This window comes from Pseudomonas sp. BF-R-26, from assembly GCF_019947395.1.
GTDB classification, from domain to species: domain Bacteria; phylum Pseudomonadota; class Gammaproteobacteria; order Pseudomonadales; family Pseudomonadaceae; genus Aquipseudomonas; species Aquipseudomonas farris.
In genome coordinates, this window is the sequence record NZ_JAGYGK010000004.1 from 114,961 (window position 1) to 172,174 (window position 57,214).

At 58.8% G+C, this 57,214-nt stretch carries 50 protein-coding genes and 1 pseudogene (2 of these 51 running past the window's edge); 17 read left to right on the plus strand and 34 right to left on the minus strand.

What is annotated here, in order from left to right; genetic code table 11:
- The 10 genes from glgX to KGB18_RS06595 form a co-directional block, all read right to left on the minus strand.
- Positions 1-77: the 5' end (the start) of a glycogen debranching protein GlgX gene (gene glgX, locus KGB18_RS06550; protein WP_038983511.1), read on the minus strand. Its footprint begins 2,083 nt before the window's first position; 77 of the gene's 2,160 nt are visible here — the first part of the coding sequence; the start codon lies at positions 75-77; its stop codon lies beyond the left edge, outside the window.
- A gap of 128 nt (positions 78-205) precedes the next feature.
- Positions 206-538, minus strand: coding sequence for a DUF2934 domain-containing protein (locus KGB18_RS06555; protein WP_123722943.1), 333 nt, complete (start codon positions 536-538; stop codon positions 206-208).
- A gap of 21 nt (positions 539-559) precedes the next feature.
- Entirely contained in the window at positions 560-3,358 is a 2,799-nt protein-coding gene (locus KGB18_RS06560; RefSeq protein WP_223569562.1) for a malto-oligosyltrehalose synthase, read from the minus strand.
- Positions 3,355-5,433: a 4-alpha-glucanotransferase gene (malQ, locus tag KGB18_RS06565; protein ID WP_201060337.1), complete on the minus strand. Its 2,079-nt coding sequence runs from the start codon at positions 5,431-5,433 to the stop codon at positions 3,355-3,357. Before malQ ends, KGB18_RS06560 begins: the two co-directional genes overlap by 4 nt.
- Positions 5,430-7,226, minus strand: a complete 1,797-nt coding sequence (treZ, locus tag KGB18_RS06570; protein ID WP_201060338.1) for a malto-oligosyltrehalose trehalohydrolase — start codon at positions 7,224-7,226, stop codon at positions 5,430-5,432. Before treZ ends, malQ begins: the two co-directional genes overlap by 4 nt.
- A 13-nt stretch (positions 7,227-7,239) precedes the next feature.
- Positions 7,240-8,826 carry a glycogen synthase GlgA gene (gene glgA, locus KGB18_RS06575; RefSeq protein WP_123722939.1) on the minus strand — a complete coding sequence of 529 codons (1,587 nt, stop codon included), beginning with the start codon at positions 8,824-8,826 and terminating at the stop codon, positions 7,240-7,242.
- Positions 8,827-9,421: 595 nt separating this feature from the next.
- A complete protein-coding gene (locus KGB18_RS06580) occupies positions 9,422-10,375 on the minus strand; it encodes a D-2-hydroxyacid dehydrogenase family protein (protein WP_223569563.1) in 954 nt (317 codons plus the stop codon).
- A gap of 13 nt (positions 10,376-10,388) precedes the next feature.
- Entirely contained in the window at positions 10,389-11,432 is a 1,044-nt protein-coding gene (locus KGB18_RS06585) for an alpha/beta fold hydrolase (protein WP_123722937.1), read from the minus strand.
- Positions 11,433-11,517: 85 nt separating this feature from the next.
- Positions 11,518-11,952: a YqaA family protein gene (locus KGB18_RS06590; RefSeq protein WP_123722936.1), complete on the minus strand. Its 435-nt coding sequence runs from the start codon at positions 11,950-11,952 to the stop codon at positions 11,518-11,520.
- A complete protein-coding gene (locus tag KGB18_RS06595) occupies positions 11,952-12,398 on the minus strand; it encodes a DUF411 domain-containing protein (RefSeq protein WP_123722935.1) in 447 nt (148 codons plus the stop codon). The genes KGB18_RS06590 and KGB18_RS06595 overlap by 1 nt, the downstream gene beginning before the upstream one ends.
- 581 nt (positions 12,399-12,979) lie before the next feature.
- On the opposite strand from KGB18_RS06595, the gene KGB18_RS06600 reads away from it, so the two are divergent.
- Entirely contained in the window at positions 12,980-13,510 is a 531-nt protein-coding gene (locus KGB18_RS06600; RefSeq protein WP_123722934.1) for a hypothetical protein, read from the plus strand.
- Positions 13,511-13,559: 49 nt separating this feature from the next.
- Here the strand turns inward: KGB18_RS06600 and KGB18_RS06605 are convergent, their stop codons facing one another.
- Complete coding sequence (locus KGB18_RS06605) at positions 13,560-14,555, minus strand: aldo/keto reductase (protein WP_123722933.1); 996 nt, start codon at positions 14,553-14,555, stop codon at positions 13,560-13,562.
- Between the two features lie 119 nt (positions 14,556-14,674).
- Here KGB18_RS06605 and KGB18_RS06610 point away from each other — a divergent pair, with 119 nt between their 5' ends.
- Positions 14,675-15,601 carry a LysR family transcriptional regulator gene (locus tag KGB18_RS06610; protein ID WP_123722932.1) on the plus strand — a complete coding sequence of 309 codons (927 nt, stop codon included), beginning with the start codon at positions 14,675-14,677 and terminating at the stop codon, positions 15,599-15,601.
- Positions 15,602-15,908: 307 nt separating this feature from the next.
- The gene (locus KGB18_RS06615) at positions 15,909-16,097 is read left to right on the plus strand and encodes a hypothetical protein (protein WP_007901365.1); all 189 of its coding nucleotides are present in this window, start codon (positions 15,909-15,911) and stop codon (positions 16,095-16,097) included.
- Here KGB18_RS06615 and KGB18_RS06620 read toward each other — a convergent pair.
- Positions 16,087-16,488 carry a fe2+ zn2+ uptake regulation protein gene (locus tag KGB18_RS06620; RefSeq protein ID WP_123722931.1) on the minus strand — a complete coding sequence of 134 codons (402 nt, stop codon included), beginning with the start codon at positions 16,486-16,488 and terminating at the stop codon, positions 16,087-16,089. The genes KGB18_RS06615 and KGB18_RS06620 overlap by 11 nt on opposite strands.
- A 225-nt stretch (positions 16,489-16,713) precedes the next feature.
- Between KGB18_RS06620 and KGB18_RS06625 the strand changes: the two genes are divergently transcribed.
- On the plus strand, positions 16,714-19,059 hold the full coding sequence (locus tag KGB18_RS06625) for an acylase (RefSeq protein WP_223569564.1): 2,346 nt from the start codon (positions 16,714-16,716) through the stop codon (positions 19,057-19,059).
- Between the two features lie 55 nt (positions 19,060-19,114).
- Here the strand turns inward: KGB18_RS06625 and KGB18_RS06630 are convergent, their stop codons facing one another.
- A complete protein-coding gene (locus tag KGB18_RS06630; protein WP_123722929.1) occupies positions 19,115-20,116 on the minus strand; it encodes a FecR family protein in 1,002 nt (333 codons plus the stop codon).
- 252 nt (positions 20,117-20,368) lie between these two features.
- The gene (locus KGB18_RS06635) at positions 20,369-25,186 is read right to left on the minus strand and encodes a dermonecrotic toxin domain-containing protein (RefSeq protein WP_223569565.1); all 4,818 of its coding nucleotides are present in this window, start codon (positions 25,184-25,186) and stop codon (positions 20,369-20,371) included.
- A 267-nt stretch (positions 25,187-25,453) separates the two neighbouring features.
- Between KGB18_RS06635 and KGB18_RS06640 the strand changes: the two genes are divergently transcribed.
- Positions 25,454-26,494, plus strand: coding sequence for an Ldh family oxidoreductase (locus KGB18_RS06640; protein WP_123722927.1), 1,041 nt, complete (start codon positions 25,454-25,456; stop codon positions 26,492-26,494).
- Between the two features lie 188 nt (positions 26,495-26,682).
- On the opposite strand, the gene KGB18_RS06645 is transcribed toward KGB18_RS06640, so the two are convergent.
- A complete protein-coding gene (locus KGB18_RS06645) occupies positions 26,683-27,000 on the minus strand; it encodes a YqjD family protein (protein ID WP_123722926.1) in 318 nt (105 codons plus the stop codon).
- 165 nt (positions 27,001-27,165) lie between these two features.
- Between KGB18_RS06645 and KGB18_RS06650 the strand changes: the two genes are divergently transcribed.
- Positions 27,166-27,417, plus strand: a complete 252-nt coding sequence (locus KGB18_RS06650) for a hypothetical protein (protein WP_007897387.1) — start codon at positions 27,166-27,168, stop codon at positions 27,415-27,417.
- Between the two features lie 35 nt (positions 27,418-27,452).
- On the opposite strand, the gene KGB18_RS06655 is transcribed toward KGB18_RS06650, so the two are convergent.
- Positions 27,453-28,394 carry a LysR family transcriptional regulator gene (locus KGB18_RS06655; protein WP_123722925.1) on the minus strand — a complete coding sequence of 314 codons (942 nt, stop codon included), beginning with the start codon at positions 28,392-28,394 and terminating at the stop codon, positions 27,453-27,455.
- Positions 28,395-28,479: 85 nt separating this feature from the next.
- On the opposite strand from KGB18_RS06655, the gene KGB18_RS06660 reads away from it, so the two are divergent.
- On the plus strand, positions 28,480-29,403 hold the full coding sequence (locus tag KGB18_RS06660) for a carbon-nitrogen hydrolase family protein (protein WP_123722924.1): 924 nt from the start codon (positions 28,480-28,482) through the stop codon (positions 29,401-29,403).
- 117 nt (positions 29,404-29,520) lie between these two features.
- On the opposite strand, the gene KGB18_RS06665 is transcribed toward KGB18_RS06660, so the two are convergent.
- Positions 29,521-30,066: a GNAT family N-acetyltransferase gene (locus KGB18_RS06665; RefSeq protein ID WP_123722897.1), complete on the minus strand. Its 546-nt coding sequence runs from the start codon at positions 30,064-30,066 to the stop codon at positions 29,521-29,523.
- Positions 30,067-30,169: 103 nt separating this feature from the next.
- On the opposite strand from KGB18_RS06665, the gene KGB18_RS06670 reads away from it, so the two are divergent.
- On the plus strand, positions 30,170-31,747 hold the full coding sequence (locus tag KGB18_RS06670; protein ID WP_223569566.1) for an alkaline phosphatase D family protein: 1,578 nt from the start codon (positions 30,170-30,172) through the stop codon (positions 31,745-31,747).
- Between the two features lie 3 nt (positions 31,748-31,750).
- Here KGB18_RS06670 and KGB18_RS06675 read toward each other — a convergent pair whose 3' ends face one another.
- Complete coding sequence (locus KGB18_RS06675; protein WP_123722895.1) at positions 31,751-32,224, minus strand: LEA type 2 family protein; 474 nt, start codon at positions 32,222-32,224, stop codon at positions 31,751-31,753.
- A gap of 55 nt (positions 32,225-32,279) precedes the next feature.
- Complete coding sequence (locus KGB18_RS06680; RefSeq protein WP_123722894.1) at positions 32,280-33,755, minus strand: nucleobase:cation symporter-2 family protein; 1,476 nt, start codon at positions 33,753-33,755, stop codon at positions 32,280-32,282.
- Between the two features lie 352 nt (positions 33,756-34,107).
- Here KGB18_RS06680 and KGB18_RS06685 point away from each other — a divergent pair, with 352 nt between their 5' ends.
- The 5 genes from KGB18_RS06685 to KGB18_RS06705 all read left to right on the plus strand — a co-directional run bounded on the left by KGB18_RS06685 (position 34,108) and on the right by KGB18_RS06705 (position 37,746).
- Entirely contained in the window at positions 34,108-34,824 is a 717-nt protein-coding gene (locus KGB18_RS06685) for a helix-turn-helix transcriptional regulator (protein WP_123722893.1), read from the plus strand.
- 52 nt (positions 34,825-34,876) lie between these two features.
- A complete protein-coding gene (locus KGB18_RS06690) occupies positions 34,877-35,218 on the plus strand; it encodes a nuclear transport factor 2 family protein (protein ID WP_007897370.1) in 342 nt (113 codons plus the stop codon).
- 201 nt (positions 35,219-35,419) lie between these two features.
- A complete protein-coding gene (zapE, locus tag KGB18_RS06695) occupies positions 35,420-36,538 on the plus strand; it encodes a cell division protein ZapE (RefSeq protein ID WP_223569567.1) in 1,119 nt (372 codons plus the stop codon).
- An 18-nt stretch (positions 36,539-36,556) separates the two neighbouring features.
- Positions 36,557-37,138, plus strand: coding sequence for a DinB family protein (locus KGB18_RS06700; protein ID WP_123722891.1), 582 nt, complete (start codon positions 36,557-36,559; stop codon positions 37,136-37,138).
- Between the two features lie 116 nt (positions 37,139-37,254).
- Positions 37,255-37,746 carry a GNAT family N-acetyltransferase gene (locus tag KGB18_RS06705; RefSeq protein WP_052963393.1) on the plus strand — a complete coding sequence of 164 codons (492 nt, stop codon included), beginning with the start codon at positions 37,255-37,257 and terminating at the stop codon, positions 37,744-37,746.
- 200 nt (positions 37,747-37,946) lie between these two features.
- Here the strand turns inward: KGB18_RS06705 and KGB18_RS06710 are convergent, their stop codons facing one another.
- The gene (locus KGB18_RS06710) at positions 37,947-39,692 is read right to left on the minus strand and encodes a phosphoethanolamine transferase CptA (RefSeq protein ID WP_123722890.1); all 1,746 of its coding nucleotides are present in this window, start codon (positions 39,690-39,692) and stop codon (positions 37,947-37,949) included.
- 197 nt (positions 39,693-39,889) lie between these two features.
- Positions 39,890-40,072 carry a DUF6026 family protein gene (locus KGB18_RS06715; protein ID WP_123722889.1) on the minus strand — a complete coding sequence of 61 codons (183 nt, stop codon included), beginning with the start codon at positions 40,070-40,072 and terminating at the stop codon, positions 39,890-39,892.
- Between the two features lie 250 nt (positions 40,073-40,322).
- On the opposite strand from KGB18_RS06715, the gene gnd reads away from it, so the two are divergent.
- The 3 genes from gnd to KGB18_RS06730 are packed head-to-tail and all read left to right on the plus strand — an operon-like array spanning position 40,323 to position 43,664.
- Positions 40,323-41,327 (plus strand): phosphogluconate dehydrogenase (NAD(+)-dependent, decarboxylating), encoded by a 1,005-nt coding sequence (gene gnd, locus KGB18_RS06720; RefSeq protein ID WP_223569646.1) that lies wholly within the window; start codon positions 40,323-40,325, stop codon positions 41,325-41,327.
- The gene (zwf, locus tag KGB18_RS06725) at positions 41,324-42,850 is read left to right on the plus strand and encodes a glucose-6-phosphate dehydrogenase (protein WP_223569568.1); all 1,527 of its coding nucleotides are present in this window, start codon (positions 41,324-41,326) and stop codon (positions 42,848-42,850) included. The genes gnd and zwf overlap by 4 nt, the downstream gene beginning before the upstream one ends.
- Entirely contained in the window at positions 42,843-43,664 is an 822-nt protein-coding gene (locus tag KGB18_RS06730) for an HAD family hydrolase (protein WP_201060357.1), read from the plus strand. Before zwf ends, KGB18_RS06730 begins: the two co-directional genes overlap by 8 nt.
- Before the next feature lie 124 nt (positions 43,665-43,788).
- On the opposite strand, the gene nhaB is transcribed toward KGB18_RS06730, so the two are convergent.
- The 3 genes from nhaB to KGB18_RS06745 form a co-directional block, all read right to left on the minus strand.
- Positions 43,789-45,291, minus strand: coding sequence for a sodium/proton antiporter NhaB (gene nhaB / locus KGB18_RS06735; protein WP_223569569.1), 1,503 nt, complete (start codon positions 45,289-45,291; stop codon positions 43,789-43,791).
- 78 nt (positions 45,292-45,369) lie between these two features.
- Positions 45,370-46,659: a hypothetical protein gene (locus KGB18_RS06740; RefSeq protein WP_223569570.1), complete on the minus strand. Its 1,290-nt coding sequence runs from the start codon at positions 46,657-46,659 to the stop codon at positions 45,370-45,372.
- A 284-nt stretch (positions 46,660-46,943) separates the two neighbouring features.
- Positions 46,944-47,210 (minus strand): hypothetical protein, encoded by a 267-nt coding sequence (locus KGB18_RS06745; RefSeq protein ID WP_123722884.1) that lies wholly within the window; start codon positions 47,208-47,210, stop codon positions 46,944-46,946.
- A gap of 343 nt (positions 47,211-47,553) precedes the next feature.
- Here KGB18_RS06745 and KGB18_RS06750 point away from each other — a divergent pair, with 343 nt between their 5' ends.
- Complete coding sequence (locus KGB18_RS06750) at positions 47,554-48,879, plus strand: sigma-54 dependent transcriptional regulator (RefSeq protein ID WP_123359592.1); 1,326 nt, start codon at positions 47,554-47,556, stop codon at positions 48,877-48,879.
- Between the two features lie 172 nt (positions 48,880-49,051).
- Here KGB18_RS06750 and KGB18_RS06755 read toward each other — a convergent pair whose 3' ends face one another.
- The 10 genes and pseudogenes from KGB18_RS06755 to KGB18_RS29975 form a co-directional block, all read right to left on the minus strand.
- The gene (locus KGB18_RS06755; protein ID WP_223569571.1) at positions 49,052-50,332 is read right to left on the minus strand and encodes a hypothetical protein; all 1,281 of its coding nucleotides are present in this window, start codon (positions 50,330-50,332) and stop codon (positions 49,052-49,054) included.
- A gap of 47 nt (positions 50,333-50,379) precedes the next feature.
- A complete protein-coding gene (locus KGB18_RS06760) occupies positions 50,380-51,120 on the minus strand; it encodes a hypothetical protein (protein WP_223569572.1) in 741 nt (246 codons plus the stop codon).
- Positions 51,121-51,152: 32 nt separating this feature from the next.
- Entirely contained in the window at positions 51,153-51,833 is a 681-nt protein-coding gene (locus tag KGB18_RS06765; RefSeq protein WP_223569573.1) for a C39 family peptidase, read from the minus strand.
- A gap of 62 nt (positions 51,834-51,895) precedes the next feature.
- Positions 51,896-53,323, minus strand: a complete 1,428-nt coding sequence (locus KGB18_RS06770) for a heme utilization protein (protein ID WP_223569574.1) — start codon at positions 53,321-53,323, stop codon at positions 51,896-51,898.
- A 51-nt stretch (positions 53,324-53,374) separates the two neighbouring features.
- Positions 53,375-53,947 carry a hypothetical protein gene (locus KGB18_RS06775; RefSeq protein ID WP_052963379.1) on the minus strand — a complete coding sequence of 191 codons (573 nt, stop codon included), beginning with the start codon at positions 53,945-53,947 and terminating at the stop codon, positions 53,375-53,377.
- A gap of 1 nt (position 53,948) precedes the next feature.
- Positions 53,949-54,386 carry a hypothetical protein gene (locus KGB18_RS06780; protein ID WP_123722879.1) on the minus strand — a complete coding sequence of 146 codons (438 nt, stop codon included), beginning with the start codon at positions 54,384-54,386 and terminating at the stop codon, positions 53,949-53,951.
- A gap of 487 nt (positions 54,387-54,873) precedes the next feature.
- On the minus strand, positions 54,874-55,398 hold the full coding sequence (locus KGB18_RS06785; RefSeq protein WP_223569647.1) for an AAA family ATPase: 525 nt from the start codon (positions 55,396-55,398) through the stop codon (positions 54,874-54,876).
- Complete coding sequence (gene pnuC / locus KGB18_RS06790) at positions 55,395-55,958, minus strand: nicotinamide riboside transporter PnuC (protein WP_217854809.1); 564 nt, start codon at positions 55,956-55,958, stop codon at positions 55,395-55,397. Before pnuC ends, KGB18_RS06785 begins: the two co-directional genes overlap by 4 nt.
- Positions 55,959-56,189: 231 nt before the next feature.
- Positions 56,190-56,924 (minus strand): methyl-accepting chemotaxis protein, encoded by a 735-nt coding sequence (locus KGB18_RS29970; RefSeq protein WP_370694699.1) that lies wholly within the window; start codon positions 56,922-56,924, stop codon positions 56,190-56,192.
- A 171-nt stretch (positions 56,925-57,095) separates the two neighbouring features.
- A pseudogene (locus tag KGB18_RS29975) lies at positions 57,096-57,214 on the minus strand (cache domain-containing protein) (its annotated part continues 610 nt past the right edge of the window); the annotation flags it as partial.

Sequence of the window (57,214 nt, forward strand, 5' to 3'; positions counted from 1 at the left end):
AGCGGGAAGGGCAAGCCTTCACGGATTCGCGAAGCCTCGGCACGAGGTTCGGGCGCGGTTTTCTTTGGACTGCTCATAGTTGCTCCTGCATGGGGTGACGGTACTCGACTGCGATGAACCGTGGCTCTGGTTTTTTTCGAGGGCGAGCGCGCCCTCGGAGGCGAGAGACACGCCACAAATCAAGCGAGGCAAGGCGATAAGCGCGTCAGGTCGTTGGCGGTTTGCGCGCAGCGCGTGGCTTTTTCTCGACGTTTTTTTCGCCAAGCGGGGTCACTGTCGAAGCAGAGGGTTTGGCTTTGGCCTTGGTTTTGGGTTCGACGCCTTTGGCATTGAGCTTGCCGTCGGGCTTGCCGACCGTGGACTTGGTGCCGACGCGTTTGCTGCCGGTCGCTTTCGATGACTTGCCGGGAGCCAGTGCTTCGGCTTCGGCCAGTTTGCAGGCCATCTCCCAATGGCGTTTTTCCTGGCCCACGGGTTTCCCTTCGGACTCCCAGATTTGATAGGCAAATTCGCGGATGCGTTTATCGTCGGTACTCATCGCAATGCTCCTGAACTGAACTCAAGCTTGGGTAGTTTGGATAAAGAGATTGACCGGGAAATTCCCCAGCGCGGTGCTGACCAACAGTTCCCTGTGTTTTGTGACTATGACGCTTGCAAAAAGTCCCTTCAGATTTTCTTCAGGGACGGCGAACGGCAACTTGACCCGTGTATCGCCCCAGAGTGGCGCGTCAATCTGTGGTTCGGCACTGTTTTCCAGCAGTTCGGCACAGCGTATCGGTACTATCACGATAGCCCGTTTTCCCTGCCATTCACGAGCAAACGCCAGTACCCGGTGAGCCTGGCTGCCAAGGACTTCAAGAGCTTGATAAGTCCCTTTTTGAAACAGCCCGGCATGCTCGGCACGTCGGTTTAACGCTTGGGCGATCAAGGTTTGCTTGATGCGCCCGTCACGCCAGTTCGCCAACAGATAGGGCAGGTCCAATCGTACGTGCATGGCCTGCTGACGGCTGACGTAATCCACCGGCCGGCGGTTGTCCGGATCGACCAGCGTGAAGTCCCAGAACTCATTGCCCTGATAGAGATCCGGTACCCCCGGCACGGTCATTCGCAGCAAGGTTTGCGCCAAGCCATTCAACGCGCCCGGGGCGGCGATGCTCTGCGCCGCCGCACGGATGGCCGTGCGCAGTGGCTGGCCTTCGGGGCTGAGCAGCAGGCGTTCGAGAAACCCATGGGTCGCCTGTTCATATCCCTCGTTGGGTGCGCTCCAGCTGCTTTGCAACTTGGCTTCGCGCAGGGCTTTCTGTTGCCACTGCCAGAGGCGCTGGGCGTAGTTCTCGAGCGCCACCTGATCATCGCTGCGAAGCTCCAGCGGCCAACTGCCGAGGATCGCTTGATAGAGAATCAGCTCATCGCCCGCCGAGGGTGCGCCGGGTTCAGTGCGCAATTCGTCGGCCAGGGTTCGCCAGTGTTCGACCTGTTCGGCATACCAGGCGCTGCGCTCGCTCAACACCGCCAGCCGCGCGCGGGTGTCTTCGCCGCGTTTGTGGTCGTGGGTCGCGGTGGCCAGCAGGTTGTCGGGGAATTCGGCAAGGCGATTGACGCAGGCAGCATGGAAGTCGGAAACCGGCGCACTGAACTGCTCGGTGTTGTAGCCGACATCGTTACGCGACAGCAGCACCGCCGAGCGATAAAGCGCGGTGTCTTCCACCGCCTTGGCCGCTGCCGGTGAGGTCAGTTGCTGGAAGCGCACGCACGCATGCTTGAGCAGTTTGCGTGGGCGGCCCACCGGGTGTTTGCGCCAGGGTTGGCCACCGAGCCAGCCGGACAGGCAATCGAGCACGGGCCAGTCGGCTTCGCCAAGGGTTTGCCTTGCACCGTCCATGGCCTGCTGGAAAAACACCTCGTCCTGGGCGCAGTTTCGGCCCAGCGGGCTGATGTAAGTGCGATACACCGGGAAGTGCACGATCAGTTCCTGCAAGGCCCGCCGGATTGCGCCGAGAGTCAGATCCCGCGTCATCAGATCGTCCCGGGCCACTTGCAACAGGGCGTGGGCGACACTTTCGAAATCCCCGGCGAGGGAGCCATTGAGAATCTGCTGGCGCGCCAGTTGTGCTTCCTGACGGAAATCGGCGGGCCGTTCGCTGTGCCGGCTCCAGAGTTCACCCAAGGTCTGGGCGCCTTCGGGGTCGTGTTGCAGCAACGACAACTGGTTCATGAATTCGTAACCGGTGCTGCCATCGACAGACCAGTCGCGGTGCAGGGTTTCGCCTTCGCCGAGGATCTTCTCGACGTAGATCGGCAGGTGCCGCTGCGGTGCCAGGCTATCGACTCGGCGGCGCAATTTGCGGCAGTAACCACGCGGGTCGGCGAGGCCATCGATGTGATCGATGCGCAGCCCGTCGACGAGACCTTCGGCCACCAGCTCGAAGATTTTTGCATGGGTCGCCTCGAACACCGCCGGCCGTTCGACGCGCAGGCCGCCCAGTTCATTGATATCGAAAAAGCGCCGCCAGTTGATGTCGTCCGCCGCGGTGCGCCAGCTGGCCAGGCGATAACTCTGGCGCTCCAGCAGGTTATGCAGGCGCTGGAAACCTTCGGGGGTGAGCGAGTCGTACGCGCCGAGGGTGTACTGGATGGCATGAAGAATGGCCGGATCGCTGGCGAGTTCATGCAGCTCGGTTTTTAGCGGAACCGCCAGGCTGTGCGCGTCGGTCTGGTAGCTCAAGGTACTGAAGCGGTCTGCCAGGGATTTGAGCTGCTCGACCTGCTCGGCATTCAATTGATCATCGGCCTTGAGCAGTTCGCCGTAGTTCGTGGGGCAAATCGGGAAGTGATGTTCGTAGTGCTCGACATAAAAAGCACCGCGCCGGGCATCGAAACGTAAGGGCAGGGTGCCGTCCTGCAGGGCGATGCCGTAATCACTGCCCAAAAACGGCAGCAGCAATTGGCCTTCCATCAACGGGTCGGGCGAGTGCCATTGAATGTCGAAGAACTCGCCGTAAGGGCTCAGGCGCCCCCATTCCAGCAAGTCGAGCCACCAAGGGTTGTCGCCACCGCCAACGGCCATGTGATTGGAGACGATGTCGAGGATCAGTCCCATGTTCTGTTCGCGCAATGCACCGACCAAACGGCGCAATGCCGCTTCGCCGCCCAGTTCAGGGTTGACCGTGGTCGGGTCCACTACGTCGTAGCCATGCATGGACCCCGCGCGGGCGGCGAGCAGCGGCGAGGCATAGACGTGGCTGATGCCCAGGCTGGCGAAGTACGGCACCAGCGGCACCGCCTGATCCAGAGTGAAACCTTTATGAAATTGCAGCCGCAGAGTCGCCCGCAGCGGTTGGATGAACGGTTGATTCATTGGTCACGCTCGGCCGCCTGAAGTCGCGCACAGGCGAGCAGTTCCAGGCGCCGGGCGGCGTCCGGATCATCGAGCAGGGCTTCGCTGTCGCCGGGCAGCCTGCGGGACCAGTTGGGATGGGTGTCGGTGGTGCCGGGCAGGTTGGCCTGCTGTTCGATACCCAAGGCATCTTCCATTGGCAGCAATACCAGCGGCGCGCGGGTATGGCCGAGGAAGCGAATCGCGGCGTCGAGCACCTGATCGGTTTCGTGGGACTCTTCGCGGAAATTCTGCGGGTCCTCGCTCAGCACCCGGCGCAAACCTTCGCGTTCGCGTTCACGGTGTTGGCGCCATTCGATTTCCCCCGGGGCGTCGACCAGATTCAAGCGCGCGCTCCAGTCGATATCGCGGCCATGCCACCAACCATTGAGCGTCGGCAGGTCATGGGTGCTGGTGGTTGCCAAGGCGTTGTCCGGCCAGTCGAGAATCGGCTTGAAGTGAGTATTGTCCTGTTCGAACAGCAGCACGCGCATGCCGAGAATCGAGCGCGCGATGAGTTTCTCGCGCAGACCCTCGGGCACGGTGCCGAGGTCTTCGCCGAGGACGATGGCCTGATGTCGATGGGATTCGAGGGTCAGCAAGCGCAGCAGGTCGTCCACCGGGTAATAGAGGTAGGCACCGTCGCTGGGCGGCGCGTCGTTGGGGATCACCCACAGTCGTTGCAGCCCCATGACGTGATCGATACGCAGGCCGCCGGCATGGGCGAAGTTGGCCCGCAGCATTTCGATGAACGCGCGAAAGCCGTTGCGCACCAGACCTTCGGGGGAGAACGCGGAAATGCCCCAGCCCTGGCCGGAACGGTTGAGGATGTCCGGTGGCGCACCCACGGTCAGTGAGGCGAGCAATTCGTCCTGACGACTCCAGGCCTGGCTGCCGCCGCCGTCAGCGCCAACGGCCAGGTCGGCGATGAGGCCGATGCCCATGCCGGCACCGCGGGCGGCGGCCTGGGCGCGCTCCAGGCTGCGCGCAATCAGCCATTGGCAAAATGCGTAGTAACCGATACGGGTCGAGTTTTCTTCGGCAAAATGCGCCAGGGCGGTGCTGCGCGGGTCACGCCATTGCTCGGGCCACTCGCGCCAGTCGAGGCTTTCACCGCGCTGCGCACGGGCTTCCTGGATCGCTTCGAAGCGGCAATGATTTTCCAGCGCTTCGCCACCGGCATGGCGGAAGCTGCTGAAGTCCGGGTGCAAGGGGTGTTCGCCGTGGGTGAATCCTTCGTACAAGGCTTCGAGCAAGCGGTGCTTGGCTTCGGCGGCGGTGGGCCAATCGATCAGCTGCAGTTTTTCCAGGTGCTTGAGCTCAGCGGCAAGGCCGGTGGCGTCGATCGCGGTGCGTAGGGCGCGCTCACCGAGGATCGCTCCGGGCGCCGCGTACAGGCTATTGAGGAACAAACGGCTGGACGGCGAGTAAGGGCTGTAACGCTGGGTGTCGCCGCTGAACATCGCATGCAGCGGGCTGATCGCCAACGCTTCGGCGCCCCGTTCGCCGGCCACCCGGGCCAGATCTTCGAGGGCTTGGGTATCGCCGAAACCGCCATCGCCGGGGCGACGCAGCGAGTACAACTGCACGCTCAGGCCCCAGGCGCGCGGGTTTTTACTGTCAACCGCGTCGCCGACGCTGTAGCAGTGCTGGGGTGCCACCGCCAGGGTGAAGGATTGATCGTCGATGCTGACGTGCTGATAACCTACCGGCACCAGCCCGGGCAACATAGCGTTGTCATCGAGCTTCAAGTTGATCCGTGAGCCGTCTTCGAGATGGATCTCACACGGGGTTTGCGGTTCGAAGTAGTGGGCCAGGTCAAGGCCGACGCCCACGTCGCAGGTCAGCAGCGGTGGCAGGTGCCGGGTTTGTTGCACCTCTTGCAGTTGCAACAGGCTGGCGTCGATTTCCTGGGCGGTGCCGGCGGGATGGCCAAGCCCGGCCAGCACCGAGCGCAACACCGCCGGGGTCACTTTCTGTGGACGGCCATTGGCATCGATCCAGTCGACGGCCAGGCCTGCTCGGCTGGCCAGTATTTCCAGTTGCGCATTGCTCATGGGCGCTCTCCATCCGGGGGTAGCAAAGGGGCTGCGGCCGTGAGGCTGACTAGCGCGCAATACGGGGCAAGCATGCCCTGATTCAACAGACCGGCCGATTGTGGCGGGTGTTCGAACAGCAATGTCGCGTCGGCCTGTGGGGTGTGGACCACGGGCGCATCGCTGAGGTTCAGGTCAATGCGCAACTGACTGCCATCGCCCAGCCGCCAGCGCGCCGTCACCGCGCCCTCGGCCAGTACCTGCGCGCCCAGCGCCTGGGCGCCGGGCAGGTGCGGGATGATGTGTCGGTGGCGGATCTGCAGCAGTTGGCGATACAGAGCGTAAATCGGCGATTGGCGGCTGGTGGTCAGTTTCGGCCGTGAAGCTTCGAAGGTCTGCGTCGCGTTCGGGTCGGGAATCTGCTCGCGTTTGTGCGGATCGGCAAAGGCGCTGAACGCTGCGAACTCGTTGCGTCGTCCTTCGCGCACCAGTTCCGCCAATTCGCCGTGGTGACTGGTGAAGAACAGGAACGGTTGCTCGGCGGCAAATTCGTCGCCCATGAACATCAGCGGGATCATCGGCGACAACAGCAGCAACGCGGTGGCGGCGTAAAGGGCATCAGGATGGGCCAGTTGATGCAGGCGCTCGCCAAAGGCGCGGTTGCCGATTTGGTCGTGGTTCTGCAGAAAAAGCACGAAGGCTGTAGGAGGCAAGTGACCGCTCGGCTCACCGCGCGCTGTACCGTCGCGGGTGATGTGGCCCTGAAACACGAAGCCCTGGCTCAGGCAGCGGGCGAGCTGTTCGGTGGGCTGCTCGGCATAATCGGCGTAATAGGCATCGGTTTCACCCGTGAGTAGAACGTGCAGGGCATTATGGCCATCGTCGTTCCACTGCGCGTCGAAACCTTGCTCCAGCAGACTGGCCTGGTTGTGCTCGTTTTCCGCCATGAGCCACACGTGTCGCGCCGGATCGGTTTGTCGCCGCACCCGTTGCGCCAACTCCTGAAGAAAGTCCGGGTCTTCGATGGCATGCACCGCGTCCAGGCGCAGACCGTCGAAGCGGTATTCCAGCAACCACATCAGCGCGTTGTCGATAAAAAAGTCGCGCACCTCGCGCCGCCGGAAGTCGATCGCCGCGCCCCACGGGGTGTGTTTGTCTTCGCGGAAAAAGCCTTTGGCGTAGCGGTGCAGGTAATTGCCGTCGGGGCCGAAGTGGTTGTAGACCACATCGAGAATCACCGCCAAACCATGGCCGTGGGCCGTGTCGATCAGGTGTTTGAGTTGTTCGGGCGAGCCGTAGGAGGCTTGAGGTGCGTAAAGCAAAACCCCGTCATAGCCCCAGTTACGCTCGCCGGGGAACTGCGCCAGCGGCATCAGTTCGATGGCGGTAATACCCAGCTCGACCAGGTGTTCCAAATGCTGCTCAACCTGGCTGAAACCACCGAGTGCACCAACGTGCAGTTCGTAGATCACCGCTTCATTCCACGGTCGACCTTGCCAGGCGCTGTGTTGCCACCGATAGGCGAGGGGATCGACCACCACGCTGTGGCTGTTGATATCGCCCGCCTGCGCGCGGGAGGCCGGGTCCGGCACCTCCAGCTCGCCATCGATGTTGTAGCGGTAGCGGGTACCCGCGGGGCAGCGGGTGTTGATCACAAACCAGCCATCGGCCTGAGGCAGCAGTGGCAGGGATTGTCCATCTTCCAGTTCGAGACTGACGAAAAACGCATCTGGCGCCCACAAGGCAAAACGCGTGTGTTCTGCGTCCAGCATGATTGCGCCGTGGGGCCAGGTCTCAAGGGTCCGTAACGGCATCGTTGAAAGCCTCTTACTGTCTGCCCGATTTTCCCAGCGCTTTAGCTACCAGTTGTTCGTAGAGTTCGGCGTAGGGTTCGACTGCCTGGCACCAGTTGAAAGGCGCCGCCATGGCTCGGCAACGCATCGCGTTGAGCAGGCCGGGGAAGGCGAACACCTTGAACGCGCGGCTCAGGGCTTCGCGATAACTCTCTACCGTGGATTCGTCGAAGAGGAAACCGGTCACGCCGTTTTCAATGGTGTCGGCCAGGCCGCCAGTATTGCGGGCCACCGGCAATGAACCGAAGCGCTGGGCGTACATCTGGCTCAGGCCGCAGGGTTCGTAACGCGAAGGCATCAGCAGGAAATCGCTGCCGGCGAACATCCGTCGGGCGTCGGTTTCATTGAAGCCGATGTGCACGCCGACTTGCCCGGGGAAGCGCAACGCCAGTTCGCGCATGGCTTGTTCTTCTTCCGGTTCGCCACGGCCGATGATCGCGATTTGCCCGCCGTTGTCGACAATGTATTCGGCCACTGCTTCGGTCAGGTCCAGGCCTTTCTGGTAGACCAGCCGCGAAACCACGGCGAACAGCGGACCTTCGGAGTCTTCGAGGTCGAACAGCCTGCGAACATGCATGGCATTAACAGCTTTACCGTCCCAATCGCCGATGCCGAACGGGTGGAACAGGTGCGGATCGGTCGCCGCATCCCAGCTTTCATCGATGCCATTGGGAATTCCGCTGAGCAGACCTTGCTGGGTCTTGGCGGCGAGAAAACCGTCGAGGCCGCAGCCGAAGGCTGGCGTGGTGATTTCCTGGGCATAGGTTGCGCTGACGGTGGTGATGTGGCTCGAGTAAGCCATGCCGGCCTTGAGGAACGACATCTTGCCGTAGAACTCCATGCCTTCCTGTTGCAAGGCATGCATGGGGATACCGAGTTCCGGGCACGAGCCTAGGCTGGTGACGCCCTGGTATGCCAGGTTGTGGATGGTGAACAGGGTCGGGGTGCGTTGGCCACGCCAGTGCATATAGGCCGGTGCCAGGCCAGCGGGCCAGTCGTGGGCGTGCACCAGGTCCGGGCACCAGTGAATTTGTGCGAGGTTGGCGGCGATGTCGGCCGCTGCGAGGCCCAGCCGGGCGAAACGAATATGGTTGTCCGGCCAGTCGCGGCCGTTGTTGGCGCCGTAGGGTGAACCTTCGCGCTCGTACAATTCAGGGCAGATCAACACGTAAATGACCAGGCCGTCGGGCATGTCCATGCGCCCGATCTTGCAGGGCGGCAATGCTGCGTGCCCGCCCAGTTCACCAATGATATGAATCGGGTTTTCGCTGTTCATCACTTGCGGATAACCGGGGATCAACACACGCACATCGTGCAGATGCGCCATGGCCCGGGGAAGTGCGGCGGAAACGTCGCCAAGACCTCCGGTCTTTACCAGGTCGGCCATCTCCGAGGTGACGAACAGGACTCTCTTCTTGTTGGGATTCTGACTGGCTACCGGTGCCAGCGTCTTGGGGGTCGGCATGTTGACCGATTTGGCATTGAGGACACCGACGGTGCTCGTTTCCCCGACCTGCTGATGAGCACGTTCTCCCTGGATATCTAAAGCCGCACTGATCATATGAATCTCCCGTGTTGTTGATCTAATTCTAGGCCTGGCACAAACGGTGTTCGTGGCCAAATCCTGTGGCCGGGCGCAAACGCGCTACGCATCGGTGAGCAAGTGCTGCCCATGCGCTGAAGCAGAATGGGTGAAGTGGCTGTTGCAAGGAATGCACCAGTCGCTGTGGCCCTACCTTTAACCTGACACGAGGCCAGCACCAAAAGTTTCGATTATTTTCACCGAATGACCAGCCGGTTTTACTCCGCGAAAATCAGTCTAGGCCAGAACTTAGAGCGGGGGCGGCCAACGGGTGAAATTGTTCGACAATCGGTCAAAAGAGGGTACAGGCATAGAGCTTTGCGGGGAGACGCACCGACGAAGTGCAGGTTTATTTTCTGGTGCGGGTCAAATCGGGACCGGGAGGTCACGATAATCGGGCGTGATGGGAGGTTATGTGCGCCATTGTGGTGCGAAGAATTTGGGGAGGTGTGGTGAGTTTTAGGGCCTCTTCGCGGGCAAGCCCGCTCCCACAGGATTTGTGTCGGTCACGGTATTACGGTCGATACAAATCCTGTGGGAGCGAGGCTTGCCCACGATGAACGATAACGCAGTCCTAGTTCAGAATCCGAATCGACGCCCCAGCTGCCCAGGCTTGAATGTCCTCGATCATCTGCGAAAAGAACAGTTGGTAATTCTGTCGGCTGACATACCCGACATGAGGCGTGGCCAGTACATTGTCCAGCGTTCTGAAGGGATGGTGACGGGGCAACGGCTCGTGCTCGAACACATCCAGCGCCGCGCCCGCCAGGCGTTTCTTCTGAAGTGCCTTGATCAATGCCGACTCATCGACAATCGGCCCGCGGGCGGTGTTGATCAGCCATGCCGTAGGTTTCATCCAGTCCAGTGCCTGAGCGTCCACCAGCCCTCGGCTGCGCTCGCTGAGCACCAGATGGACCGACAACACGTCGGCCTGCTCGAACAGTTCCTGCTTGCTGACATAGGTGACGTCGACTTCGGCGGCCCGTTCGGCGGTCAGGTTTTCGCTCCAGGCAATCACCCGCATGCCGAACACCTGCCCGAACCGGGCGACCCGTTGACCGATGCTGCCCAGACCGAGGATCGCCAAGGTCTTGCCCTGCAGGTCGCCGCCCAACCCTTGTTGCCACTGACCTGCGCGCAAGGCGTTGGCTTCGGCCACCAGGTTGCGGGTCGCGGCCATGATCAGCCCCCAGGTCAGTTCGGGGGCGGCATGTTTGTAACTGTCGGTGCCACAGACCTGAATGCCCAGCGCAGCGGCGGCTTTCAGGTCCAGGGCGGCGTTGCGCATGCCGCCAGTGACCAGCAGTTTGAGTGTGGGCAAGCGGCGCAGCAGGTCTTCGTCGAACCGGGTGCGCTCGCGCATCACGCAGATCACCTCGAATGCGCCGAGCCGTTCGGCCAGGGTTTCGTTGTCGGCCGGGTAGTCATGGATAAAACTCACCTGACCGATGCTGTCCAGCACCGACCAGTCCACCACGTCGCGAGCCACGTCCTGCCAGTCATCGATCACCGCAATCTGCACCGCCATCAGCCTTACCTCATCAACGAACGGGATTGGTTTTGTTCAGCCAGTCGAGCAACGCCTGATGGAATTTGGCCGGTTCCTCCATCTGCGGCGCGTGGCCAAGGCCCGGAAATTCAATCAGCGTCGACTGTGGAATCAGTTTTGCCACTTGCTTGCCGAGTACGTCGTAATGACCGATTTTCGCCTTGACCTCGGGTGGTGCGATGTCCTTGTTGATGGCCGTGGTATCGGAGGTGCCGATCAGCAGCAGGGTCGGCACTTTCAGGTCCTTGAACTCGTAGTACACCGGTTGGGTGAAGATCATGTCGTAGATCAGCGCCGAGTTCCACGCGACTGCTGTTTTGCCCGGTCCTTTGGCCAGGCCTGCGTACATGTTCACCCAACGATCAAACTCCGGCTTCCAGCGGCCATCGTAATAGGTGCTGCGTTGGTAGTCGTGGATACCCTGCGCCGTAACGTTCAGCTCACGTTCGTACCATTGATCAACCGTGCGATACGGCACGCCGAGGGCTTTCCAGTCTTCCAGGCCGATGGGATTGACCAGCGCCAGTTGTTCGACTTGATCGGGGTATTGCAACGCATAACGGGTGGCGAGCATGCCGCCGGTAGAGTGGCCGAGCAGGGTGGCGGTCTGGATGCCCAAGGCCTTGAGCAGTAGCTGGGTGTTGGTTGCCAGTTGCTGGAAACTGTATTGATAGTGGTCCGGTTTGCTGGAGGTGCAAAAGCCGATCTGGTCCGGGGCGATGACCCGGTAACCGGCCTCGCTCAGCGCCTTGATCGAGCTGTCCCAGGTGGCGCCGCAGAAGTTTTTGCCGTGCATCAGCACCACGCTGCGGCCGTTAACCTTGCCTTGGGCGGCAATGTCCATGTAACCCATCTGCAGGGATTTACCCTGGGACTCAAAGGCGAAGTGCTTGACCGTGTAGGGATACTCGAAACCCTGAAGTTCCGGACCGTATTCCGGCGTTTCGGCCTGGGTCTGGGTCTGGGCTTGGGCGAGAACCGGTAGTGCCGCCGTCAGCAGCAGGCCCGGTAACCAGCGGGAGAAAATGCGCGACATGGGTGAGCTCCACAGGAAATCTGCCGATGCTGGATCGGCATGATTAGGGTGAGATTAAACATAGGTCACGGCCCTGCATGATCGTTCAACCCATCCACCCCAGCGTAGCAAGGGCCAACACACCATAGCGGGCGCCCTTGGCGAGTGTCACGATCATCAGGAAACGCCCCAACGGCTCGCGCATGACGCCAGCCACCAGCGTCAGAGGGTCGCCGATGATCGGCACCCAGCTTAGTAGCAACGACCAGTGGCCGTAACGCTGATAGTGCTTTTGGGCTTGCTCGAGATGGCGAGGACTGACCGGAAACCAGCGCCGGTCGTGAAACCGCTCGATGCCGCGCCCTAGCCACCAGTTCAGCAGCGACCCCAGCACATTGCCCAGCGTTGCGACCGCCAGCAGCGACCAGAGCCAATACTGGTTGCTGAGCAACAGCCCCACCAGCACCGCTTCGGACTGCAGTGGCAGTAGCGTCGCGGCACCGAACGCCGCGAGAAACAGCCCGATGTATGCGCCGAACATCAATGGGCGGGGTAGTCCGCCACCACCACGTCAGTGCCGTCCTTTTTCAGGCCGATCACCTGATAGGCATCGCTCATGCCGTCCATTTCCATCCCGGGCGAGCCCATGGGCATGCCTGGGGCGGCAACACCCAACAGATCGTCACGCTTGCTCAAGGCCAGTACTTGATCGGCAGGTACATGGCCTTCAACGAATTTGCCATTGATCAGGGCAGTGTGGCAGGACGCGAGGCGAGGTGGCACGCCGTGTTGTTGCTTGAATTGGCTCATGTCGGCTTCGACATGGTCTTCAACTTTAAAACCGTTGGCTTCCAGATGGCTGACCCATTTTTTGCAGCAACCGCAGTTGGCGTCGCGGTGAACTTCGATGGGGATCAGGTCGGCGGCCTGGGCCAGGGAAGAGATGAAGAGGGCGCTCAGGGCGGCCAGACGCAGGTGGGTTCGCATGGGGATCTCGTCTCGGGTTGTGGCCAAAAAGATGCATTTTGACCCGTTTACCCAACAAAGAGACAGGGGATTGTTTCGAAGTAATACAGCGTTGGTAATCATTGTGGCGAGGGAGCTTGCTCCCGCTCGGCTGCGAAGCAGTCGCAAAACAGACGTTCGTATTCGATCTGGCTCCCCACAATGGCAGACTCGGGGCCGCTGCGCGCCCCAACGGGAGCAAGCTCCCTCGCCACAGGGGGACATGCCAGCTTGCGATCAACGAACTTTTAGCGCCAGTAAGTTAGTTTGCCCGGCACCACCGATACAAACAAACTAACCAAGACGTACATAAAGGCTTGATTAGTTATCTGCACCCATATCGAAGAGTTCGTGTAGTCCCATAAAACAAGGCGCTTTTTTGGTATGTATCGTAAATGTACAAGAATTGTAAAAAATGGAAATATTTGTTGGTGACGTTAGAGCGCGCATCGATACTCGCCCGCACTTAACTCGGTTAAACAAGGAACTTTTATGGTCGCCTCACAAGGACGTCTGTGTGTTTTGGATGATCGGCATCCCGTCACACAGTCGGGAGCCCGGTCATGACAATCGGATACACAGGTGCCTGGACGAGCAAAGCAGGTTTATTGGTCAAGGATACCGGCAGCGGCAAGCCTGTCACCCACAGCGCCAGGGTCAAGCAGATGCTGGCGCTGGTGGGAAGCAATCCCAATGCGCTGAGCACGGCGAAAATGGATGAACAGAAACTGCACAGGAACATCAAGGGTTTCGATCCGGAAAATGTCTCCGCCAGGCAACTGGGCAATCTCAGTGCCTTCTTGAGAGGCAAAGGCCTGATTTCCGATATTACTTCGATGACCTTGCTTAATGCCGGTGACAAGTTTGACCGGTTTGGCGTACAGAAAGACCCGGATGCGAAGTTCAATGCACTGGAGTATTTCGCCACGCAACTGGACACCATTCAGAACAACAGCATCAAGGGTGACAAGTACGCCATTGGCCTGATCCCGGAATACAAGACGGCGATCTACGTACTGCAGAACTTGCAAGCCTATGGCAAGGGCAACGGTACGACGGTACCTAATGACAAGGGTGTTAACGCCAAGGCGTGATCTTTGGCAGCGCTGGCCCGCTCGAACCATCGAACGGGCCGGGCACGTGTTATCGGTCAAGCAACTTCATGACTTCTTCCGGATAACGCAGGCCTGCCGTGGCATGGGCCGGGAATATCGCTTCCAGGGCCTGCAATTCTTCGTGGCTCAACTTCACGTCCAGTGCCGCCACATTTTCTTCCAGGTATTTACGCTGTTTGGTGCCTGGAATCGGGATCAGGTAATCCCCTTGGGCCAAGACCCACGCCAACGCCAGCTGGCCCGCCGTCACACCCTTGTCTGCGGCCAGGGCCTGCACCTGCTGCACCAGCAACAGGTTTTTTGCGAAGTTTTCCCCTTGAAAACGTGGACTGAAGCGACGGTAATCGTCGGCGGCGAAATCATCCGGACTTCTCAGGGCTCCGGTCAAAAAACCCCGGCCCAACGGACTGTACGGCACAAAGGCAACACCCAGGCGCTGGCACGCAGCCAGGCAACCGTTCTCCTCCTGATCGCGGCTCCACAGCGAATATTCACTTTGCAGTGCGCTGATCGGATGAACCTTGTTCGCTCGCTCCAGCGTGGCGACCGAGGCTTCACTCAATCCCAGGTAACGCACCTTGCCGGCCTTCACCAGTTCTGCCATGGCGCCGACGGTTTCCTCGATGGCCACCTGCGGATCGATGCGGTGCTGGTAATACAAATCCAGGGTTTCCACGCCAAGGCGCTTGAGGGTGCCGTCGATAGCATCGCGAATGTATTCCGGTCGCCCGTTGACGCCCCGTGCACCGGGATTGGATGGGTCGCGGACAATGCCGAACTTGCTGGCCAGAAACACCTGGTCGCGCTTGCCGACAATGGCTTTGCCGATCAACTCTTCATTGGTATGTGGGCCATACATATCTGCCGTGTCCAGCAGGTTGATCCCCAGTTCCAGCGCGCGGTGCAACGTGGCCGTGGCTTCGCGGGTGTCCACGCCGGTGGTGTAGAAGTCGGTCATGCCCATGCAGCCCAGACCGATCGCGCTCACCTGCGGACCGTTTTTGCCCAGTTGTCGTGTTTGCATGAAATCAGCTCCCTTGTGAATTGAAATCCTATTGTTCACCTCGACAGAAACAAGATAAACCGGCTAAAACTGCTATCACTATTCGTAATTTCTAAATAATTAGCCGGTAAGCCAAAGCAATGGACCGTTTCAACGCCATGCGCGTGTTCACTCGAATTGTCGAATTGGGCGGCTTCGCTAAAGCGGCAGACAGCCTGCAAATGCCTCGCGCCTCCGTGACCATTCTGATCAAGCAACTTGAAGCACATCTGGGCGTACAACTGCTGCAACGTACCACCCGGCAGATCAGCCTGACACTCGATGGCGCTGCCTATTACCCGCGTTGCGTGCGGTTGCTGGCGGATCTGGAGGAAACCGAAGCCGTGTTTTGCGCAGCTCGCCAAAACCCCAAAGGTCTGCTGCGAGTGGATATGCCGGCGGGAGTGGGGCGTTTGATCGTGATCCCGGCATTGCCGCAGTTCACTGCCCAGTATCCATTGATCGAACTGGAAATCGGTTTGAATGACCGGCCTGTGGATCTGATCCGCGAAGGTATCGATTGCGTGTTGCGAGGTGGCTCGACCCTGGACGACTCACTGGTGGCACGGCCGTTGGGCGTGATGGACCAGGTCACCTGTGCGAGCCCGGAATACTTGCAGCGTTGCGGGACTCCGCTGTGTCTGGAGGATCTGCAGGGGCACCAGATGGTGGAGTACTTTTCCAATGACACCGGCAAACGCTTTGGACTGGAATTTGTACTCGATGATCAGCTGCGGTTGATCGACCTGCCCAAGCACGTTTCGGTCAATAGCGCCGATGGCTATCTGGCGGCGTGCGAGGCGGGATATGGCTTGGTCCAGACCCCGTATTATCACGTTGCCCGCCAACTGAAGGAGGGGCGTTTGATCCAGGTCCTGAGGGACGTGCCGCCACCGGGTTTGCCGCTGACGGCGCTCTATCCTCCTCATCGCCAATTGTCCCGACGAGTGCGGGTGTTCGTCGACTGGATGGTGGAACTCTGTGCGCAGTCGGCCAATGGTTTCTATAGAAAAGACTCAAGCGCCTGAGCGAGTTCCATATTATCGATGTTGATAATAACCAGGTCCGCCACGGTCATAATGGTGGCCGCCATACCAGCCGCCGTGGGGGAAAACGATGCAGCCACTCAGGGTCAGGAGAGCGAGCAGGGGAATCAGCAGTGTGATTCGACGGAACATTTCAAAATCCTCATGGTTATCGCCGCAATGAAGTCAAAACTCCTCATCGGCTGTAACATGAGACCCCGTTTGCAGCCCCTCATTCCCGCAGTGCGGTAGGGGCTTGGTATGCAATCGGATACAAGCCGGATACATTTTTTTGGTTCAGGAACCCGCAATGACCCAGTCGCAACGTTTGAAATACTCGATTCTGATCTCCCTGGTAGTACTGGGGATCATGTTCGGCCTTTCCTGGCTGCAAAACGCAGGGATCATCACAGAGCAGCTGTTCCAGTACATCGCCATTGGCGTGGCGGTGCTCGTGGTGGTGATCAATGGCGTAATGCGTCGCAAGGTCAAGCCTTGAGCGACGCCCCCTGGCCGGGTTGTTCGCTGTAAAGGACAGCAGCGGCCTGTGGATGCAGGCTGTAGCTTTTGTCCGGATTGAGGGTGATCACGCCTTCACCGCACAAGCGTTTCAACACTTCACGGACACTGAGAAAGGACAGGGGAATGTCCAGGTCCAGCAAGTGGCTGTGCACGCCACGCACCCCCAGGCTGCGGTCGCTTTCGGCGGCGGTCAGCAAGGCGTCGATGACTTTCAGACGAATCAGGCTGGTGCGCAGGCCAAAACTCTTGAGCAGAAACCTGATCCGTTCGTTGCCGTGGCGTTCGGCTTGTTGATTGAAAACGCCTGAGCCCAGGGGGCTGGTCTTTGGCGCATGGCTACCGTCCGTTGGCAGTTGCGGGTTGTACATGCAAAAACTCCTTTTCAGAGCCTGATCCGGAAAAATGTGATGGGTGCTCTCAATCAATATGACGAACGAGCCAGGCAAATAATGAAGACCCACATGTAGAAAATTTGTCGCGGTTACGTCAGCGGCCCGTGAGCTGGGCGTGGGGACGTCCTAAATTTTTGCTGTTTGCTTCGTTTTAAGGGGAGGCGCATTGCGTGTCATACGTCTTTTCGATCAGGAGCGAGCGTGATTATTTCCAGGCAGTTAACCAGGTTGAGCCTTGCGGGTGTGTTTCTGGGGCTGAGTCTTGCAGCAAATGCGCGCAGCCAGCCAGAGCAGGCGACGGCCGAGATTCGTCGAACCAGTTTCGGCGTGCCGCATATTCGTGCCGACAACGAGCGCGGGCTCGGCTATGGCATTGGCTATGCCTACGCTCAGGACAATCTGTGCTTGCTGGCCAATGAGATCGTCACCGTCAATGGCGAGCGCTCCCGGTATTTCGGCCCGGACCAGTTTACGATCGAAGAGCGCGGGAACCTGGCCAGCGATGTGTTCTTCAACTGGCTGAACACCCCCCAGGCCGTCGCCGCTTTCTGGCAGGCGCAAACACCGGAAGTCCGCGAGCTCATCGATGGTTACGTGGCGGGTTACAACCGTTCGCTGACAGAGCGTCGAGCGCAGGGTTTGCCGCAGCAATGCCAGAGTGAATGGGTGCGCGCGATTACCGCGCAGGACTTGGTCAAGTTGACCCGACGTCTGTTGGTCGAAGGCGGCGTGGGGCAGTTTGCCGAAGCATTGGCCGGCGCTACCCCGCCGAAAGCCGTTACCCATGTGGCGGGCGAACCGGTGTCGTTCCAGCTGGCGGCTTCGCGCATGCAACGCTTTGCTCTGGATCGTGGCAGTAACGCCGTGGCGGTCGGCAGTGAACGTTCGTTCAACGGTCGCGGGATGCTGCTGGCCAATCCGCACTTTCCGTGGGTCGGTGGGATGCGTTTCTATCAGATGCACCTGACCATTCCCGGCAAACTGGACGTCATGGGCGCCGCGTTGCCCGGCCTGCCCATGATTAATATTGGTTTCAACCAGCACCTGGCGTGGACCCACACGGTGGATTCGTCCAAGCACTTCACGCTGTATCGCCTGCAACTCGATCCCAAGGATCCGACCCGTTACCTGCTGGATGGCAAGTCCTTGCCAATGAAAAAGCAGACGCTGGCGGTGAACGTGAAGCAAGCCGATGGCCAGACTCGGCAGATTTCCCATGTGGTCTACAGCTCGGAGTTCGGCCCGATTGTGCAATGGCCCGGCAAGCTGGACTGGAACAACCAGTTCGCCTACAGCCTGCGCGATGCCAACCTGGAGAACGACCGGGTCTTGCAGCAGTGGTATGCGATGAACCGTGCCGCCAGCCTCAAGGATTTGCAGGCATCGGTGCACAAGATTCAGGGGATTCCATGGGTCAATACCCTGGCGGTGGACGATCAGGGGCAGACGCTTTACATGAACCTGTCGGTGGTGCCGAACGTCAATGCCGACAAGCTGGCCAAGTGCAGCGATCCTCGGGCCGGATTACAGATGATCCTGCTCGACGGTTCCAACAGCGCCTGTGCCTGGGACATCGACCCGAACGCTGCGCAAAAAGGTATTTATGCGGCAGACAAGTTGCCGCAACTGCTGCGCAAAGACTTTGTGCAGCATTCCAATGATTCGGCCTGGATGGCCAACCCGGCACAACCGCTCACCGGTTTCTCGCCGTTGATCAGTCAGGACAATCAGCCGTTGGGGCTGCGTTCGCGTTTCGCACTGGAGCGTCTGGGCACCTTGAGCAAGGCCGGCCCTGTCGCTGCGGCAGATCTGCAACACATGGTGATGGACGATCAGGTGTATCAGGCGGCCCAAGTGATGCCGGATCTGCTGCAATTCTGTGCCGCGGACCTCGGCGTCGATGCGCCGATGCTTACGCCGTTGTGTGCCAGCCTCAAGGCCTGGGATCGCCGGGTGAATCTGGACAGTGGACTGGGCTTTGTGCATTTTCAGAATGTCATGGTGCCGTTACAGCAAATCCCTGGCATCTGGCGTGTGGCGTTCGACCCGCAGGATCCGCAAAACACACCACGTGGTCTGGCAATTGAACAGCCAGACGTCGCCAAAGCGATTCGGGCGGCGATGCTGGCCTCGGTCGAGAAGGTAAAAACCCTTGGCCTGAAAGCCGATAGCCGCTGGGGCGATATCCAGGTGGTCAGCAGCGGCGGGCAGCAAACGCCGATCCACGGCGGGCCGGGCACGCTGGGTGTGTATAACGCGATCCAGAGCGTGCCGAGAACCGACGGCAAGCGCGAAGTCGTCAGTGGCACCAGCTATTTGCAGGTGGTGACTTTCGATGACAAGGGGCCGCAAGCTCGGGGTTTGTTGGCATTCTCGTTGTCCAGTGACCCGGCGTCGAAGTACTCCCGGGACCAGACACTGGTCTTTTCGAAGAAACAGTTGAGTGTGTTGCCGTTCACCGAGCAGCAGATCACGTCCGATCCGCAGTACCAGGCTCAGACGATCCGCGAGCAGGATGAAAAAGCAGGGAAGATCGCCGCGCAGTAATCGCGACAGCGTTTGAATCAAAAGTGAAGGCCGCACCCCGCAAGGGTGGCGGCCTTCAGCTTTTTGGGGTTTGTTGCGGGATCGAATTGAGGACCGGATTGCCGTCCTTGTTGCGGGTCAGATAGACCGGCAGCACCTTGGGCAACGAAGCCACCAGGCTGTTGAGCTCTTTGATGTTGTAGATACCACCGAGGCGAATCGAGCCGGTACTGTGGTCGGCGATCATGACTGGCTTGTTCAAATAGCGATTGATCAAGGGCAGGGCATCGGTCAGCGTCAGATCATCGAGCACCAGTTTGCCGCTGCGCCAGGCCAGCGAATGGTCGTTGGCAGAGGTCTGGCTGATTTGCGGCGTGAAGTCGCCGTGTCGGTAACGTGCCTGCATGGCAGGTTCGAGACGTGAACCCTCGCCGGGCAGGGCACCGTTGCTGGTCACCAGCACAGAACCTTCGATCAGGTTCACGCGTACCTGGTCTTCATACATCCAGACATTGAATTGGGTTCCAGTGACGCGAATCCTGCCATCGGCAGCCCTGACAATGAACGGATGCTGCAGGTCATGACTGACGCTGAAGAAGGCTTCGCCTTTTTTCAGCGTGACACGACGTTGGTCCTTGTAATTGCTGAACGTCAGTTCACTGCCCAGGTTCAGCTCCACCTGGCTGCCGTCACTCAGCGTGACCTGACGAACATTGTCGGTCGCTTCGAAATGCTGATAGGCATTGGGCAGCCAACCCAGGTTCCATCCGGTATAGGCCGCCAGCGGCAACGCCAAGGCGCAGACGGTGGCGGCAATGCCGAAAGTGCGCCAAGGCATTGTCGGTTTGCCGCGAACAGCCGGCGCGGGAGATTCGGGACGAGGCAAGTCGCCCGCAACATCCCAGATCTCCAGCATGGCTTCGTACTCGAAGGCATGCAGAGGATGAGCATTGCGCCATTGCTCGAACGCCTGGCGTTCTTCGGCCGTGCAGTCAACGGCGTGCAGACGCATGCACCAGTGCGCAGCGGCATCGGTGATGGCGTCGTATTGAGCTTGCGAGAGAGAGTGGTCGGTCATTGACTCATCCTGATTTCCTGCATTCTAACCTTGAGGGGAAGTCTGCGAGAACAACCGTCATGGCAATTGCCCATCAAAGTGCGACTTATTTTTCACCCGCGCGCCCTGCAAACAGAGCGTCGCCGGGAAGTATCCATAGTTGGAGTGAAAAAATGGTCAAGGTCAGCAGGAATGATCCCTGTCCAGGACGAGAAAAGCAGGTGCAGATCGGGGTGACCTGCGCCTGATTTTAGGTGCTTCAAGTCAAACCGTTTATGGGGTTGGCACCGGATCCAGCTGTCGACCCATTTCACATATCAAGCGAGCGACCGAGTCGGCATTGCGCAAAATGGTGTCGATGCGCTGGCTCGCATTCCGTGGATCGAGGAAGGCGTTGCGAGCTTCTTCCATCGTCGTGCAGCCCGTCGTTTTGAGGATGTCCTTAGCCACATGCTCCAACCCCTCAATCGAGTCCAGGCTGATCCATGACTGCAATGGTTCGTTCCAGCGCGTAAACAGTTCTTCTCTCGGGGTGGCCAGGGACAATGCTCGTCGCTGGAAATCCTGCTGCGTCTGTTTGGTTACCACACCGAAACCGGTGACGGTGGCGATGAGGTCGGTGAACGGACGCCTTGCCTCAACCGTCGCAATATCCACGGTTTTTGAAAAAAGATGGGAAAACTCATGAATCAGGGTCGCGGCCCGGGAGTGGTCGTCAACGTCGAAAGGCTCAGTCAAACAGTACTTGTACCAATCGAGTTTCGGGTCAAAAAACCTCTCAGTGAAATGCACACGCCTCTGCGCATCGTCATTCACAACAAAAGCGATCGTACTGTCGAGCCAGTCTTTGTTTGAACCGACCACAAAATGCTCGGTATTCATCAAGTCCTCGTTTGGGTCTACCAGTGCCTTGCAAATTGGAGCGATGACTTTTTTGATCTTGTCGAGAACACTGGCGTCGATACTGCCAGTATCAAAAAAGGCTTTAAGAAAGGTATCCAGCCGCGTTCCCGGGTTCAGGTGTCTGAGTTGCACCAGGTTATGCAGACTGTTAAACGCGTAGTAGCGAGCCAGATCGATGGCTTGCACGAGCATGCGTGCTTTTTCCGGGTGTTTTGTCCGAATGTCTTCCATTCCCCGCGCTTCGATATTCAGTACGCTGTTGACTACGCGACTGGAAACATATTGGTTGTGCATTTTCGACAGGGCTTTGCCGTAGTGAATCGTATGCGAGTCCGGATCGATCACCAGTTGTTTGCCCGGCGTTGTCAGCAACGCGGGGCCCTGTTGTTGGTCGTTGATCATTCGCCAGATCGCCCCGGTTTTCACTACGCGGTATACCTTTCCGCCGACCGGGGCGTAGGTTCGTTTGCTGGTTGCCTCCAGATAAGTGCCATCAGTCGTGCGTCTGGTCAGATCCTTCAACGCCACAGTAGTGGTCTCGAAAGGCTGCAATGCCGTGCGCGTCGGTGCTGTCGGTTTTACTTGCGACCATTGCGGGACAACCAACGGCTGGGCAACAGGTGGGGAGGTGGCCGTTGCTGGCGCCGACTCGATAGAAGACTCCAGCGACAACCGTCCCAGCGACACCATTTGCGCGGCACCGGCAATAAACGTCTGCAATGCCTGTTTCCAGTGATGATCCTGCAGCGCTTCGGCGGAGTCTTTGAAGTCTTTGTAGCTTTGCCACAGAAACTGAACATAGGAGAGTTTGCCCGGCAACAGGCTCGAAATCAGTCTGATGCCAGAGCTGAACAGGTTTTTGGCGGCTTCCCATTCTGCCTGGCCGGTGATTTCGGAGTGGCTGCCGAGCATCTTCGAAAGAAGGCTGACGTTATCGTTGAACAACTGTGCAAGCAGGTTGCCGCTGATGGGGGTGGAGGCGAGGGTGATTTCGCTCTGTTGCCCTACGGTGGATTTGAACAAGTTGCCGAACAAAGACTGTTCAGCCTCGGGAAGCCTGCGAAGGATCAGTTCCTGGAGTGGCCCTGGCGTATTGATCGCTGAGATAACGCTGGCCTCGTTCACGAACTCGGTGAATATGGAACCTGCGTGATAAGGCGCATAGAGGATTTGCGGCCCGTCATGTCCGGCACCGGGGCCGATCAGGTACAGGCCCAGGGTTTTCACCGCTGCGACACCTGCGGTCTTGATCATTTCCAGTGGCCTGACGATGGCGTGGGCACCTGTTACAACCGCGCGGGCGATCGCGTCCGGCATATCGAGAACCTGCCAGATCAAATCAAAGGCCCTGCCGGAAAGACGTTGCTGCAGTTTCAGCGCATGAGCGTGTTGCAGCAGCTGCCACGGTAGTTGCTGAATAAAACGCTGCATTCGACTGTCGGCATCGGTGCCGGCCTTGGTCAATGCATCGGTCACTCGCTTTGCATAATCGCTCTGGATATTCAGCGACCGCACAAGCTGGCGCACGGTGTCCTCATTCAGGCCTGCGGGAAGGGCCTGAGAGGCGTTCGAGGCGATCTTGAATCCGGTGACTTGAGCCGCGTTGACAGGGTTCAGGGCAAATTCGGTCAAGCTACGCGACGGCCCGGCCAGGGCCAGGTTGGGCGTGATTTTGATCTGGTCGGGGTCAAGTTGCGTTCCAGGGAATCGGCTGCCAATCAATGATACTAATCGGTCATGCACATAGGCCGTCAGGGTCTGGATCCCGTGCAAGTAGTCCTTGTCGTCGGTGACGCTGTTGCGGTATTGCTCCAGCAATTCGATGTGCAGCTGCTGTTCTTCGACTGGGGCCATTCCAAGCCATGCAGGTAGAGACTGCTGTCGGGTGATGGCTTGCGAGAGCAACGTGGCTCTTTGCAAGTTGGTGTCGATGACCCGTTGGGTCATTTTTTTCAACGCTTTGATCTGCTGCGCATCGTCCAGCTTCTGGCTGCGCAGGTGTTCACAACAGGCCAGGAAGTGCTCGATGGAGGATTGCGCAAGGCGCTGCAACACATGGCCTTCAATCAGTCGCAACGAGTTGAGCTTATAGTTCTGGTGGAATCTGCGTTGGGCAGGGGTAAGGTTTTCCAGCAACTCCAGGCGTTTGTTGTCGTCGAGCAGGCGCCGGTTCAGTTCCGTCGTTGCGCTGCTGACTGTCGCGAAAACTTCGAGCCCGGCCGCAGGCGTCCACAGAATCGCCCGGCCCGAATGCTGAACATCGAGCCCGCCACGTTCGGTCAACAACACGCAATTGGCCAGAGGCAGCACATTCCTTTGTCCGGAATGCTCAAGAATCAACGAATAGGCGTCAGGCCTGAAACCTTTGAGGGCGAGGCGCGTTCCTCGATCCGGTTTGTCCGGATCGAACACTGTATTGACAATGGCCCGATCGGCTTCCCGTAGTGTTGTATTGAGCACCCGCAGGCTGGCTTCCCCGCGCAAACCTACCGAAAATGCATGGGCTATCCGGGGTTTAAGTTTCTCCAGATAAACGCTTTGTAGCGCCAGGGATTCGATCGGCTGGGAGGCAAATTCCGCGCTGAGCAGCGACTTGACATCGCTGAAGGTTTTTACGAAAGCCGCTGCCTTGTCTGCCAGCACCAAGGATGGCAATTGTTTGCCGGACAACACCGGCCGGGTACTCCAGCGTCCCTGAACATTAAGCGTCAGCAATTGATCGCTGATCATTGAGCGTATATCCAGTGCCTTGTCGAACAAGGCATGGACGTTCACGGTGCCGTCGCTGTGGCGGTAAACCTGCAGAACGTATTCCATGTTTTGCAGTTGCTTGGTAATGATCGCCTCAAACAGCTTTTTGAATATCGACCCTGAAATCACCTCGCCGGAAACCTGTGGGTGATTGAAGCCGATGAACCGGTTACGTTCGTCCAGACTCAGGAGACCGTAGAGCTCATCTTCGTGGCCGACCGCGCTGAATTTGCTCAGCAAGGTGTCTTTGAGGTCTTGATGGTCTTTCAGAACCTGTAACCCCTGAGCGGGTGTGTAAAGAAAGGCATTGGACGAGGAATGACTGATCATCAGTGAACCCGCCAGCTCTACGTAGTTGGCCTCGTATTCCCAAAGACGCACGGTTTCAAGGCTGAGTGTCGAAGGCGTGCCGGCGCTCAGCTGAATCAGCTGGTGCAGGGCCTGGCTCTGTTCAGGGTCGATGATGTCGGCTTCGCGCTTGATCAGAAACTCGGCACGCGCCTTTTCCCGGATGGCTCGGCTGAAAAAGTCGCGACGGGAAGCACCGTCGGCAGCTGCAGAGTCCCAGTAGTGCTGCAGTTTTCCGGACAGCAGGCTTATCAGTTTGCTGGAGGCGGTCTTTACAGCGGTTTCCCAGTGGCCCTGGTCGATGCTCGTCGACTTTTTTTCCGGATGGGAAAATTCGTGAGACTGCCCGCTCGGCCAACGCTGATGGCGGTAGTACGACAGCACGGCGTCACTCAAGGACATGGAGTTGATCCAGCGGCTCGAGGCACTTTGCTGGTTGCCGTCATTGGCCGGTGTAACGGAATAAAAGTTGAGTCGGGTCTGGCTTTGATCAAGGCCCGGGAATGGTGATTGCAGCAACTCATCAAGCAGCGTAGTGAGCAGCGAGGTGAGCGTTGGCAACTTGACCAACTCGTCCAGCATGGCCTGCTCGTTCACTCGCTGGTACTCGGTGATGACGGTGCGCTGGTCTTCGAATATTTCACCTTCGATGGCCTGAAAACTCACTTGAATAGAGGTCGCGGCTGCCAGCGTTTTGCGCGCAGACAACGACATGAAGGCCAGCAGGTCGTCGTCCTCGGTCACGCTGTTCAGCTGACTATTAAGCTGTTCGGTCAAGGCTGCGCGGCTGTCGAACTTCTTTATGCCAGCGTACGGGGTGTAGAGAATCTCGCCCTTGTCATTCGGGGTGAGGCTCAACACGAAGCTGCCCGCCAAAGGGATGGGGTCCAGAGCGTCCGACTTCAGCAAAATTTTTTCGGCGAACATGGATGGTGTCTGTTGAAGGCGTAACGTTTGGCTGGCCAGTTCCAGATGACTGAGCCATTCGAAATCCTTGCGCGTCAGCCCATGGATTTTACCCAGATCATTCCAGTGGCCGGGTGCGTGCAGGGCCTCGGGGAAAAACAGCGGAGTGGGAGGTGTGGGCATCGTCGAGTCTCGTTCAGGGCGCGGTTGAATGCGCCAGCGGGTTGAGGCTCAAGACTAAAAGTCGCGGGTGAGTCGAAGGTGGTAGATAGTTACCGCATGGCCACCCGATGTTTGTGCAAACATGCGCCAAAGCGGCTTTTCGGCTCAATTGGTTCTGATCAGATGCACCGGTTCAAGCGAAGGGTTGACAGGCTACTCGTCGCCCGTTGTTAATCGGTTCGTTTTCATACGCTGTTGCCCCCTCCAATAATTACTCTGGAGCTTCAGATGTCTGCGCCACACGATCATGTGTCTACTGCGGTTTCGCAAAACCTGTCCTTCGAAGCGCTGACGGCGTTGCTCGAGCAAATCTTCCTGCGCCACGGCACCTCAGCCGATGTCGCCAAAACCCTGGCTCTCAACTGCGCCGGCGCCGAGCGCGACGGTGCTCACAGCCACGGTGTATTCCGCATTCCCGGTTATGTGTCGACGTTGCAAAGCGGCTGGGTCAATGGTCAGGCGGTGCCGGTGGTCGAGGACGTGGCCTCGGGTTTCGTCCGGGTCGACGCCGATAATGGTTTTGCCCAACCGGCCCTCGCGGCGGCGCGGTCATTGTTGGTGGAGAAAGCCCGTAGCGCCGGCATTGCGGTGCTGGCCATCCGCAATTCCCATCATTTCGCCGCCTTGTGGCCAGACGTCGAGCCGTTTGCCGATGAAGGGCTGGTGGCACTGAGCGTGGTCAACAGCATGACCTGCGTGGTGCCGCACGGTGCCGATCGGCCGCTGTTCGGGACCAACCCGATTGCCTTCGCCGCCCCTCGGGCCAACGGTGATCCGATCGTTTTCGACCTGGCGACCAGCGCCATTGCCCATGGCGATGTACAGATCGCTGCGCGTAAAGGCGAGCGTTTGCCGGCGGGCATGGGCGTGGACAGCCTCGGCCAGCCGACCCAGGACCCGAAAGCGATCCTTGAGGGCGGCGCCTTGCTGCCGTTTGGCGGACACAAGGGGTCAGCGCTGTCGATGATGGTGGAGTTGTTGGCGGCGGCGTTGACCGGGGGCAATTTTTCTTTCGAGTTCGACTGGTCGAACCATCCAGGGGCGAAAACACCCTGGACGGGTCAACTGCTGATCGTGATCGATCCAAGCAAGTCGGCGGGGCAGAACTTTGCCGAGCGCAGTCAAGAACTGGTCCGGCAGATGCACGGTGTGGGGCTCAAGCGGTTACCGGGTGATCGACGTCACCGGCAGCGCGCCAAAGCCAAGGTCGAAGGCATTGCGCTCGATGCTCAGACGCTGGCAAATCTGCGAGAATTGGCCGGGCTCTGAACTCAAACGCAATCCCTAATGTGGGAGCGGGCTTTTGTGGCGAGGGGGCTTGCCCCCGTTCGGCTGCGAAGCAGTCGTGAAACCTGCACACCCGCTCTAGCTGATTCACCGCGGAAACAGTTTTGGGGCCGCTTCGCAACCCAACGAGGGCAAGCCCCCTCGCCACAAAAGCCCCTCACCACAATGGCTTAACGCCGTCCCAACAACAGCCCCACCACCAAACCGAATCCGGCGGAGATGGCCACGGTTTGCCAGGGATGGCCGCCGATGTAGATTTCGCTGGCCTCGACTGCGGGTTTGGCCCGGTCACGCACGCTGGAGACTGAAGTCCGGGCCTGCTGGAGCTTCTGGGCGATTTGCCCACGAAGGGTGTCCGCTTCCTCACCGACCAGTGAAGCACTGCTCTTGAGCAGTTTTTCCGACTCTTCGATCAGGGCCTGAAGTTCGCTGAAGACCTGATCCTTGATTTGATCCTCGGTGACTTGATCGATGATTTTGCGGGCCATTGGAGTACTCCTTGCAGGTAAATGGGCAGTGAACAATGGAGTCTGGCGCCATGGCAAAAGTTGCAGCAATTTTGCGTGGCGACTCCTCCCTGAAGAAAAATCCAGGGCAGGACATTTCCTCCTACAGTGTAAGATGTCGCCTATTTTACGCAGCAGGTATCTTCCATGAGCTTCAATCTGGCCGACAAACCCCTTGCCGAGCGCGCGGCGCTTGAAGATGAAAAATCCCGTCTGTTCGAACTCTGGCAAAACAACCTGGGTAAATCCAAGGGCGAAGCCGCACGGTTGTTCGGTGAGCGCGCCAAGCGCAAAGGCAAATGGGCCGAGTGGGTCCGCGCCGAACTTGACGGCATGTCGCCCCCGGAATTCGCGAACATGGTGCGCAGTGAAGTCAATCGCCTGATGGCGGCTAAATAAGCTTCCAGCACTGACAGTTTCGAAATTGCCGAAGATCAAAAGATCGCAGGCTTCGCCAGCTCATACGGGTGAGAAAAGGTCGCGATAATCGCCTCGCGCACTTTCAGCACCACCGGATCGAGCTGCGTGCTGGTACGCCAGCCCAGTTCGATCGGATAGCGTGGCAGCGCCAGAGGGCAGGGCAGCAGCGCCAGTCCGCTGAGCGCGGCGATACTTCGAGCCGCATGGGCTGGAATAGTCGCCACTGCCTGACTGCCCTTGAGCAAGTGCGGCAACGCGGCAAAGTGCGTGGTCGACGCGCATACCCGCCGACTCAGGCCCAACGCCGCCAGGCCTTCATCGGTAATCCCGATAAAACCGCCCGATGAAACCAGAATATGCTCACGGGCGACGAACGCTTCAAGGCTGAGAGTTTCCTGTCCCTCGGCCAGACTGAGGGGGTCCACCAGGCACAGGTAATCGCCTTCACCCAGCACCTGACGACTGAGCAAACGCTCGGCGAATCCGCCGGCCGTGATCGCCAGATCGATGCTGCGTTCCATCAAGGCCCGGGCGACAATCTGGCTATGGGTCTGGCGAAAGATCAGCCGCAGTTTCGGCGCGCGATCAGCGATCTCGTCAATCAATCGTCGCCCGTAGGCGATTTCGAAATCATCCGACAAACCCACCGTCACCGAGCGTCCGTCGTAATGATTCGCCGCCGGATCGACCATCGCCAGGCTCTGGCGGCATTTGTTCAGCGCATCGCTGACCACCGGTTTCAACTGATTGGCCTTGAGCGTCGGCGCAAGACCTCGACCCGTGCGCACGAACAACTGATCGCCATACACCTCGCGCAATCGGCGCAATGCCGCGCTGACCGCCGACTGCGTCACGCCCAGACGCAGCGCGGCACGGCTAGCGCTGGATTCCTCATGCAGGGCTTCGAAGACTTTGAGCAAGTTGAGATCGACGGTCGCGATATTCATTTGGTTCATATCATTCAGCAGTGAGTCGGGCTTTATTCATGATCCTGTGGCGCCGGAGAATGAGCAACACCTCATTACTGACGGAGTCACCGCGATGCCCAAGTCCATCGTTGCTGCCCTGCAAATCGGCGCCTTGCCCGGCGGCAAGGCCGATACCCTCGATCAAATCCTCTCCTGGGAAGCCGCCATTATCGAATCCGGCGCCGCACTGGTGGTCATGCCTGAAGCGTTGCTCGGCGGCTACCCAAAAGGCGAGGGCTTCGGCACGCAACTCGGCTATCGACTGCCGGAAGGTCGTGAAGCGTTTGCGCGATATTTCGACAACGCCATCGACGTGCCCGGTGCGGAGACTGAAGCTTTGGCCGGGTTGTCCTCACGCACGGGCGCCAATCTGGTGATCGGCGTGATCGAGCGCGCGGGCAGCACCTTGTATTGCACCGCGTTGTATTTCGATCCGCAGGCCGGGCTGGTCGCCAAGCACCGCAAACTGATGCCCACCGGTACCGAACGACTGATCTGGGGCAAGGGCGATGGCTCGACCTTGCCGGTGATCGACAGCCAGGTCGGGCGAATCGGCGCAGTGGTGTGCTGGGAAAACATGATGCCGCTGCTGCGCACCGCGATGTACGCCAAAGGCGTGGAGGTCTGGTGCGCGCCGACCGTGGACGAGCGGGAAATGTGGCAGGTCAGCATGCGCCACATCGCCCATGAAGGACGCTGCTTTGTGGTCAGCGCCTGTCAGGTCCAGGCTTCACCGCAAGCCTTGGGCGTGGAAATCGCCAACTGGCCGGCGGAGCGCCCGTTGATTGCCGGCGGCAGCGTGATTGTCGGGCCCATGGGCGACATTCTCGCCGGGCCGTTGCGTGACGAGGCGGGTTTGCTCACCGCCGAAATCGACACCGACGACCTGATCCGCGCCCGATATGACTACGACGTGGTCGGGCACTACGCGCGCCCGGACGTGTTTGAGTTGACGGTGGATGAACGGGCCAAACCGGGCGTCCGGTTCAACGCATAACTAATGTGGGAGCGGGCTTGCTCGCGAAGGCGGCGGTACAGTCAACATTGATGTCGCCTGACACACCGCTTTCGCGAGCAAGTCGAATCGTCGTACCGCCGCTCCCACATTGGATCTTCAGCGCAGTTGAAGCCACTCTTCGCGGGTGATCTCCCAGAGCTCCTTCGGGAATCGCCCGCTGACAAAGTCGCCCTCTTCGGTGTGTATCAAACGCATGCCGGTACGTTCCGAGAGTTTGCGCGAGCCGATATTCGGCGCCGCTTTCGGCACGCGCAGCAACGGCCGGCCGAGTGTTTCGAACCAGTACTCGGTCACCGCTGCACTGGCTTCACCCATCAACCCCTGGCCTTGCCATTGCGGGGCCAGCCAGAAGCCGCGGTTGTTGTCCTGTTCATTCATCAGGCTGACATTGCCGATCAGTTGATCGGGGGCCGACTTCAAGCGGATCGACCAGTGCCATTCCTCGCCACGGGCCATCGCCGGCAGGGCAATATCACGCAGATAAGTCAACGCGCCGTTGGCGGGATAAGGCCACGGCACCAGGACGTTCAGATAACGCACCACGTCCCAGTGAGGGAACTGTTGCTGGATGGCCTCGGCATCAGCCAGTTCCAGCGGGCGCAAAATCAGTCGTTCGGTGTAGAGCGTTGGAGCGGCGTGCATCGTGGCTGACCTCCTTGTAGGGACGGGTGCTGCGCATCATGCGCAGCGTCGATTGTCGTCTAGTCTCTAGGCGTTCACACCCCTGTCAACGGATGGACTGTCCATGAGTTTGTTACTCGGCCCGATTCTGCAGTTTCGTGGCATCAACAGTAATGTCTATAACGTGTCGGCTCTAGTGGTTTTACCCTTGGGCGCGATATCACCCAGCGTAAAAGTACCCGGCGGTATCACTGCCGGCAAACCGCTGGCCACCGCTGATATCCCGTTGCTCAATCCTCAGTACCGCGTCTGGCGCATCGATTTAAAAGCGCTGCAAGACCAGGCTGTCGCCACTACTTACACGATCAAGATAGAGGGCGCGGAGGCCAACTTTGTCGTTCCGGCCGAGGGTCAGTCGCCGCGCATGGCCTATGTGTCGTGCAACGGTTTCTCGGACCCCAAGGACATGGAGAAGGTGGACCGGAACAACGAGCGCTGGGAACACATGTGGGGGGCTCATCAAAGCAAGCCCTATCACCTGTTGTTGATGGGGGGCGATCAGGTTTACAGCGACGATATGCGCAGCAATGTGTCGTCGATGAAAACATGGTTTGCCAAGCCTTTCGCCGACCGTCGAAAGGCGGTCTACAGCAAGGTGATCGAAGCCGATCTGGACAAGTTCTTCGCCAGACTCTACCTGGAGCGCTGGAAACAACCTGAGGTCGCGAAGCTGCTCAGCGCCGTTCCGACGGTAATGATGTGGGATGACCATGACATCATCGATGGCTGGGGTTCCTACGATGAGATACTGCATTCAAGCCCGGTGTTCCAGGGGCTGTTTGCCACGGCCAAACGCTATTTCAGGATTTTCCAGCAGCAACTGATCCAGACTCATCCGCACCTCAAACCGTCCGCCGATACACATCCCTGTGCGATTCCTGACACCGCTGATGGCTTTCACCTGGGGTTTACCGGCCTGGGTGAATTGGCATTGCTGGTTCCCGACTTGCGCAGCGAGCGTGCACCGGATTTGACGACTCCGCCGGCTCGGTCGACCCGGATCATTTCGCCCGTCAGTTGGGATGCGATTTATGCCTGGCTGAGCAAGGTCAAGGGGCATAAGCACTTGCTGCTGATGTCGAGTATTCCCGTGGGTTACCTTGATTTGCAGGCGGCCGAAAAGGCACTGGACCTGATCTCGGGGCAACAGGAGCTCGAGGACGATTTGCGCGACCATTGGCGAAGCCTGCCTCACCGAGACGAACGCAAACGGTTGATCATGCGGTTGCTGGATTTCGCCCATGCCGAGTCATGCAAGGTTACGCTGGTGTCCGGTGATGTTCATGTGGCGGGGGCCTGCGTGATCGAATCGACGTTGTCCCGGCATCGCAACGATGGTTCAGGATTGATTTACCAATTGATTTCGACCGGGGTCGTGCATCCTGCACCGCCAGTGCTGGCAGTGCAATTTCTGGAGTCCATTGGCAAGGAACAGGAACAGATCGACTACGGCATCACCGGAACCATGTTACCCATCGGTGCCCGAGGACGTTACCTGATCGCCGCAAGAAACTGGCTGGCGATAGAGCCGGATGAAGACAGCACCGGCAAAAGTCGGCTGTGGGCCAACTGGCACGTAGAAGGCCTCAAACATTGTGTGACCCAGGTGATCGATCCGGTTAAACCGCGGGCCGAGCCGTGAGTATTACCACGTGTCGGTAGTCGGTCCCGGCAGGCTGAGTTTGCCGCGATCAAGGAAACGCATCGTGCCGAACACGCCACCGGCCAATTTGCCCCGAAGCACATAAGGCATATTGTTCAGTGTCTGCGTCTGTCCCAGCCCGAGGGTCTGACGCAGCACCGAGAAGGCCGAAACGCTCACCGGCACCACAATCACCGCTTCAGAAAAACGCGGGATCGAGCCCGATTGATCGCTGACACCGGAGGCGAGTGATTGACCGTTCACCTCCAGATCCAGGGCCACGCCGTTGTAGTCGATCGCCGTTTCATTGGGGTTCTGCACGCGCAGTTTTACCGCAAAACGCACTTCCAGTTCCTGGCTTGGCAGCGGCTCGATACCGACCACGTTGATGTTCAGCGGATCGCGATGAGGGAACAGGGAGCAGGCGCTCAGGGAGAGCAACAGGAGGGACAGAGACAGGGCGAACAATCTGCGCATGGACAGGTTCTCGTAAAGAAAAAGGCCGAGCCGCTCGTGGCTCGGCTCTTGAGCATTACGCACGGTTCAACTGTGCGACAGCTGCAGGTGAAACGGGTTCACCCTTGGCCGCAACATCCGGGTTCTGCATCACCTGAAGCACCGAGGCTTCCGGATCGAACTCGTCTTCTTCCAGCTCGATGAATTCTTCGGGCAGGAAGATATTCAGCACGATAGCGCACAACGCACCGACAGTGATCGGTGATTCGAAGATGTTGTGCAGCGCCTTCGGCAACTCGCGCAATACTTCAGGCACTGCCGCGACGCCCAGGCCCATGCCTAGGGAAATCGCCACGATCAGCATGTTGCGCCGATGCAGGCCTGCCTCGGCGAGAATCTTGATCCCGGCCACTGCCACGGTGCCGAACATCACCAGTTCAGCGCCGCCGAGCACCGGTTTTGGCATCAATTGCAGCACCGCGCCAATCATCGGGAACAACCCCAATACCACCAATAGGCCGGCGATGAAAAACGCCACATAACGGCTGGCCACACCGGTGAGCTGAATCACGCCGTTGTTTTGAGCGAAGGTCACCATTGGCATGCTGTTGAACACCGCAGCCATCGCCGAATTGAGACCGTCGGCCAGCAACCCGGATTTGATCCGGCGGATATAGATCGGGCCTTTGACTGGCTGCCGGGAAATCATCGAATTGGCGGTCAGGTCACCGGCGGCTTCCAGCGGCGACACCAGGAAAATCACCGCCACCGGCACAAACGCCACCCAGTCGAATGAGAAACCGTACTTGAACGGTACGGGCACACTCATCAGCGGCACGGCGGGCAGGCTGGTGAAGTCGACCTGGCCCATGAACCACGCGACCGCATAACCGAGGGCCAGGCCGATGACGATCGCGCCCAGGCGCAGGAACGGCACATCCACCCGGTTCAACACCACGATGGTTCCCAGCACCAGTGCCGCCAGCGCCAGATGGCTGGCCGCGCCGAGATCCGCCGCACCGAAACCGCCGGCAATGTCGGTCATGGCGACCTTGATCAGCGACAGGCCCATGAGGGTAATGATGGTGCCGGTCACCACCGGGGTGATCAGCATCCGCAGCTTGCCGATGAACTGGCTCAGTACCACTTCGATGAACGCGGCGAAAAAGCACACGCCGAAAATCGTCGAAAGGATTTCATCGGTGCCGCCGCCCCGCGCCTTGACCATGAAACCGGCGCTGAGAATGACGCTGATAAACGAGAAGCTGGTGCCTTGCAGGCACAACAGGCCGGAACCGACCGGGCCGAACCGCCGCGCCTGGACAAACGTGCCCAGCCCCGAAACGAACAGCGCCATGCTGATCAGATAAGGCACTTCACTTTGCAGGCCAAGGGCGCTGCCCATGATCAGCGTCGGCGTGATAATGCCAACGAAACTCGCCAGTACATGTTGCAGGGCGGCGAAGACCGTGGCGGTCAGGTGAGGGCGATCGTCGAGGCCGTAAATCAGATCGTTGTTGCGTGGGGCAAGGGCTTTTTCAGAGGCGGTCATGGTGGTTTGCGTGCCGAAAGGCGGGGCCGGGTCAGAAAATGGAGGCGCAGGATGCCAGCCGCGGGCAGTGAGGGCAACGCTAAACGGTACAGAGGGGCATACACAAAACCTGTGGCGAGGGGGCTTGCCCCCGTTGGGTTGCGAAGCGGCCCCCGACATTCCTTCAGACACACCTGACGCGCTGATCTTGCGACGGCTGCGCCGCCGAACGGGGGCAAGCCCCCTCGCCACAGAGCCCGCACACATTTGATCTATGTCCGGCCATTGGAGCGAGGTCTTATCGCTCCTGCCAGTTTCTGACAACAGCCTCTGCTAAGCTCCGACGACTTTTTCAGGAAAGAGCCTGCCGACCGTGTCGCGAACCAGCCGTTTACTGACTTTGTTACAAGTGCTACGGGGCAAAAGTCGTCCGGTGACTGCCGCGACATTGGCCAGCGAACTGGAGATTTCCGAACGCACGCTGTACCGCGACATCGCGGAACTCACCGCCCTCGGCGCGCCGATCTTTGGCGAGGCGGGGATCGGCTATGTGTTGCGCAGCGGTCTGTTCCTGCCGCCCTTGATGCTCAATGCCGATGAGACCGAAGCTATTGTGCTCGGGTTGCGCTACGTCGATCAGCGTGGCGATGAGGTCTTGGGCAAAGCCGCGGCCGATGCCTTGGCAAAAATCGCCGCGGTACTCGACCCCGCCGCCCAGGAGGCCTTGCGCAATCCCACAGTACTGCCGGGCCCTCCGGGTTATGGCTATCCGCAAAATGCCGTGCCCTTGAATGTATTTCGCCAAGCCATCCGCGATCAGTCCAAGCTGCACATCGATTACGCGGACGCCAATCAGGTGCCGAGTCAGCGGCTGATCTGGCCACTGGCCCTGGGTTTTCTCAACGAGGTGCGGATCATCGTCGCCTGGTGTGAATTGCGCAGTGCCTATCGCACCTTTCGCACCGACCGGATCTCGGCTGCCAGTGAGCAGGGCGAACGTTATCCGGGTCGACGCAGCGACCTGTTGCGCACCTGGCGCAAGCAGATGCAACTCGACGAAGCAGGGCGTTTCACTCCTGACAAGAACTGACACAGGCTTGTTTTAGCATGGCTCCAGAATCAACTCACAAGGAGCCGTAAACATGTCCAATCCAGCCTCTTCACTGGCCCCCGCCATCGCCGCCTACATTGCCGCTGCCAATGCTCGCGATACGTCGAGGGTTGCCAGTTTTTTCGCTGAGGATGCCAACGTGTTCGATGAAGGGCAGCATCAGGTCGGCACGCAAGCCATCGCCCAATGGATGCAAGACACCGCACAACGTTATCAGCCCCGGGTCGAGGTGCTCGACGTTCAGCTGCGAACCGGCAAAGTGCTGGTGCATAACCTGATCTCCGGCACGTTTCCCGGCAGCCCGCTGGAACTGCGCTACATGTTCCGCCTCAATGAGCAGGGCAAGATTGCCAGGCTGGATATCTCGCTGTAACCACCGGCCTATGTAGCAGCTGTCGAGCCTGCGAGGCTGCGTTCGGCTGCGCAGCAGTCGTGAATCCGATTGACGCGGTATGCCTGATGTACCGCCGGTTCTGGTTTGACGACTGCTGCGCAGCCGAACGCAGCCTCGCAGGCTCGACAGCTGCTACGGCCCAGGCTTCACCAGCAGCCCCAGAGACGTATACTGCCGCGCATGAATGTCGACTCTCCCTTAAGCGCCTGGCAACACGCCATCGAACAGAAGGGCTTCGTCCAGGACGAAGCCCAGGAACATGCCGTGTGGGCGCTGCAAAAATGCCACGAAGCCTTGCATGAAAACCACACGCCCATCAGCGGCGTGTACCTCTGGGGCCCGGTTGGGCGGGGCAAGACCTGGTTGATGGACCAGTTCTACCAAAACCTGCGCGTTCCGGCCCGACGTCAGCACTTTCATCATTTCATGGGCTGGGTGCATCAGCGCTCCTTTCAATTGACCGGTACCGCCGACCCGTTGAAAGCCCTGGCCCGTGAACTGAGCCAGGAAGTGCGCGTGCTGTGTTTCGATGAACTGTTCGTCAACGACATCGGTGACGCCATCATTCTCGGGCGCTTGTTTCAGGTGATGTTCGAGCAGGGCGTGGTGGTGGTCTGCACCTCCAATCAGCCGCCGGATCAGCTGTACGCGGATGGCTTCAACCGTGACCGATTCGTGCCGGCCATTACCGCGATCAAGCAACACATGCAGGTGATTGCGGTGGATGGCGGGGAAGATCATCGCCTGCACCCTGGCGCCGGTCTGCAGCGTTACTGGGTAAATGTCCCGGGTCAGCCCGGCGCCTTGAGCGAGGTGTTCAAGGCCTTGACCGTCGGCCAGTCGCTGTCCAGCGATCCGGTCAAGATCGGCTACCGTTCGGTCAATGTGATGCAGGCCAGTCAAACCGTGCTCTGGTGCCGTTACGCCGAGCTCTGCGAGCAGCCATTTGCCGCCATGGACTTCATGGCCCTGTGCGACACCTTCAGCGCTATTCTGTTGAGCGACGTGCCCAACCTCAGCGCACAAAAACGCGAAGGGCGCATCGCCCGCGGCACTGAAGACGGCGTCGAACGGGTGGTGGCGGGTGATCGCGAGTTGCCGCAGTTGTCGGTGCATGACGATGGCGTGCGCCGGTTCATCGCCCTGGTGGACGAATGCTACGACCGCAAGGTGCCGCTGTACCTCGAAGCGCAGGTGCCGATGGAGGCGTTGTACACCGAGGGCTATCTGGAGTTTCCGTTTCGTCGCACCCTTAGTCGTCTGCAGGAAATGCAGCTACAACGTTTCGCCGAGGCTTGATATCCGGGAGGAGCGAACATGAATCAGCCCTTGTCCCACCATTTGCTGACCATGGCCTATCAGAACGCCTGGGCCAATCACCGACTGGCCAAGGCCTGGCTTCAGCTAAGCCCGGCCGAACTGGCGGCGCCGCGAGTCAGTTTCTTTCCCAGCCTCAGCGCGACCCTCAATCACATCCTGACCTGCGACTGGTTTTATGTGGATGCCCTGGAGCGGGAGTTGCGCGGTGACGTACCGCATCCCGATTGCTACGTGTTTTTCAACGAAGACGAGCCATTCACCCACAGCGCCGATCTCAAGCGCGAGCAAGCCCTGGTGGACCGTCGACTGATCGCCTACTGCGAGCAACTGCGCGACGCAGACCTCGGACGGCTCGTGACCATCGCGCGCGACACCCCGCAACATGACAGCCGTTTGCGCATGCTGTCCCATTTGTTCGAGCATCAGATTCATCATCGCGGGCAGGTTCACGCGATGCTCAGTGGCACCTCGGTCAAGCCGCCGCAACTGGACGAATTTTTTTGTGCCGGAGAGTCGGCGTTGAGGGCCGAGGATTTTGCCGAGCTGGGATGGACCGAGGCATTGATCTGGGGCGTTTGAGAGAGAACGATCACAACAGGATCCGGTTGTCGGCACCCCGGCACTCGCGATAAGGTCGCTGGACCTTTCAGTGCGCAAGAGGCGAACTGGGGCAACTTGTGTGATTGAGGGTGGAAATGGAATCCGCAGAAATTCTTGTGCTTCAGGCCAGCTACACCAACCCGGTGCATGCCGAGGCAATTTGTCTTGTATTGAACCACTACGCCGAAGACCCGATGGGCGGCGGTCACCCGTTACCCGCCGATAGGTTGCAACAACTGCCGGGGGAACTGGCCAAACGTCCCCATGCCTTCAGCGTACTGGCGTTTGTCGGCGGCGAGCCGGCAGGGCTGGTCAACTGCTTTGAAGGTTTTTCGACCTTCGCCTGCCGGCCGCTGGTTAACGTTCACGACGTGGCAGTGGTGTCGAAGTTTCGCGGGTTGGGGTTGAGTCAGAAGATGCTGCACAAAGTCGAAGACATCGCGCGCCAGCGCGGCTGCTGCAAAATCACCCTGGAAGTACTGGAAGGCAATGCGGTGGCTCAGGGGGCCTACGGCAAATTCGGTTTTTCGCCAGGCATGTTCGACCCGGCGCACGGGCGGATGCTGTTCTGGATCAAAGCGCTTTAGTCCGCAATCCATAATCTTGTGGGAGCGGGCTTGTGTGGCGAGGGAGCTTTTGTGGCGAGGGGGCTTGCCCCGTTCGGCTGCGAAGCAGTCGTAAATCCTTTACATGCGGTTTAACTTTGAAATGCCAGGGGCGCTTCGCACCCCAACGGGGGCAAGCCCCCTCGCCACACAAGCCCGCTCCCACAGGATCCGCGCCAAAACTACTGCTGAACGACTGCCGGCGTGATAGGTGCGCCCTTGGGTTTCATCAGGCTGAAGTCGATCAACGGTCTCTGCTTACGTGCATAAGGGTCGCCGATCATCAATGGCCGAGGCTTGAAGCTGTCGCTGACCAGGCTTTTACTGCGGTCCAGTTCATCGAAACTCAGGCCTGCCAGATCCGCCCAGGTGTGAATCAGCTGAGAACTACTGTACGGCCGGCTCAAATCGCCGGCAAAACTCCAGTCATGAGTTTCGCGCCATTTCGGCGAAGCCCAGGCCATGAACGGAATGGTGTACATCGGCGCTGTCGGTTTGCTCTCGTTGCGCCCCAGGGTTTTATGGCCAACGGAGTCGAAGACGTCTTCGCCATGGTCTGAGAGGTACAGCAGGAAGCCGTTCGGATCAGACTTAGCGTAGTCCTTGATCAGGCTCGACACCACGAAGTCGTTGTACAGCACTGCGTTGTCATAGCTGTTGTACGTCGGCACTTGATCGTCACGCACGCCGTCCGGAACGCCTTTGCGGTCGGTGAACTTGTTGAACGTCGACGGGTAACGGTACTGGTAGCTCATGTGCGTGCCGAGCAAATGCACAACGATCAGCTTGCGTGGCGCCGCATCGGTCAGCGCCTTGTTGAATGGTTCGATCACGTCGCCATCGTACTGGGCGGCGTTCTGGTTGCGGTTGTTGTTCAGGTACACCTGCTCGTCGGCCTGCTGGGAGAACGTCGTGAGCATGGTGTTGCGCTTGGTCATGGTCTGCTGATTGGTAATCCAGAAGGTCTTGTAACCCGCCTGTTTCATCATGCTGACCACCGACGGCGTCGACAGGTAGAGATCGGGATTTTCTTCGTCGGCGAACGTCAGTACCTGCTGCAACGCTTCGATGGTGTAGGGGCGTGGGGTAATGACGTTATCGAAGACCGCCAGTTGGTCCTTGAGCTTGTCCAGCTCCGGGGTGGTTTCCCGAGGGTAGCCGTACAGGCTCATGCGCTGACGGTTAGTGGACTCGCCGATCACCAGCACCAGAGTCGCTGGCTGATTGGCCATCGAATCGGAGAGGTTCTTGAGCGGGGCAATTTTGCTGGCGCTGTGAAGCATGTCTTGCATGCCGGCCAGGGTATCGAGGTAACGGTGATAGGCCACGGCCATCTGCCACGGCACCGCGGGCTCGATGCGGGTTTCGAATTTCTCGAAGCCGCCCGCCAGGCTGCCGGTGTGCGCGGTCTGCTTGATCAGCGGGTAACCAACCACGGCCAGTAGAATCGCCGTCGCCGCGACCAACGCCTGGCCACGTGGCAGGTACACCGGACGCAGGCGGGTCCAGAGGAAATACGCGAACGCGGTATGGGCGAGGAACGCCAGCACCATCCACCAGGCAAAATACTGGGTCATGTACTCGCCGGCTTCAGACACGTTCGATTCGAACATGATGAAGATGACGCTCTGGGAAAATTCCTGCTGATAGATGAAGAAATAACCGAGGCTGGCCATCGAGCAGGCCCACAGCACCACGCCGATCAACGCGGCCATCACACGTGTTTGCTTAGGGAACAGCAGCATCGGCGCCAGCCAGATGGCGCTCATCACAAAGGCCTGACGGAACCCGGTAAAACCGGAAGTGCCTGTCAGTTGAATCAGTAGTTGGGTGATGCCGGAAAAATACCAGAAGAACAGAAATAACCAGAGAAATCCTGCCCAATCAAAACCTTTCGCAGACGTTTTGCTGCGTTTAAACAAAGCCATTCAGCACTCCAGCCTGATAATTACTTCGGCCGTCGGCACTTTCCCTGTCGCAGACGAACGGGCGCCGCGCGGTTACCGAGCGGCCACAATGAGCCGGAGTATCGACAAGAAGGTGTGAAAACTTTGTGAGTTGCTGGAGCAGGCAGGGTGCAGCGAGTCGGAAACAGCGGTGGCTGCTTCCGAGTCAAGCGAGGGGGTCAGGCGTGGGGAACACGTTGGGTCACAGGCCAGGGCTGAACCTGATTGCCTTGGGTCAGCAGGCGCAATTGCGCGACTTCCTGCTTCAACTGGTCACGCTCGTCTTTCAACTGGCGCAGTTCATCGCGACGGATCGTGACGTAAAGGGTTTGTGCTGGCAGTGCTGTGTGTATGGTGCCCATTGCTCACCTCGCAAATGGCTGTCTCAACTGTAAGTACGCTCCCTGAAATCAGGTGCTCACTTACTATCGGCGCCAATACTGATTTCTTTTGCCCCCAAAGGGAACTTTTTTATTTTTCATGGTCGTTGTGTCTTCGGGACGATTCCCGACGTTATCAGTCTGGATCGGGCACAATGCCCGGAAACTATGTGCCAGCGCTCTGGACTAACCCTCATTAGTCGCGTTGGGCTATAACCTTTGATACACATTTATTTGTAGTAGGGAGCATCGGAACATGCAACTCGGGATTATTGGACTGGGCCGCATGGGCGGCAATATTGCGCGGCGCCTGATGCTCAACGGACATACCACCGTTGTTTACGACCGCAATACCGCCTTTGTCGACACCCTGGCTGAAGAAGGCGCCACTGGTGTTGCCGACTTGCCAGCCCTGGTCGCTGGCCTGGCCAAACCACGCGCGGTGTGGGTCATGCTGCCCGCCGGCGCACCGACCGAAGACACCATCGACACCCTCAGCACCTTGCTCGACGCTGGCGATACCATTATCGACGGTGGCAACACCTTCTATAAAGACGACATCCGCCGGGCTAAAACCTTGTCGGAAAAAGGCCTGCACTACATCGACGTCGGTACCTCCGGCGGCGTCTGGGGCCTGGAACGTGGCTACTGCATGATGATCGGCGGCGATACCGAGACCGTTAAGCGTCTCGACCCGCTGTTCGAAACCCTGGCCCCGGGCATGGGCGACATCCCGCGCACCAAGGATCGCAAGTCCGATGACGATCGCGCCGAGCGCGGTTACATCCACGCAGGCCCCGCGGGTGCCGGGCATTTCGTGAAGATGATTCACAACGGCATCGAATACGGAATGATGCAGGCCTTCGCCGAAGGCTTCGACATCCTCAAGACCAAGGCCAGCACCAACCTGCCGGAAGATCAGCGCTTCGACCTGAACGTCGCTGACATCGCCGAAGTCTGGCGTCGTGGCAGCGTGGTGTCGTCCTGGCTGCTCGACCTGACCGCCGATGCGCTGGCCAGCGATCCGAAACTCGACGGTTACACAGGTGAAGTAGCTGACAGCGGTGAAGGTCGCTGGACCATCGAAGCCGCCATGGAGCAATCGGTACCGGTACCGGTGCTGTCGAACTCGCTATTCTCGCGCTACCGTTCGCGCGGGCAAGGCACCTTTGGCGACAAGATCCTCTCTGCCCAGCGCTTCGGCTTCGGCGGCCACGTGGAGACTTCGAAAAAATGACTCATGTGATCCGCAGGAAATCCAAGGCAGAACCCGCACCGCCTACCACGCTGTTTCTGTTCGGTGCCCATGGTGATCTGGTCAAGCGCCTGCTGATGCCGGCGCTGTACAACCTGAGTCGCGACGGTTTGCTGGGGAATGGACTGCGGATCATCGGGGTTGATCACAACGCCATCAGTGACGAAGCCTTCGCCAAAAAACTCGAAGATTTCATTCGGGCGGAAGTGGCGGCCAAGGTCGGCAAGGGCGATGAAGCCCTTGATCCGGTGTTGTGGGCCAAACTGGCCAAGCACATCAGCTACGTCCAGGGCGACTTCCTTGACGAACGCACCTATGAAGCACTGGCGACGAAAATCGCCGCCAGCGGCACCGGCAATGCGATTTTCTACCTGGCCACCGCGCCGCGCTTTTTCAGCGAAGTGGTGCGGCGTCTCGGTGCTGCCGGATTGCTGCAAGAAACCCCTGAAGCGTTCAGAAGGGTGGTGGTCGAAAAACCTTTCGGCTCCGACTTGCACACCGCCGAAGCCTTGAACGCGTGCTTGCTCAAAGTGATGACGGAAAAGCAGATCTACCGGATCGATCACTATCTGGGCAAGGAAACCGTGCAGAACATTCTGGTCAGCCGGTTTTCCAACAGCCTGTTCGAAGCCTTCTGGAACAACCATTACATCGACCACGTGCAAATCACCGCCGCCGAAACCGTCGGCGTGGAAACCCGTGGCAGTTTTTATGAGGTCACCGGCGCCCTGCGGGACATGGTGCCCAATCACCTGTTCCAATTATTGGCGATGGTGGCCATGGAACCACCGGCCGCTTTTGGCGCCGATGCAGTACGCGGCGAAAAAGCCAAAGTCGTCGGCGCGATCCGCCCCTGGACGACCGAGGAAGCGCGAGCCAACTCGGTGCGCGGCCAATACACCGCCGGCGAGATTGGTGGCGAGCCGCTGCCCGGTTATCGCCAGGAAGCCAACGTGGCGCCTGACAGCACGACCGAAACCTATGTCGCGCTCAAAGTCATGATCGACAACTGGCGCTGGGTCGGCGTGCCGTTCTACCTGCGCACCGGCAAGCGCATGAGCGCGCGCGATACCGAGATTGTCATTTGCTTCAAACCGGCGCCGTATGCGCAGTTCCGCGACACCGAGGTCGATGAGTTGCAGCCGACCTACCTGCGAATCCAGATTCAACCCAACGAAGGCATGTGGTTCGACCTGCTGGCCAAGCGGCCGGGACCGGCGTTGAACATGGCCAATATCGAGTTGGGTTTTGCCTACAAGGACTTCTTTGAAATGCAGCCATCGACCGGCTATGAAACCTTGATCTACGACTGCCTGACCGGCGATCAGACGCTGTTCCAGCGTGCCGACAACATCGAGAACGGCTGGCGCGCCGTGCAGCCATTCCTCGACGCTTGGGAGCAGGATGCAACAGTGCAGAGCTATGCGGCTGGCGAAGATGGTCCACAGACCGCTGACGAGCTGCTGACCCGTGACGGCCGCGTTTGGCACAGCGTCGGTGAGTGACGTAACGCAACAACCCATCCGTTTTCTGCTCAGTGACATGGACGGCACTTTACTGCTCCCTGATCACAGCCTCAGTCAGCGTACGATCGAAGCAGTCCGCGCCTTGCGCGAGGCCGGCGTGCTGTTCAGCCTGGCCACTGGGCGTCCGCCCAAAGCCATGTTGCAGCAGATCGAAGCCCTGGGTGTCGATCTGCCGACGGCGGCCTTCAATGGCGGCACAATCGTCAACCCGGACGGCAGTTTGCTGGTTGCGCATTATTTGCCGGCGACGTCAGCGTTGACGGCGCTGGCACTGTTTGCCGATCAGCCGGACATTGAGGTTTGGGTGTTCAGTGGCGGCGACTGGCTGTTGAAGGATCCGTACGGCCCGATGGTTCCTCGAGAGCAGCATGGCCTCGGCTATCCTCCGGTGGTGGTCGAGAGTTTTGAGCCTTACATGGCGCATATCGACAAAATCGTCGCCGCCAGCAACAACGCCGAACTGTTGATCGAACTGGAAGCGCAGTTGCTGCCCAAGGTCGAAGGGCAGGCGCAGGTCTCGCGTTCACAGCCGATCTATCTGGACGTGACGGCGATGCTGGCTAACAAGGGCGAGGCATTGGCGACACTGGCCGAGTTTCTCGGCGTACCGCTGGAACAGACCGCCGCCATGGGTGACGGTGGCAACGACCCGGCGATGTTTCACCGGGCCGGATTGTCTATCGCCATGGGGCAGGCGGAGGAGGCGGTGAAGCGTCAGGCTGACGTGGTGACCGGGGGCAATACCGAAGACGGCGCGGCCGAGGCGATTGAGCAATACATCCTCAAACACTGAATACATGATCGACTGTAGGAGCTGTCGAGTGAAACGAGGCTGCGATCTTTTGATTTTGATTTTTTAAGATCAAAAGATCGCAGCCTCGTTTCACTCGACAGCTCCTACAGTGAGTATTGCGGTGCTACAACCAGTAGCTCACCGCATACCAGCCCAACACGCCCATCACCACGGTGTAAGGCACCGCCATCCACACCATCCTCCCGTACGACAGACGAATCAGCGGTGCAATCGCCGAGGTCAGCAGGAACAGGAACGCCGCCTGACCATTGGGCGTTGCCACGCTCGGCAGGTTGGTGCCGGTATTGATCGCAATCGCCAGGGTTTCAAAGTGTTCGCGGCTCATGTCGCCGGCGAGGAACGCCTGCTTCACTTCGGTGATGTAGATGGTCGCAACGAATACGTTGTCGCTAATGGCCGACAACAAGCCATTGGCAATAAACAACATGCCCGGTTGTTGATCTGCCGGCAGCGCCAGCACCCACTGGATCAGCGGCGTGAACAGTTGCTGGTCATGAATCACCGCCACCACCGCGAAAAACACCACCAGCAGCGCCGTGAACGGCATCGCATCCCTGAACGCGTTGCCAATACGGTGCTCATCGGTAATGCCGGTGAACGCAGTGATCAGCACGATCACCATCAAACCGATCAGGCCGACTTCAGCGACGTGAAACGCCAGCCCGGCAATCAGAATCAGCGCAGCCGCCCCTTGCACCAGCAACGCCGCGCGCTGACGTGCAGTGCGTTCGGCGTTGTCTTCGGCGGCGTAGTTGGCCAGCACCGTACGCACGTTGTCCGGCAGCAGCGTGCCATAGCCGAACCAGCGCAGTTTCTCCAGCAGCACGCAGGTCACCAGACCGGCTGCCAGTACCGGCAACGACACCGGTGCGACTTTCAGAAAGAATTCGGCGAAGTGCCAACCCATTTCATGGCCGATCAGCAGGTTCTGCGGCTCGCCAACCAGCGTGCACACACCGCCCAACGCGGTACCGACGGCGCCGTGCATCAGCAAGCTGCGCAGGAAGGCGCGGAATTGTTCGAGGTCGGCATGATGAAGGCTGGGTAAATGCCGGTCGTCGCTGAACTCGGCGTCCTGGCGTGGATCGTGGCCTGAGGCGACGCGGTGATACACCGAATAAAACCCCACGGCGGCGCTGATAATTACTGCCGTCACGGTCAATGCATCAAGAAACGCCGACAGAAACGCGGACAGGAAACAGAACATCAACGCCAGCAGCGCCTTGGAGCGAACCCCCAACAGCAGGCGCGAGAAGAGAAACAGCAAAAGGTCTTTCATGAAATAGATGCCCGCCACCATGAACATCAGCAGCAGGATCACCGGGAAATTGTGCACCAGCTCATCATAAAGCGCCTGGGGCGTGGTCATCTTCAGCAGCAATGCTTCGATCAGTAACAAGCCGCCGGGCATCAACGGATAACACTTGAGCGCCATGGCCAGGGTGAAGATGAACTCAAGCACCAATAGCCAGCCGGCCGCCACCGGACCGACCGTCCACAACACCAGGGCGTTGAGAATCAGGAAGCCGACAATACACGCCTTGTACCAACGAGGTGAGTGCCCGAGAAAGTTGTGCGCGAAGGCCTGGGCCATTGAACCGGACATCGGCTACTCCTTGTATTAAGAAGCGCGCAACTTGCCGTAAGAGCAACAGAAGATCAAGTGCAGGCAAATGATATCGGCCTAACACTGATAACGCGCGACGATCGCGCGGCAGTTTCCGTCCAGTGAATAGCCGCCTATGACAATGCAGCTGTCGGCCTGAATGGCCAATGAAGTAGCGGTATGCGAGCCGCGACCCAGGCGTGTGCGACACCAGCCAATGCCCTTGGCAAAACTGCGATCCAGTTGCCCACTGGGTAAATATCGGGCAAAAATGAAATCGGCTTCAATCCCGCCGACCATCGATCCAACTGTCAGTACGCGTCCATCCGGTTGAGTCTCGGCGGCGGTCCAGCGGCAACTGCTGCGGCCGACGCCTAAAAGCTTTGGCTTGCCACCGTTGCAATGAATATCGGGTCGACCATTACTGTGAACTTTCAGAGACAGGCAGAGCATCGGCTCGCGACTGTTGCCAAAACAATGCAAGTCGCCATTTTCATGCTGGACGATCTGGTTGATCTGAGCGCTGTGCTCCCGTGCCTTGAAGGTCATGAAACCATCCACGGCGAAGCTGTCATCCAGTCGGCCGTCCGGGTGATAGCGCGCCAGCAGACCTTCCTCGGGAAAATTGATTGATCCACTCACCAGGATCCGACCATCGCGTTGCACCATCAGACTGCTGAGCCAGGTGTTCATCAACAAGTGCCGAACCATGACGAAACCGCGACCGTTGAAGCTGTCGTCCAGCGAGCCGTCGGCGTTGAGTCGTATCAGCATGCCGACGTGATCGGTGGGTTCGAAGTAATGATTGGTCAGCAGCAGGATTCGACCGTCGTCCTGCACACAGACATCACAGGCTTCGGCGCTCGGCACGCCGGGCGGTAACCAGGCGTCGCGAGCACCCAGGGAAAGATTACCCGGAAGGTGCACCACGCAACGTCCATTGTCGCCAAAGCCCTGGACCGGGCAGCCTTGCTGATCAAACATCGCCAGGGCGGGCAACGTACGGTGTGCATTCTCGTAGTGCAGGCCGGCCACCAGAATGTGCCCGTTGGGCAATGCCCGTACCTTGCCAGCCATAGCCTCGAAGCCGAGTGCGAACTGGCCGCTGATGCTGCCTTTTTTGCCGAATGCCAGATCCGCCGAACCATCTGCAAGCAGGCGGGCCAGGCCAAAGCGTTGGCCGCCCGGAGTACCGACCTTTGCCGCCACCAACAACCGGCCAACGTGGTCAATCGCAACCCCATTGGTCATGCTGGAGAGACTGCCGGCGAAATACACTTGAGTCTTGCCGGTGCCAGCGAAATTCGAATCGAGCCGTTCGGCGCCGTTCACGGTTGCAGGTAAGGCAAAAGCAGTCTGGGGTGACATGCATGCATCTCCTTGCCAGTCGTCCTTAATCCCGGTTCCCGGATGGCGACTGCCTGAGCAAAACATTCAATCCCTGAATGACTCGGCGCACAACTGTTTTCATGAGCCGGAGGAGGAGCGTTTTGTGCCAGAACAATGTCTTTTCGAACCATTGCCAAGCCTGCCAAGTAATATGGCAGATTAGAAGTTGAAAAAGGTGAGTGGTGTCGCGCAGCTGACAGTAAAAAACGTCAACTAAGAGGAAGTGGGGGCGCGGATTGCCGGGCGGCAATCCGCGAAAACGCTTAGTGCGGCATGGTCCACGATTGCAGCGTGTAACCTTCCTGGCTCAACTCGGCACGGGCTTCTTCCAGCAAGTGTTCGAGTTGCTCTGGATCGGAATAGGCGCTGCTTGGAATTTGTTTGCGGCTGATGCGGGTGTTAGTGCGATCGATGACGGTCAGGCTGAGCTCGCCATTACCGTCTTGTGGTGCCCAGGCCACGCATTGAAAGGGTTGGAATGCGCGGTCGGCAATCAAAAGTGCTTCGTTGATACGGAGCGGGGCGTTCATGGGATCTTCTCTCTGTATGCCCAATCAAGTGATCTGCCGTCGGTTGGGCTTACCGTTCGGCTGGTTACTTGTACTGATGCCCGCAAGTGGGGGTTGGGTCACACACAATCAAAAGAAATTTCAACTTTCTTTGATTGATTCGACATTCAGGCCGTTTCTGAAAGCTGAATGAAAGGTTCAACTCGTTAGGCAACTAACCAAGTGATTTCTTATAACTAATAAGCAAACAGCCCTATAAGCAATCGATACAAGCCTGCGTCAAAATCTTGCTAGTGTTACAACGAAGCCCGCCAAATGACTGTTTTTAATAATATTTCCTAAAATTTGGCGTCAAGGAACAGTCATGATCGAAGCGCCTGCCTTACGACGTCTTTTAGTAGTGGATCCTTGCGACGACTGTCACCGTTTGTTGCCGGGTTTACGCGCCGTGGGTTGGGATGTTGACAGCTGTACCCTGGAAAACGCCACCGAACGAACCTGCGATGTCGGCCTGTTCCGATTGCAGCCCTTTCATCTGGAGCGCCCGGAAGCCGTCAAGGAATTGATCAGCCGTAGCGGTACCGAGTGGATTGCGGTGCTGAATCAAGAAGTCCTGCGATTGCAAAATGTCGGGGACTTCGTCTGCGAATGGTTTTTTGACTTCCATACCCTGCCGTTCGATGTCTCACGGGTTCAGGTCACCCTGGGCCGCGCGTTCGGCATGGCGCGCCTGCGCGGCCAGGGCACCGTTCATATCGATCAGCCTGAACACGAACTGCTCGGCGACAGTAAACCGATTCGCGAACTGCGCAAACTGCTGAGCAAACTGGCACCCACCGAATCCCCGGTGCTGATCCGCGGCGAAAGCGGGACCGGCAAGGAATTGGTCGCTCGCACCCTGCATCGACAATCCCAGCGTCACAGCAAACCGTTCGTGGCGATCAACTGCGGCGCGATTCCCGAACACCTGATCCAGTCCGAACTGTTTGGCCATGAGAAGGGGGCCTTCACCGGCGCTCATCAGCGCAAGGTCGGGCGGATCGAGGCGGCCAACGGCGGAACGCTGTTTCTCGATGAAATCGGTGATCTCCCCCTGGAACTGCAAGCCAATCTGCTGCGCTTCCTGCAGGAAAAACACATTGAGCGTGTAGGGGGGCACCAGCCTATTCCGGTGGATGTGCGGGTATTGGCGGCGACGCATGTCGACCTTGAAGCGGCCATTGAGAAGAAACTCTTTCGCGAAGATCTGTATTACCGTTTGAATGTCTTGCAAGTCATTACCGTGCCGCTGCGCGAACGCCATGGCGATCTCTCGATGCTGGCCAACCACTTTTCCCATTTCTACAGCCAGGAAACCGGCCGTCGTCCCCGCAGCTTCAGCGAGGACGCGCTGATCGCCATGGGCAAGCACGACTGGCCGGGCAATGTCCGTGAGTTAGCCAACCGGGTACGGCGCGGGCTGGTTCTGGCCGAAGGACGGCAGATCGAGGCGCGAGACCTGGGGTTGATCAGTCAACACATCACCGCTACGCCGATGGGCACCCTTGAAGACTACAAGACCCGCGCCGAGCGTCAGGCGCTGTGCGATGTGTTGAACCGGCACAGCGATAACCTGAGCGTCGCCGCCAGAGTCCTGGGCGTGTCGCGGCCGACTTTTTACCGATTGCTGCATAAGCACCAAATCCGCTAGGGCGCGGTGAAACGAAGAGGCCCGCTGCGACATTCATCGCAGCGGGCCTTTTCCATGAGACTCCTTGTGGGAGCGGGCTTGCCCGCGATAGCGATATGTCTGTTACATTATTGTCGAATCTGCCGACGTCATCGCGGGCAAGCCCGCTCCCACAGGTATTTGCGCTGAACTCTTAGAAGTAGTACGGGAATTTCAGGCTGAAGGAAAAGTCTGGCGAGTCGTCGGTCAGCCCGATGGCCAGGTTGGGAACGATCGTCAGGTTATCGGTTGCTGCCAAGGTCATGCCGATGTTGAAGTTGGCCGAGTTGTAATCGCTGTTGGAAATCGATTGCCAATCGCCACCGTCCGGCTTGATCTTGCTCTTGCGGGCGAATTGATCGGTGAACGAGAACGACATACTCATCTTCTCGTTCAAGGCGAATGCAATGCCGGCGCCGACCTGCCAGGAATCGCCCAGTTTCACGTCCCCGGGCACCTTGGAGTTGACCTGAGGGCTGATGTCGCTGAAAGAGTCTTCCATGTTGTAGGTGTAGGCCAGGCTGCCGAACAGCACGGCCGGGTCGAAGCTCTTGACCAGCGAAAGCCCCGGGGTGATCGACCAGACACCATTGCCGGTAGGCAAGTCCTCGGGTACCGAGAGGTTATCGTTGTTCGGGTCATTGACCAGCTTGATGCCGTAAGGGTCCTTACCGGTCGGCGCCTTGACGCGCAGTGTAAAGACCGCGTCGGGAAGATTGGCCGACTCATCCAGAAACTTGTAGGCAACGCCAAAGTTCACATCGCCGATGGTCGGGTCGCGGGTTACGGTTGCGTCCGACGTCACCGGGCCTGCACCACCGGCGCCACCGGAGGAATACGTTGATTCGCGATAAACCACGGGGACGTTAATGTCGAACTGCCAACGTTGTGCCACGTTGTAGCGGGCGGTCAGGTCCAGGGTCCAGTTATCCGCCTTGATACGGTCGAGGTTGATGTTACCGAGGAAAATCGCGTCCAGTGCCAGGAAGCCATTGAGTACCAATGCACGGGTATCGTAGTGCGTATAGGTCAGGCCGGTTTCGACGCTGAACTTGCCACCACCGAAGAAGCCGCTGGCTTCGTCATACAGGTTGGAAACGCTTTGCGCAGGCTCCGAATCCTCTTGGAGCGATTGGCCGTATGAACTGCCCGTGGTTCCCGGCGCACCGGCGGCCACCGTCTGGCCACTCCTGGGCGTTTGCGCGGGGGATTTGGTCAGGCGTTTGGGAGCAGGTGTCGCAGGTGCTTCTTCGACTTGGCGAACGCGTTGCTCGAGTACCATCAGCGCGTTCTGTTGTACTTCGTAACGCTGTTTCAACTCCATGAGTTCTTGTTTTAGTGCTTCGACCTGGGGGTCCGTTGCTGCGTGCAGCAGTGTTGTCGGGGCCAGGCTAGTCAAACAAACGATAGCTCTGAACGTCAACGATCGGTGCATGGGTTAGCCGTCCATTTCTGACTACATCGGATGAGACTGAGCGTAGATCAGAATCCTTGGGTGCGAAGACCTTTGAGCTGGTCCAGGTTGCCGTTCAGCGACCCGGTTGTCGCCACGTTGTCACGCAGCACGACATTGAAGGATGTGAGGTTGTTGACCTGGTTACCACCGCCGAGCAAAGTCGTGTTCTGCATCAGCCCACCCTGGGCCAGGCGTTGTACGGTACTGCCTTGGTTGTTGTTGGCCACGATATTGAGTTGCACACCCGTACCGGTCGAGGCAACGCTCAACGAGCCTGCGCCATTGGCGCCGACCAACGTCGAGCCTGCGGCCAACGCCTGGCCCTGCTGTTGCGTTGCTGGCGCTTGGCTAGCCTTTGTGACGTTGATGTAAACGTTGTTGTAGGCAGAGTTATGGTCGCCGGCAGCACGCACGACTTGAGTGACGCCTTCGGTGCTGTTGAGGCCGCTGCCGCCAGTGACGGTACCGGTGCCTTGCGAACGCGCTGAGCCATTACCTTTTTCGTCGATCATCGACACATAGAACTGAGGCTTGATGGTCGATTGTTGAATTTGCATCGAGGAAGTTGCCCCGATCACTTCACCGTTGGCATTTTGCCAAGTGCTGGTCATGACAATGCCGAAACTGATGATCCGCCCCGGCATGACATAGCGGCCACGCAGGGTCGCCAATTCCTGATCCTTCAGTTCAATGGGTTTGAACGTCTGTGCCTGGGTCGGCAGGCTGGCGGCCAGGCAAGCCACGACCAGCCAGATTGGAGTCTTCATGGGATGCTCCCGGAGCGTCGTGCTCCTTGTCATTAGAAGAAGTCGCTTTGGATGAATCCGAAATCCATCAACTCTGCGTCTCGCACCGGGCTGAAGGTGTTGATGCGGTTCTTGGCGGTCAGTGGCTGGGGTGGGTCGAGCAATGCATTGGTTTTGTCGTAGCCCTGACCGATGATGGCAAAGATGATGCCGTTCCAGCCTTTTACAAAGTCGTCGACTTTGTAGCGTTTATGACCGAGTACCGGATCTCCGATATAGACCCAGCCCTTATGGACTTTTTGCATGACCACAAAATGTTTGTAGCCACGGATATCAAGGAGTACCACAACCGGAATTCTGATTTCGCTCAACGTTTCCGGGGCTACCCGATAGCCACGGGCTCGCATGCCGATACTTTCCACGTAACGCTTCATGTCGAGCATTGAGAAGCCCTGGACGCGGACAAGATCTTGATCAGAGTGCGCCAGCATGCCTTCGATGATCTGTTCTTCATTCACGTCCAGCCAATAGGCTTGGCGCAAGATGGTCGCCAGCGCAGCTGCGCCGCAACTGAAGTCGGTTTTCTGTTGCACCAGGTCGGCAAATTTACGCTCGCGTACGCTCTGGATCGGCTTGTACACCACCGCGCCACCGGGCAGGACGGAAAGCGGCATTTGCGCAGCCTCAATCACACTGGCCACGCAAAGCAAAAATGCCAAGACGATAATGCGCATGAAAAGACGCCTTCTGGTGGTGTTGAAACAGGCCCCCGTCAGGGGGCCTCCAGAGACAGCAATTAGAACGAGTTGTTGGAAATGGCCAGCGAGTTGCTTTGTTGGTTACCCACGCCAGCAGCCACGTTGACGCCCAGGTTGCCACTGCCACCATTCACCGAACCGTTCAGGGTCGCAGTGTTGGTCACAGGGTTGGCCCAGCCAGTTGGAGTCAGCACTTGATAGGAATAGGTGTTGCTCAAATCATATGAGCTGCTTTCACTGTAGCTTTTCGCTTTGTCGTACGCAGATTCGGACGATTTGCTGCCCGATTTTTCGTACGAGGATGCGGACGATTTCTCATACGATTTATCGTACGATTTATCGTACGAGGAATCGCGCGATCTGTCGTACGAGGAGTCGCGCGATCTGTCGTACGAAGAGTCGCGCGATCTGTCGTACGATCTGTCTCTCGATGCGTCAAGCGTTGCGTCAATCGATGCGTTAAGCGATGCGTCGGCAGTCCTGCTGCGGGTGCGATCGCCATTGCCATTATTGAAGGTACGGGAACTGGAAGCCGCCGCAGTAGCGTCCAAAGTAGCGCTCAAGGAAGCACTCAAAGAAGCACTCGAAGAACCGCTCGCATTACTGCTGCTTGAACCGCTCGCATCACTGCTGTTAGAGCCGCTCGCATTACTGCTGCGAGAACCACTTATATCAACGCTTTTGGAGCCGCTGGCATCAAAGCTCCTGGAACCGCTCGCGTCCCAGCTTGAAGAAGCGCTTTTACTGCCGCTAGCCTCGGATGACTTATCGCGAGAGAAACTACCGCTGGCCGAGTTGGTAACTGTCATCGTATCCAGGCGGTACGTCCGATCGGCGTTGTTATTCACTACCAGGCCAGGACCTTGTTGATCGGCAGAGGCGGTGGCTGTTGCGTTACCGAGCGGGGCATTGGTGTTGGCAATTGCCATGGTGTTTTTCTGCTGGTTAAGGTCGCCGCCAGCAATGTTGATACCCATATTACCGCTGCCGCCATTACCCGATCCGTTCATCACGGCAGAGGCTGTGCTGCCGAAGTTGTTGACCCTGTTATTGTCGCTGTATTGCGTGACGTCGGCGGTGGCTGTGGCAGTGCCGAACACGAAGCTGTTGTCCTGACTGGAGTTTGAGGCAGCATTGGCGATGGCGGACGCGTTGTCTTGTTGGTTGCCGCTACCTGCAGCCACGTTGACGCCGACGTTGCCGCTGGCGCCTGTGGCAGAGCTGTTCATTTCAGCTTCGTTAATCGTCCCTTCGTTACGGATGCGGTTGTCGGTACTGCTCTGGTTATCCCACGCATTGGCCGTCGCATAGACAGGGATCTTTGTTGGAGGAGGGGTGTGATGGCCATTGTTGTGGCCATGGTGGTGGTCATTGTCACGCCGATCGTTTTGCCCAGCTTGTACAGCAACAGCCATGACCGCAGCAATTGCGAAAACCAGAGGCTTGAGTGCCATCGAAGGTTTCATGGTGATTCTCCGTACTTATTTTAGGTTAAGTGTTGTTTCTACCTGTTTGGGTCAATCCGTGACCCGTACGCTCAGGGTGTTGGCCGTTCGGTTTCCCACCCCGGAGCTCTGATTCAACTGGATCACCCCACGGCTACCGGTGAAGGCCTGATCGCTGGTAGCGACTTGGCGATTGCCTGGTGCAGAGTCAGTTGGATCGGAGTTGTTGATCAGCGCCACGTTCTGCTGCATGAGGACGCTGTCGTCGATACTTTGCGGCTGTGTACTGATGCTTATCCGCAGGGCATTGGCTTGCTGGTTGCTGGCGCCCGCGCTCTGGTTGACGCCCAGAGCGCCACTGCCGTTGCTGAAGGAGTCGCCTTGAATGCTGGATCGAGCATCGATCCTGGGGTCGACCTGCGTACGCAGCCGTTGGCGAATTTGCGTGGTCGCGCTGGCTCCATGGCCAACGGCGATGGCTCGGGCGTTGGCCTGTTGCTGCAAATCGCCGGCAGCCTGGTTGACGGTGAGGTTGCCCTGGTACTGCATGCCCGAAGCGTCGATTTCAGCGTTATTAATGACGGGAGGTTGGGCAAAGGTCGATGCACTGCAAAACATGGCAATCATCAGCAGTGTACGATTCATCTTAACGGTCTCCCGTTACGACTTTCAGAGCACCCAGGCCTTGCTGGATGTTGGAATTGACCATGTTGGCAATACCGTTGCCCGAATTGCCCGAACGCCCAGCGGGGAGGTTGGAAAGCTGGGTCTGATTGGTGAGGTTGCCGCCCAGGTTGTTGGTGTTTTGAGTGACCAGGCGGGAGATGCCTGCACCGCTGGCGACGTTGGCAAAGTCGCCGTCGCTCAACTCGTTCGTTTGCCTGAGGATTTGTTTGGACGGGTTGGCATTGGCGGTGGTGGGACTAGGGTCGGGAGCCACCGGCGGACGCGTTGCCATGCGCGGTTGGACATCACGTTTGATAATAATGATGCCGTTGTCAGCCTGTACGGGCAGGCTGAAACTTGAGCCCAGTGCGCATCCGATCAGTAGGAGGCTATAGATGCTGTTATCAAATGTCCCCACGGCGGCAATTCCTTCTTTGTTGTGGGCTGGTCCTGAATCAGCGTTGTGAAGGAGTGAGCGAAAGCTGTGCCGGTTTTTGATTATTGTTTTGATTCAGAGGGTTATCGATCGAGGTTAGCGGATCGATGAAGTGCGGTGTTTCAGGTCTGAGACGACTGCCGGGACGGCAAAGTGATAAGAGATCGTAAACACTCTGGATCCAAGCTTTTTGCCGAGATGTATCAGCGCTTTAACATATCGCATGACAAGACGATGACCAGCGCTGAAACGGGCTGTCCGAGGGGGGAGGGGTGTTTCAGAAACGTACGTATTTGCAAAAATTCTGCAACAAATGCTGGGGTATTTGACCAGTGCCCATCAGATCAACGCAATCACTGTGGGAGCGGGCTTGCTCGCGAAAGCGGTGTGTCAGGCGACATCAATATTGACTGTGCCGCCGTCTTCGCGAGCAAGCCCGCACACATGGATTGGGGGGCAATAAGGAAGATCAGCGCCCGAGCAGTAACTCGACGGCTTGCAATGCCTGAAGCCGGCGTTCGGCCCAATCGCCCTGAAGCACTTGAACAGGCTGTCGATGCTGCTCCAGCCATGCTTGCGTCGCGTTGAAAAAAGCCCGGCGCTCATCCAGTTCGGGCTGACAACGCTGACCGTCTTCGGTCCAGTCGACCTGTTCGGGCGACAGCAGCAAGTGCAAGTCATAGTGCCGAGCCAGTAGCGCTTGCTCGAGCCAGACCGGGCAATCGCCAAACAGGGTCTGGCTCCAGAGCATGTTACTCAGCAAGTGAGTGTCGAGAATCAGCAATGGCGGCCCAAGGGCGCGGGCTTCATCTTCCCATTGCAGCTGACCGCGAGCGATTTCGGGAATATCGGCCGGGCAAGTATCCCGCGCCTCCCGCTCAATGAACCAGCGCACGTATTCACCCACCAGAGCACCGCCGAATTGCTGTTGCAGTTCGGCGGCCAGCCAGCTCTTGCCACTGGATTCAGGTCCTGTGAGCACCAGCACTTTCATGTGCGCAACGCCGGATCGGTGCGCCATGTCCGCCAGCCATGCACCGCCAGCAGGGCGAACGCCCCATAGAGGCCCGCAGTCAGGTACAGCTCTTTGTAGATGAACAGGCCAACAAAGATGATGTCGAGCGCGATCCACAGCGCCCAGCATTGCAGACGTTTTTGCGCCATCCATAATTGCGCCACCAGGCTGAACCCGGTCAGCGCCGCATCGAGCCAAGGCTGGGCGGCATCGGTCCAGTGGGCCATCGCGGCGCCGAGCAGCAAACTGCCGACTGCGCCGACGGCCAGCCCGAGCGCAATGGATTTTCCATCGAGCAAGCTGACATGCCTCTTGCCATGAGTCGCGCTCCCCTGCGTCCACTGCCACCAGCCGTAGATCTGCAAACCGGCGTAGATCACTTGAAGCAGCATGTCCGAATACAGCTTCACCTCAAAAAAAATCCAGCTATACAGCAGCACCATGACCAGGCCGATCGGCCAGCACCAAGGGTTCTGTCTGACCGTCAACCAGACGGCAATCACGCCGAGGGCGGCGGCAAACAGTTCAAGCCCGGACATGGAGGTTCCTTGGTGTCGTAAAAATGAGGGGGGCGAATTGTACCCGGATTGTGGGAAATGGGCTTGTAGTGGGGAGTGGCGCTTACCAATGCCAGTCAGGTCACACGCAATCCCTGTGGGAGCGGGCTTGCCCGCGAAGGCGGCGGCACAGTCAATATTGATGTCGCCTGACACACCGCCTTCGCGAGCAAGCCCGCTCCCACAGGGGACCGCGTTGGGTATAGAAAAGAGTTACACCCGAAACTGCTTCAGCAACCCGTTCAACTGTTCGCTCAGTTCCTTGAGGTGAACGCTGGCCACGCTCGACTGTTCGGCCGCCAGTGCCGTGCTGTGGGACAAGCCGGCTGCCTGGGTGACGTTCTGATTGATGTCTTCCACCACGTGGGCCTGTTGCAGGGTCGCACTGGCAATCGAAGCGTTCAACCCGTTGAGGTTGCGCAAGGCCTGACCGATGGCATTCAGGCTGGCACCGGCAAGGCCGGCCTGTTCGATGGTCAGTTGCGACGCACGACTGCTGTCGCCAATCACCTTGACCGCCGCTTCGGAATGGCTTTGCAGGCGTTCGATCATCGACTGGATTTCCGCCGTGGACTTCTGGGTGCGCTGGGCCAGCAGGCGCACTTCATCGGCGACCACCGCAAACCCGCGACCTTGCTCGCCGGCCCGGGCGGCTTCAATGGCGGCGTTGAGGGCTAGCAAGTTGGTTTGCTCGGCGATGGAGCGGATCACTTCCAGAACGCTGCCGATTTGCGTGCTTTCGTCGGCCAGCGTACGAATCACTTCGACGGCTTGATCGATGGTCGAAGACAGCTTGTCGATCTGCTGCAGGCTGCCGTCGATATTGACCTGGCCCTGTTGCGCCTGAGACTCGGCATTGCGCATTTCGCTGGCCGCGTGCTCGGCGTTTTTGGCCACATCCTGCACGCCGTAGGTCACTTCGTTGATCGCGGTCGCCACCAGTTCCATCTGCTGCGACTGCTGCTGGCTGCGTTGCTGGGCTTGCGCCGCATCGTTGCCCAGTTCGCTGGAAGACTGGCCCAGCGCGCCGGCGGACACCTGCAGCTGACTGATCACCAGGCGCAGTTTGGCGGTAAAGGCGTTGAAGTGCCGGGCGAGTTGCGTGACTTCGTCCTGGCCGTGGGTATCGAGGCTGCGGGTCAGGTCGCTTTCACCGCTGGCGATGTTGGCCATGGCGTTCACGGTTTCCTGGAGCGGGCGCACGATACTGCGGGCAATCATGATCACCAGCAGCGCCA

Excerpts from the sequence above, each read along its gene's own strand:
- KGB18_RS06555 (WP_123722943.1), bottom strand. The coding sequence starts at position 538 with ATGAGTACCGACGATAAACGCATCCGCGAATTTGCCTATCAAATCTGG.
- KGB18_RS06560 (WP_223569562.1), bottom strand. The coding sequence starts at position 3,358 with ATGAATCAACCGTTCATCCAACCGCTGCGGGCGACTCTGCGGCTGCAA.
- malQ (WP_201060337.1), bottom strand. The coding sequence starts at position 5,433 with ATGAGCAATGCGCAACTGGAAATACTGGCCAGCCGAGCAGGCCTGGCC.
- treZ (WP_201060338.1), bottom strand. The coding sequence starts at position 7,226 with ATGCCGTTACGGACCCTTGAGACCTGGCCCCACGGCGCAATCATGCTG.
- glgA (WP_123722939.1), bottom strand. The coding sequence starts at position 8,826 with ATGATCAGTGCGGCTTTAGATATCCAGGGAGAACGTGCTCATCAGCAG.
- KGB18_RS06580 (WP_223569563.1), bottom strand. The coding sequence starts at position 10,375 with ATGGCGGTGCAGATTGCGGTGATCGATGACTGGCAGGACGTGGCTCGC.
- KGB18_RS06585 (WP_123722937.1), bottom strand. The coding sequence starts at position 11,432 with ATGTCGCGCATTTTCTCCCGCTGGTTACCGGGCCTGCTGCTGACGGCG.
- KGB18_RS06590 (WP_123722936.1), bottom strand. The coding sequence starts at position 11,952 with ATGTTCGGCGCATACATCGGGCTGTTTCTCGCGGCGTTCGGTGCCGCG.
- KGB18_RS06595 (WP_123722935.1), bottom strand. The coding sequence starts at position 12,398 with ATGCGAACCCACCTGCGTCTGGCCGCCCTGAGCGCCCTCTTCATCTCT.
- KGB18_RS06600 (WP_123722934.1), top strand. The coding sequence starts at position 12,980 with ATGACAATCGGATACACAGGTGCCTGGACGAGCAAAGCAGGTTTATTG.
- KGB18_RS06605 (WP_123722933.1), bottom strand. The coding sequence starts at position 14,555 with ATGCAAACACGACAACTGGGCAAAAACGGTCCGCAGGTGAGCGCGATC.
- KGB18_RS06610 (WP_123722932.1), top strand. The coding sequence starts at position 14,675 with ATGGACCGTTTCAACGCCATGCGCGTGTTCACTCGAATTGTCGAATTG.
- KGB18_RS06615 (WP_007901365.1), top strand. The coding sequence starts at position 15,909 with ATGACCCAGTCGCAACGTTTGAAATACTCGATTCTGATCTCCCTGGTA.
- KGB18_RS06620 (WP_123722931.1), bottom strand. The coding sequence starts at position 16,488 with ATGTACAACCCGCAACTGCCAACGGACGGTAGCCATGCGCCAAAGACC.
- KGB18_RS06630 (WP_123722929.1), bottom strand. The coding sequence starts at position 20,116 with ATGACCGACCACTCTCTCTCGCAAGCTCAATACGACGCCATCACCGAT.
- KGB18_RS06635 (WP_223569565.1), bottom strand. The coding sequence starts at position 25,186 with ATGCCCACACCTCCCACTCCGCTGTTTTTCCCCGAGGCCCTGCACGCA.
- KGB18_RS06640 (WP_123722927.1), top strand. The coding sequence starts at position 25,454 with ATGTCTGCGCCACACGATCATGTGTCTACTGCGGTTTCGCAAAACCTG.
- KGB18_RS06645 (WP_123722926.1), bottom strand. The coding sequence starts at position 27,000 with ATGGCCCGCAAAATCATCGATCAAGTCACCGAGGATCAAATCAAGGAT.
- KGB18_RS06650 (WP_007897387.1), top strand. The coding sequence starts at position 27,166 with ATGAGCTTCAATCTGGCCGACAAACCCCTTGCCGAGCGCGCGGCGCTT.
- KGB18_RS06655 (WP_123722925.1), bottom strand. The coding sequence starts at position 28,394 with ATGAACCAAATGAATATCGCGACCGTCGATCTCAACTTGCTCAAAGTC.
- KGB18_RS06660 (WP_123722924.1), top strand. The coding sequence starts at position 28,480 with ATGCCCAAGTCCATCGTTGCTGCCCTGCAAATCGGCGCCTTGCCCGGC.
- KGB18_RS06665 (WP_123722897.1), bottom strand. The coding sequence starts at position 30,066 with ATGCACGCCGCTCCAACGCTCTACACCGAACGACTGATTTTGCGCCCG.
- KGB18_RS06670 (WP_223569566.1), top strand. The coding sequence starts at position 30,170 with ATGAGTTTGTTACTCGGCCCGATTCTGCAGTTTCGTGGCATCAACAGT.
- KGB18_RS06675 (WP_123722895.1), bottom strand. The coding sequence starts at position 32,224 with ATGCGCAGATTGTTCGCCCTGTCTCTGTCCCTCCTGTTGCTCTCCCTG.
- KGB18_RS06680 (WP_123722894.1), bottom strand. The coding sequence starts at position 33,755 with ATGACCGCCTCTGAAAAAGCCCTTGCCCCACGCAACAACGATCTGATT.
- KGB18_RS06690 (WP_007897370.1), top strand. The coding sequence starts at position 34,877 with ATGTCCAATCCAGCCTCTTCACTGGCCCCCGCCATCGCCGCCTACATT.
- zapE (WP_223569567.1), top strand. The coding sequence starts at position 35,420 with ATGAATGTCGACTCTCCCTTAAGCGCCTGGCAACACGCCATCGAACAG.
- KGB18_RS06700 (WP_123722891.1), top strand. The coding sequence starts at position 36,557 with ATGAATCAGCCCTTGTCCCACCATTTGCTGACCATGGCCTATCAGAAC.
- KGB18_RS06705 (WP_052963393.1), top strand. The coding sequence starts at position 37,255 with ATGGAATCCGCAGAAATTCTTGTGCTTCAGGCCAGCTACACCAACCCG.
- KGB18_RS06710 (WP_123722890.1), bottom strand. The coding sequence starts at position 39,692 with ATGGCTTTGTTTAAACGCAGCAAAACGTCTGCGAAAGGTTTTGATTGG.
- KGB18_RS06715 (WP_123722889.1), bottom strand. The coding sequence starts at position 40,072 with ATGGGCACCATACACACAGCACTGCCAGCACAAACCCTTTACGTCACG.
- zwf (WP_223569568.1), top strand. The coding sequence starts at position 41,324 with ATGACTCATGTGATCCGCAGGAAATCCAAGGCAGAACCCGCACCGCCT.
- nhaB (WP_223569569.1), bottom strand. The coding sequence starts at position 45,291 with ATGTCCGGTTCAATGGCCCAGGCCTTCGCGCACAACTTTCTCGGGCAC.
- KGB18_RS06740 (WP_223569570.1), bottom strand. The coding sequence starts at position 46,659 with ATGTCACCCCAGACTGCTTTTGCCTTACCTGCAACCGTGAACGGCGCC.
- KGB18_RS06745 (WP_123722884.1), bottom strand. The coding sequence starts at position 47,210 with ATGAACGCCCCGCTCCGTATCAACGAAGCACTTTTGATTGCCGACCGC.
- KGB18_RS06750 (WP_123359592.1), top strand. The coding sequence starts at position 47,554 with ATGATCGAAGCGCCTGCCTTACGACGTCTTTTAGTAGTGGATCCTTGC.
- KGB18_RS06755 (WP_223569571.1), bottom strand. The coding sequence starts at position 50,332 with ATGCACCGATCGTTGACGTTCAGAGCTATCGTTTGTTTGACTAGCCTG.
- KGB18_RS06760 (WP_223569572.1), bottom strand. The coding sequence starts at position 51,120 with ATGAAGACTCCAATCTGGCTGGTCGTGGCTTGCCTGGCCGCCAGCCTG.
- KGB18_RS06765 (WP_223569573.1), bottom strand. The coding sequence starts at position 51,833 with ATGCGCATTATCGTCTTGGCATTTTTGCTTTGCGTGGCCAGTGTGATT.
- KGB18_RS06770 (WP_223569574.1), bottom strand. The coding sequence starts at position 53,323 with ATGAAACCTTCGATGGCACTCAAGCCTCTGGTTTTCGCAATTGCTGCG.
- KGB18_RS06775 (WP_052963379.1), bottom strand. The coding sequence starts at position 53,947 with ATGAATCGTACACTGCTGATGATTGCCATGTTTTGCAGTGCATCGACC.
- KGB18_RS06785 (WP_223569647.1), bottom strand. The coding sequence starts at position 55,398 with ATGAAAGTGCTGGTGCTCACAGGACCTGAATCCAGTGGCAAGAGCTGG.
- pnuC (WP_217854809.1), bottom strand. The coding sequence starts at position 55,958 with ATGTCCGGGCTTGAACTGTTTGCCGCCGCCCTCGGCGTGATTGCCGTC.
- KGB18_RS29970 (WP_370694699.1), bottom strand. The coding sequence starts at position 56,924 with ATGGAACTGGTGGCGACCGCGATCAACGAAGTGACCTACGGCGTGCAG.